Origin of the sequence: Streptosporangium amethystogenes (genome assembly GCF_000721075.1) — a bacterium.
GTDB classification, from domain to species: domain Bacteria; phylum Actinomycetota; class Actinomycetes; order Streptosporangiales; family Streptosporangiaceae; genus Streptosporangium; species Streptosporangium amethystogenes.
The window spans coordinates 1-56,519 of sequence record NZ_JOEQ01000008.1 but is presented as its reverse complement, the minus strand read 5'-3'; the positions used below and the strand labels follow the sequence as shown (position 1 = coordinate 56,519).

Genomic DNA, 56,519 nt, shown 5'->3' with positions numbered 1-56,519 from the left:
TCTCGCGGTTGGTGCCCGTGATGGTGATCACGTCGCCGCGCTGGACCTGGTTGTAGTACCACTTGGCCTGGTCGGGGCGGGAGTTGATGCAGCCGTGGCTGACGTTTTGGCGTCCCTGGGCCCAGACGTTGTTCAGCGCGTGCACGTACTCGCCGCTGTTGGAGAAGCGGACCGCGTGGTTGATCATCAGGTCGTAGTAGCCGGGATCGCCCTTCTTGCGGCCGGGGGAGATCATGCGTTCGGGGTTGGCCTTGCCCATCGCCAGGTGGACGCCACTGGTGGTGGTGTACTCGCGGGTGCTGGCGTTGCCCGCGCTGATCAGCATGGTCTGCACGACCTTGCCGTCACGCTTGACGATCATCTTGTGCTTGCGGGTGTCGACCGTGGCGATCTGGGCCGCCCCGATGTGGATGACCTTGGTCATGTCCTTGACGCCGTACATGTCCTTGCCGCCCTGGACGCCCTTGAGGCGGGCGGTGAAGGTCACCTTCTGGTGGGGCTGCCAGAATTTCGCGGTGCGGTAGATCACGGTCGTGTCGTTGATCCAGCGCCAGGCTCCCTGGGAGGGTTTCTCCGAGGTGACCTTCAGGGCCTTCTCCACCCCGGCCTTGTTGGCGACCTGCTGGTTGAAGGTGACGATGATCGGTGCCCCCACGCCGACCTTCTCCCCCTTGATCGCCGGGGTCACGTCCGCGACCTCGAGTTCGTGCTCGGGCTTGAGCGTCCGAAAGGAACTGCTGGCGGTCGTGCCGTCCACCGCGCGTGCCGAGACGGTGTAGTCGCTGGCGGGAATCATGGGGGTGGTGGAGGTCCACTTGGTGCGCTCGGCGTCGAAGTCGCCCTCCAGCACCTGGCCGCCGGTTTTGACGGTGACCTCCTCCAGCGCGCCGCTGGAGGCGCTGACGACGACCTTCCTGTTCGGGCGCACGGTCTTGCTGCCCTGGGCGGGGCTGATCTTTATCTCCGGCGCGGCCGGGGTGCTGGGCGCCTCGGCGCCCGGCCCGGCTGCGGGAGTCTTCGTGTCCGCCCCGGTAGAGCAGGCGGTGGCCAGCACCGCCGCGGTCACCAGGGCCAGAGCGGCCAGTGGCGTCCTGTGGCGTTCCACGGTCAGCACAATTTCTCTCCCCCACTACAGCAAACTGCCCTTAAAACACTAATAGGAGATGCATGGTGAATGAACATGGTTGCGACCGGTTTGGTAACATTTCGGTCTCTTCCTAAAGGAGGAAAAATCCTGACCAGGAGTCAGGAGTGGGCGGTACGGCGGGGCCCGAGCCCAAAAAAGGGAGACTTCGGCCGGCACCGAAACGTCCCGGGCCGATGATGGGCGTATGACGTTCGCTCCCCCGGTCCCGCTCGCCGCGCTGGCCGCCCTGCTCGCCGACGACACGCGCGCCAGGTTCTGCCTGGCGCTGCTGGACGGGCGCGCCTGGAGTGCCGGAGAGCTGGCCGCCCACGCCGGTGTGGCGGCCTCGACCGCCAGCGAGCACCTGTCGCGGCTCATCGGCGGCGGGCTGCTGGCCGAGGAGCGGCAGGGACGCCACCGGTACGTGCGCCTGGCCGGGCCGGACGTGGCCCAGCTCATCGAGGACCTGGCCGCCCACGCCCACACCGGCGCCGGCATGGGCGCGGGTGCGCGGCCGACCACGCTGCGCGCCGCGAGCGCCACCCGGGCGCTGGCGGCCGGGCGCACCTGCTACGACCACCTGGCCGGGCGGCTCGGGGTGACGATCACCGACGCGCTCCTCGCGCGCCGTCTGCTGCACCAGGACGCCGGTTTCGCGCTCAGCGACGCCGGGCTGTCATGGTTCGCCACCGAGCTGGGGGTCTGTTTGCCGGCCGGCGGGCGCCGCCTGCTGGCCCGGCCCTGCCTGGACTGGACCGAGCGCCGCCACCACCTGGCCGGCACCGCCGGGGCCGTACTCTGCGCGACCGCGCTGGAGCGCGGCTGGGTCGGCCGGATCGGCTCAGGACGCGCCCTGGCCGTCACCGCCGCCGGACGGGAGGCCCTGGCCCGCCTGCTGGGCGTCACCGGCCTGGCGGAAACCGCCCCCTAGGATCGGCGCAGGCGGTGGGTGAGGCTGGTGTGGCGGCGTCCGGCGCCGCGGGTGCGCACCGCCTGGGCCAGCGCGCGGCGGGAGCCGACGATGACGACGAGCTTCTTGGCCCGGGTGATCGCGGTGTAGATCAGGTTGCGCTGGAGCATCATCCACGCGCTGGTGGCCAGCGGGATCACCACCGCCGGGTACTCGCTGCCCTGGGAGCGGTGAATCGACACCGCGTAGGCGTGGGCCAGCTCGTCCAGTTCGTCGAAGGCGTACTCGACGTTCTCGTCCTCGTCGGTCAGCACGGTCAGCTTGTGCTCGTCGGGTTTGATGTCGACGATCAGGCCCACGGTGCCGTTGAACACCCCGGCGGCGCCCTTTTCGTAGTTGTTGCGCAGCTGGGTGACCTTGTCGCCGACCCGGAAGACCCGCCCGCCGTAGCGGCGCTCGGGCATGCCCTCGCGCGAGGGGGTCAGCGCCTCCTGCAGCGCCTGGTTGAGGTTGCCCGCCCCGGCCGCGCCCCGGTGCATCGGGGCCAGCACCTGCACGTCGCGGCGCGGGTTGAGGCCGAACTTGCGCGGGATGCGGTTGGTGACCACGTCCACGGTCAGCGCCGCGATCTCCTCGGGTTCCTCGCACGGGAACAGGAAGAAGTCGCTCATGCCCTCCAGGGCCGGGTGCAGGCCGGTGTTGACCCGGTGGGCGTTGACGACGACCCCCGACTCCTGGGCCTGGCGGAAGATGTGGGTCAGCCGTACCCGGGGGATCTCCTCCTCGGCGGCCAGCAGATCGCGCAGCACCTCGCCGGCGCCGACCGAGGGTAGTTGGTCGACGTCGCCCACAAAAAGCAGATGCGTGCCCGGGGCGATGGCCTTGACCAGCTTGTTGGCCAGCAGCAGGTCCAGCATCGAGGCCTCGTCGATCACGACCAGGTCGGCGTCCAGAGGGTTGTCGCGATCGAAGGTGGCGTCCCCGCCGGGGCGTAGCTGCAGCAGCCGGTGCACGGTGGTGGCCTCGTGGCCGGTCAGCTCCGCCAGGCGCTTGGCCGCCCTGCCGGTGGGGGCGGCCAGGATCACCTTGGCCTTCTTGGCCCGGGCCAGGGTGACGATGGAGCGCACGGTGAAGCTCTTGCCGCAGCCCGGGCCTCCGGTCAGCACCGCGACCTTCTGGGTCAGCGCCAGCCGCACCGAGTGGGCCTGTTCCTCGGCCAGGTCGGCGCCGGTCTGGGTGCGCAGCCATGTGAGCGCGACGTCCCAGTCGACGGAGCCGAAGACCCCCAGCCGGTCGTGCGCGCAGGTCAGCAGGGTGCGCAGGGAGCTCGCCAGGGACAGTTCGGCGCGGTGGAAGGGCACCAGGTAGACCGCGGGGACGGTGCCGTCGCCGACCGGGATGTCCTCGGCGACCACCCCCTCCTCGGCGATGAGTTCCTGCAGGCAGCGCGTGGTCAGCTCGGCGGCGACCTCCAGGATCTTCACCGCGTCGGCGACGAGGTTGGGCGCCGGAAGGTAGCAGTGGCCGTCGTCGGCGGCCTGGGAAAGGGTGTAGCGCAGGCCCGCCTTGACGCGTTCGGGGCTGTCGTGAGGGATGCCCACGGCCTGGGCGATGGTGTCGGCGGTCTTGAAACCGATGCCCCACACGTCGTCGGCCAGCCGGTAGGGTTCGCTTTTGACGACGGTGATGGAGTTGTCGCCGTACTGCTTGAAGATCCGGACCGCGATCGAGGTGGACACACCGACCCCCTGCAGGAAGATCATCACCTCTTTGATGATCTTCTGTTCCTCCCAGGCGACGCCGATCATCTTGGTCCGTTTGGGGCCGAGGCCGGGGACCTCGGCCAGCCGCTCGGGGGTGGTCTCGATGACCTCCAGGGTCTCGACGCCGAAGTGCTCGACGATCCGGTCGGCCATCCTCGGCCCGATGCCCTTGATCAGCCCGGAGCCCAGGTAGCGCCGGATGCCCTGCACGGTGGCGGGCAGCACGGTGGCGTACGACCACACCTCGAACTGCTTGCCGTACTTGGGGTGGGAGGTCCAGCGCCCGGTCAGCCGCAGTGACTCGCCGGGCTGGGCTCCCAGCAGCGGCCCGACCACGGTCAGCAGGTCGCTGGAGCGGTCTATGGCCACCCTGGCGATGGTGTAGCCGCTCTCCTCGTTGGCGTAGGTGATGCGTTCGAGCACGGCCTCCAGCACGCTGCCGGGAGTGGGGGGCGCCGGAGGGGTGGTCATGGCGGGTATTGTGCCGCAGCCGGCCTCCGGCTCCAAGCCGGGCTCACCCGGTGACGGCCGCCCCCGCCCGTGCCCCCGACCCGCCTGCCTCGCGGCGCGGGATCGCAGGGTGCGAGGTTTCACCGGGTTCGCCGGGCCCGGTACGCGGGCGGGCGGGGCGAGCCGCGGACACGCCGGCCTCTCCTGCCCTCTTCGCGGGCCAGAAGGGCACCGTGTGTGATGGAGTCTCTCCGATCCGTAACGGCTTTGCCGCCGAAGTCCGGGGCGCATGGCACCCGGCTGCGAAGGAGAGGCACATGCGAAGGACACTCACCGCCCTGATGATGGCGCTGGGCACGGTGGCGACGGCCGGCGCCGCGGCGCCGCCGGCCGCCGGGCGGCCCGGCATCGAGGTCATCGGGCTGACCGGCGACCAGCGTCTGGTGGGTTTTGCGATCCGCTCCCCGGTCGTACGCGTGATCTGGGCAGGGTCCGCGGGCTCGACGGCGACACCCGGCTGGTGGGCATCGACTACCGCGTGCAGAACGGCAGGCTGTACGGCGTCGGAGAGCGCGGCGGCGTCTACACGCTCAGCGGCCCGGCCAGGGCGGTCAAGGTCTCCCAGCTGACCGTGGCGCTGAAGGGCTACCACTTCGGCGTCGACTTCAGTCCTGCGGCCAACCGGCTGCGGGTGATCAGCGACACCGGGCAGAACCTGCGGCACAACCTCGACGACCCCACGGGCGGCCCGGCCGCCGGGCAGACCGTGGCCGACCGTACGCTGACCCTCCCGCCCGTCCCGCCCGCCGTGGCGGGAACGGTCGCGACCGGTGTGTCGGGCGCCGGATACACCAACAACGACCTCAGCCCGGACACCGCCACGACGCTCTTCGGCGTGAACACCGCCACCGGCCAGGTGAGCCTGCAGTCGCCCGCGGGGGCGGGCACCCTGGTGCAGACCGGCAGCCTGCGGGTGGCCGCGAGCGGCGCGGCGGGTTTCGACGTCTACAGCTCGCTGCGCGACGGGGTCACCGTCTCCAACAGCGCCTTCGCGGCGCTGAAGGTCGCCGGCCGCTACGGGTTCTACGGGATCAACCTGCTCACCGGTGCCGTCAACTACAACTACGGTGCCTTTCCCGCCGACCGCCAGGTCCTCGACATCGCCATCCGGCTCGACCGCGGCTGAGTTCGATCTCGGTCGCGGTGCGGCCCCGGGCCTCGTCGCCGGCTCCGGGGTCGAGTTGAGGGACGTGCGCTACCGGGGCAGGCTCGCGCCGCGCCGGGCGCACGTGCCTCAACGTCCAGTACGAGGAGGACGGCGTCACCGACCGCGACCGGCGCCGATCCGGTGGGCCGGGGAAGGTGGATCTGCCCCGGTGAGCACGGCGACCCCGCAGAGCCCTGCGGTGTCGCCGGCCTGGCGACCCCGGCTCCGGCAACCGGGCGATGCTGAAGCGCCTCGTCAACGGCGAGAGCGTCAGCGTCACCAACGTCGTCGTCTGGCAGGCCGGGCACTTTGGGCACGACCAGAACGAGCCCGACCTCAGCGCACGTAGACGTTGGGCCTGGGCGGGGCCGACATGCCCGAGCCGATGAAGAAGCTCGGGTGCGGTGGCTGGTTGTAGGCGGTGTTCTGCCAGGCGATCGCGGTGCGGTACTGGGTGTCGTGCATCAGGGTGTGGATCCGCCGGTCGGTGACGGCGGTGGTGGTGTGGATCCGCAGCGCGGTGTTGTCGGAGGTGGCCCAGATGACCTCCTCGCGCCAGTCGCCCAGCAGGTCCCCCGAGAGTGCCGGGGTGGCCTTGGTGCCGTTGTTGGAGTGCACCCCACTGGCGGTCAGCAGGCGGCTCTCACCGCTCGTGCCGTACTTGTCGATCTTGGTGGCGTCCAGCAGTTCCCGTACCGGGTCGGCGTCCCACCAGGCCAGGAAGTTCGTCGAGGAGGGTTTGCGGCCCACGATCTGGCCGGAGGTGTTGAAGATGCCGTCCCCGCCGGAGGCCGACCACGACTCGGCTCCGGCGCTGCCGGACCAGATGTCGGCCGACACGCCCCGGCCGTTGTCGCCGCTTGCGCCGGTCTGCCACAGGATCTGCCCGGTGCGGGCGTCGGCCATCCACGAGCTGGGCTTGGCGGCATCCTCGTCGACCTTGAACACCTCCAGGCCGCTCCTTGCCGGGTTGAGGTCGCCGACGTGCAACGCGTCCCCGTGACCGAGGCCGGTGTTCCACAGGACCGTGCCGTTGTCGTTGAGGGTCATCGCCCCGTAGACGATCTCATCCTTGCCGTCGGCGTCGACGTCGGCGACCGAGAGCTGATGGTTGCCCTGCCCGGTGTAGGCCGATCCCGCGCTGTTGGAGTCGAACTTCCAGCGCTGGGTCAGGGAGCCGTTACGAAAGTCCCAGGCCGCCACGACGGTACGGGTGTAGTAGCCGCGGGCCATGATCAGGCTAGGCCGGGTGCCGTCCAGGTAGGCGGTCCCGGCCAGGAACCGGTCGACGCGGTTGCCGTAGGAGTCGCCCCAGGCCGAGACCGTGCCGCGGGGCGGGTCGTAGTTGACCGTGGACAGCGCCGCGCCGTTCTGCCCGTTGAATATGGTCAAGTACTCGGGGCCGGACAGGATGTATCCGGAGGAGTTGCGGTGGTCGGCGGAGGAGTTGCCGATCACGGTGCCGGTGCCGTCCACCGTGCCGTCGGCGGTCTTCGTCGCGACCTCGGCCCGGCCGTCACCGTCGTAGTCGTAGACCTGGAACTGCGTGTAGTGCGCGCCCGCGCGGATGTTGCGCCCGAGGTTGATGCGCCACATCCGTCCGCCTCCCAGCCGGTAGGCGTCGAGGTAGACGTTGCCGGTGTAGCCGGACTGGGAGTTGTCCTTGGCGTTGGTGGGCTCCCACTTGAGGATCACCTCGTAGCGGCCGTCGCCGTCGAGGTCGCCCACGCTGGCGTCGTTGGCGGCGTAGGTGTAGGCGACGCCGTCGGGTGTGGTCCCGCCGGAGGGGGGCTGGATCGCCACGTCGAGGTAGTTGCCGCCGGAAAAGCGCAGGGAGGATTCGGAGGCGGCCTGCTCGGTGCCGCCGGCCACCGCTCGCACGGTGTAGGAGGCGTCGGCCGCGGCGCCGGGGTCGAAGTAGTTGGTGGAGGCGGTGATGGGTGAGGCGTTCACCTTGGTCGAGCCCCGGTAGAGGTTGAAGGCCACGTCCGCCGGGTCGGTGCCCAGCAGGCGCCAGGCGACGAAGTTGCCGCTGCCGGAACGGGCGCTGATCAGCCCGCGGTCGAGGTCCTCGACCTGCCGGGCGCCGGCGGAGGACGTAGGGGTCACCGTCGGGGTGGGAGTGGCAGTGGGAGTAGTGGGAGTCGGTGTTGGGGTCGGGCCGGTCGGGCCGGTGCAGGCGACGCCGTTGAGCGTGAACACCGTCGGCGCCGGGTTCGCGGAGTTGTTCCAGGAGGCGTTGAAACCAAAGGAGACGGTGGCGCCGGTGGTGATCGCGGCGTTGTAGCCGGCGTCGGTGGCGCTGACCTGGGCGCCGCTCTGGGTGACGGTGGAGTTCCAGGCCTGGCTCACCTGCTGTCCGGCGGCGAAACTCCAGTTCAGGGTCCAGCCGCTGAGGGGGTCACCGAGGTTGGTGAGCGCCACGTTGCCGGTGAAGCCTCCCGACCACTGGGTGGACACCGAGTAGTCGACGCGGCAGCCGGTCGCCGCGGCATGGGCGACCAGGACCGGTGCCAGGCTCGCGGCGAGCGCGAGCGCGGCCGCCGAGCAGATCAACGGTGGTGATGATCGGGACATGCTCTCCCCCTGTGGTTGAGCGGGCACGAGTTCGGAAAGCGCTTTCAGAACTTTCATCACATACCGAAAATCCCCTCCTGGAGCCATCGGGGGATGGGGTGGCCTCGGTGCTCGAAGAGGTTCCGGCGCCCTCCGCATCCCTTTCCACCTGCGGTTACCAGGCGCGGGCGAGACGCGATCGGGCGCCCCTGCGCCCGGTGGGGAGTGAAACTTTCACCCGTGTGCTCATAGGCTCTGCGGGAATTCGTGACTCGGTCGTGAGTGGATGTCCGCGACGGATCGGAATTTTCATCGCCGACCTGGGTGCCGACTTCCCGCCGGGCGCGTCGGCCGGGGCACCCGAGCACATGGCTGGTACGGCAAGGCTTCTGTGACCGGTACCGGGCATCCAGGCGGGGTGCCGGCCGAAGACTCCGCCGGCCTGCGCGTCATGTACCGTCGCCTCTGACCTCTCACATCTGGTACGTCCCCTTCGTGCCCTGTTTCCGGCGAGGCCGATGCTCTCCCTTGACGCCGTCCAGTGGGTGATACTGCTGGCCGCCCTGTTCCTTGTGGGCTTCTCCAAGACCGGCGTCTCCGGAGCGGGGACGGTGGCGATCGCCCTGTTCGCGCTCGTGCTGCCGACCAGGCAGTCCACGGGCACGTTGCTGCCGCTACTGCTCGTCGGCGACGTGGTCGCGGTGTTCTCCTACCGCCGCCATGCCGACTGGCCCAGGCTGATCAGGCTCTTTCCATGGGTCGCCCTGGGCGTGGTGGCCGGCGCGTTCGTGGTGCGCCGGGTCGACGACGCGCAGATGAGACGGCTGATCGGCGTGATCCTGGTGGTGATCGTCGTCGTGCATCTGTGGAACCGGCGCCGGGCGCAGGAGGACTCCCTGGCCCACCGCCGCCCCGTGGCGGCCCTGGCGGGCGTCCTGGCCGGCTTCGCCACCATGACGGCCAACGCCGCGGGGCCCGTCATGGCCGTCTATCTTCTGGCGGCGGGCCTGCCGATGCTGGGCTTCCTGGGGACCAGCGCGTGGTTCTTCCTGACGATCAACACCTTCAAGGTGCCGTTCAGCGTCGCGCTCGGCCTGATCACTCCGGCCACCCTCCTCTTCGCCGCGCTGGGTGCCCCGGCGGTGCTGGCCGGGGCCGCGGCCGGGCGTGCCGTGATCGGCCGGATCGACCGGACGCTCTTCGAACGCATCACGCTGGGGCTTACCCTGCTCGCCGCGGTGCGCCTGCTGCTCTGACGTCCTCTCCGCGGCGCCCCTCTCCAAGAGGGCACGGTGGGGACACGGGGTCAGCCGCGCCGCCGTGCGAACCGCGCTGGCCGACCTGCTACCCGATCGGCCTGACCCGATCGCCTGACGTGCGGCTCGGCCCTTAGCGCCAATACCCGGGCCGGATCTTCCTGGTGCCCCTTTCTGCCGTGGAGGAGGGCGGGCGTGGCCCGGCCTTCCCTCGGCGCTGGTGTTCAGAGGGGGTTCGTGGGAGACAGAGAGATCGCGACGCGGACGACCAGGAAGCGGGGTGTCGTTGAGGCTCGTGTCACCAGGTACACAGGAGCCTTACGACTCCCCGAAGCGCAGCGGGGTCGGCCAGCTGGTCATCGCGGTGGACACCAGGGGGCCGCACTCGGCGCCCCCGGGGGTTCTACTCGCTGAACTCGGTCACGGAAAACGCCTTGTCCAGTTGGCCGGCGGCCAGGTCGTCGTGGCGGATCACAAAACTCCCGTAATAGAACTCGTCGGCCACGAGAAAGCGGGCGAGCGACATCCACTCACTTGTCAGCAGGTGCTTCTCCCTCTCCACCTGGGAATACCATTTCGCCATCGGGATGACGATCTCGCCGGCCTTCTCGCGCCCCGTGAGGGTCTGCTCCGCAATGCTCGTGATCACCTCATCGTCGACATACCCGCCGATGTAGGCGCTGGCGAGCCCTTCGTCAGGCGGCCAGAGGTCGTAGGCCAGAGCGCGGAGTTCGCCCAGGTGCGGCACGTCACGCTCCAGGTCACGGGCCAGCTGCTGCTGGAAGGGCGACAGGTCTTCCTCGTCCTCGTCCTCGTCCTCGTCGTGCGTCGCGAACCAATCAGGCAGCTCCGCGAGGAGCGTGGCGCTGAGGTCGTACTGCTTGCCGACGAACAAGGCCGCTCACGACTGGACGGCTTGGGAGGGGGTTCCCGTAGTTCTCAGGAAATTTCGGGCGGATATGGCTGAGTAGGCTTCTGAGCTGGGGATCTTGGGGGGGCTGGCTGGAAAGGTGCCCACCGCACCGCCGGTGGCGGTGGCTCGGTTGGCCGACCAGTTGGGTGTCGACCCCGTCGAGCTGCGGTCCTACGGCCGGCGGGCGAAGACCCGCACCGAACACCTGCGTCTGGTCGCGCAGTACCTGGGGTGGCGCCCGCCGTTGACGCTGGAGCTCAAGGAGCTCGACGAGTTCCTGCTCGCACGAGCGATGGAGCACGACTCGCCGACGCTGCTGTTCCGGCTGGCGTGCGAGTACCTGATCTCCGCGCGGGTGATCCGGCCTGGACCGGTGATCGTGGTCAAGCGGGTCGCGCACGCCCGCGAGGAAGCGCAGCGGGAGACGTTCGCCCGGCTGGCGCACGAGTTCACCGACGTTCGGTGCGCCGCACTGGACGGGCTGCTGGTCACCGACCCCGAGGTCAAGACCACACGACTGCGGTGGCTGGCCACCGGCCCGGTCGAGGCCTCCCCGGCCACGGTGAAGGCGACTGCGCACCGGCGATGTGTACGTGTGCGGCCGCTGGTCGCCGAGCGAGATGCCCAGCGTCTCGCTCACACTCCTGCTCGCGCACGCGAGCGCGTCAGCGCTACCGCAACGCCTCTGCGAAAGCAGACAGCCGCTGTTGCAGGTGGCCGGGGAAGGCCTTCCCGTCCGACGGCAGCGGCGGTCGGGGAGGGTTGGCCATGGGGGCGCCCCTGCCCGTGCGAGGGTGAAGTCGAGATCCGGTGGGTGGTGCTCGAGCCCGCCGGGTACGCCGTGCTGCGTCCGGAACCCGGGGGACTATCTACGGACGCAGATCGCGCACCGATTAGGTTTCCGCGCCGCGCCCGTCTGTACGTGTGAGATCGACTCACGAGAGGTTGGCATGATGCGGAAACTGATCTTCGGCATGAACGTGACCCTGGACGGCTACATCGCCGCGCCCGGCGACGACCTCGGCTGGAGCGTACCGAGCGACGAGCTGTTCCAGTGGTGGTCCGACCGGGTGGGGGCGACCGGCCTGGCGCTGTACGGGCGCAAACTGTGGGAGACGATGAGCTCCCACTGGCCGACCGCCGACCAGCAGCCTGGCGCTACCCCGGCGGAGATCGAGTTCGCCCGCCGCTGGCGGGACATGCCGAAGGCGGTGTTCTCCTCGACGACCAGTACGGTCGACTGGAACACCCGCCTGGTCACCGGCGACGCGGTCGCCGAGATCACCCGGCTCAAGGCCGAGGACGGCGGCCCGATGGACATCTGCGGCGCCACGCTCGCCGGGGCGGCCATGCGGGCCGGGCTGATCGACGAGTACGTGCTGGTCACCCACCCGGTCCTGGTGGGCGGCGGCACGCCGTTCTTCACGGTCCTGGACAGCTGGGTGAACCTGACCCTGGTGGAGACGCGGACGTTTCCCGGCGGCGTGGTGCTGACCCGACACGAGACGAGACGATGAGCACGGGCCAGATGCTCGGCTCGTGAGGCCAGGTCGAAATCCTTCCTGGCGTGCTCACCGTGACCCTCGGCTATGAGGGAACCTTCCCTGGGCCCTTCCTCGCGTTCCGAGTGAGCTGTTGACCGGCGTGCTGGAGATGAGGGACGACGGCATCGTTGATCGTGACGATGTTCTTCGGGCATGAAGATGCCCCGCCGGCAACGCCGGCGGGGCGGTGGTGCTCGCGTTGCCGCGTTGGTGTTCAGCTGGTCGGGATGCTCATTGCGCGGTGACTTCGGTGACGGCGGCCCGTGCGCTGGACTCGTCGACGATGGGGCCTTCGTCTGATGACAGTGTCGGGGGCAGGCCCAGCCATGGTTTGTCGGTGGCGTCGAATCCGGTGAGCTCGGCGATCTTCCTGTCGACGATGTGCAGGACCGCGATGGTAAACAGCCGGTACTCCGGGTCGTCGGGGGTGCGGAGGTACAGCGCGGCGGCAGGCATGCGGTTGACCGTCGTGGTGATACAGCGCCAGTCGTCGTGGCCACGCTGGAAGAGCCCACCGGAGACCCAGCCGTCCACCGCGTCCTTGGCCGTGATGACCGAGGTTCCCGGCTCGGGCAGCATCGCGAAGCGCAGGTCGTCGCGCAGCAGGGACATCAGCCCGTCGAGGTCGTTGCGCTCATGGGCGTCGATATACGACTTCACCACGCCACGCTCGTCATTCGACAGCTCGTGGGTGGCGGGTCTCCGCCAGTCGAGGCGGCGGTCGGGTAGCTGCTCGCGCATCGTCACGCGCGCCCGCTGCAGTGCGCTGGTCACCGATGCGACGGTCAGCTCGAGGGCGTCGGCGGCCTTCGACGCCGGCCAGCCGAGGACGTCGCGCAGGATGAACACCGCCCGCTGCCGCGGCGGCAGGTGCTGGACGGCGACGATGAACGCCAGCTCGATCGTCTCCCGCGCCACCACCGATTCCTGCGGGTCCTCGGGGAGCATCCGGTCGGGGTAGGGCTGCAGGTACAGCACCTCGGAGCCGGGGTCCGGCAGCTCGGATGGTACGGGTGTGCGGTCGTTGCGCTTCTCCAGGAAGTCGAGGCAGGCGTTCGTCGCGATCCGGTACAGCCAGGTCCGCAGGGCCGCGTGGCCCTTGAACGACTCCCGCTTGTTCCACGCTCGCAGGAACGTCTCCTGCGTCAGGTCCTGGGCATCCTCGTAGTTCGCGAGCATCCGGTAGCAGTGCACCTGCAGCTCACGCCGGTGGCGCTCCGTGAGAAGTGCGAACCTCGCCGTGTCGTCTGAGCGGACCGCAGCGAGGAACGTGGCCTCGTCGGCGCCCAGCGGTCTGGTGTCGGTCATGGTCATCAATCCTTCCACCGGTGCGAGGGGCTACCAGAACTGACGACGTGGCGGAGGATTTCTGATCGGTGAAGCCGCTGACACCAGGCCGTTCGTCAGGCCGGGTGGGTCGGGTCGATACAGGGGACGTGCTCCGGGTCGGGCACACCCTCGATGTCGAGGTGGGGTCCCCGTAGTACCCCACAGCTTCGCGTCGTTGTCCGGTGGCGTGTTTGCCCGCTCGACGAAGCCCGCGGCCTGCTGTTCAGCGTCAGCGGCTCCGGCGGCACCCTCAGGTGCGCGAGCGCCTGTTCGTGCAGCCGTGCGTCGATGGGCGCCGTCGTACGCTGAGGTCATAGTGATCACGTTTCCTGTCGACGGGCCTCGGCGTGTCAGATAATCCCGCATTATCTGACAAATTGGAGGATCGCTCCTGGGGCGACGTCCCCGGCGGCGACACTCCTTTATGCGTGTTGTCTGACAGCTGAGGGAAGCGGGGTCCCGATGGCCACCGAAAGGAAGACGACCTGCTCTACGACATCGGCACCGCCCGGATGCCCGGCCGGCTCCTCGGCCGCCGCCGCACCGGGCCGGTGTTCCTGTCCACCCGCCGCGCACCCGAGGACGGCACCGCGCGCTCCGGGGAGTTCGACAAGAGCAGTCGACGGCGCCGGATGACCTACCGCACCACCGAACGACACCTTGGCACCGCTACCAGTGGCTGGGACCTGCGCGATCTACGCCACTCCCGGCTCACCCACGCCAAAGAGGACGGCGCCCCCGAGGCCGACCTGATGAACCTCCGTCCGTATCCGCGCCCACTACTTCTCCAACGCCGCCCGGCTGGAGGAAGGCGTACTGCTGCGCGACGCGCACAAACTGGCCGGCATCCCCGGCGTGCTCATCCACGGTCGCTTCGACCTGGGCTCGCCGCTGGAGAACGCCTGGCAACTGGCCCAGCCCTGGCCCGGCGCGCGGCTCGTCGTGGTGGAGAACTCCGGGCATACTGGCAGCACCACCATGGCCACGGCGATTTCCGCCGCCTTGGATGGCTTCGCGAGCTAGACGAATGAGTCTGATGTGATCAGTCGTTGTCGATGAGGTTGAGGCCGTGGTTGAGGTGGGCATGGAACGTGGGCCGGGCGCCGGTCGGACCGCTCAGGACGAACTCGTAGGCGGCGTCGTCAGGGTCGTCGGGGTCCAAGAGGTGTCCGCGGACTTCCACTTCGTACCAGCCGGGTGGTACGGAAATGCGACGATGCCGGGGATCGTCGGGCGTCCACTTCGTGAGGTAGCCCAGGCCACACAGCAGCAGCTCTTCTGACCGGACGTGCAGAACCCACCCGGCGGATGTCACCTTGGGGTCCTGCCACGGTGAAGGGCTCTGGGCGTGGCGTACGAGCACGGTGTAGAAGCCGGGATCGATGTTCTGCGCGGGAATCGCGATGCCGTCACGTACGACCTGATCGCCCTGCTCACTCGTGCTGAACAGCTGCAGCAGATTCCTGCCGACGGGGCTGCTGGCACCGACCTCGTCGAGCCCTGTGGCATCGAGCAGCACGAAGCCGAAGAGCTCGGGAAAGCACCCTTTGAACCGCGCGGTGGGAAACGTCATGGCCGAACAGTAACGAGTCGCGCCTGCACGCAGCCTCCCGCGGAGCAAGGTACGGCCCGGGTTTCGCCCTCGCCCTTGCCCCTCGCAGGAAACGGTCTGGCTTCCCGGTCCGGTCACGGAAAAGGGGCGAGGGCCTCGATGATCCGTTTGTGACGACGGACCTTGAGACCCTCTTGACCGCACTGTATGTGAAGATCGACGACGAGATCGGAGGAACGCGGTGGATGGGACGACCGCCCCTGCTCAGCGACTCCGAACTCGTCTGCCTGGCCGTGTCCCAGGCCCTGCTCGGCTTCCACTCCGAGGCGCGTTGGCTGCGCTTCGCCCGCGAGCGCCTGGCCGCCCTGTTCCCGTACCTTCCACAGCGGTCTGGGTACAACAAGCGCCTACGCGCGGCGTTGCCGCTGGTCCAGCGTATGATCCGGGAGCTGGCAACGGACAGCGACTTCTGGACGGACACCGTGTGGATCACGGACTCCACCCCGGTGCGCTGCGGCATGTCGCGCCTGACCGTGCAGCACTCGAACACCGCCACCCCGAGCGGAGGCCTGCGCCCCGGCGCACAACGGCCGGCTCCGGTCGGCGGCGCGCCGATGTCGAAGTCGACGCGATCGCCGCCAAGTACGCCTCCGCTCCCCTGCCGCCGGGCGGTATCGTCACCGACGCCGACCACCCGGTCGCCGGCCTGGCCCTGGAGATGATCGTCGCCGCGCTGGCGTCCGGGACACTGACCATCGGCCGCGAACGCGTCCGGTGTGCGCCGGACGCGGGCGCATGACCGGTACCGCGGGCCATGCCTGCCGGGCCTGCGGAAACGCGGCCGCCCGCGCCCACGTCGCCGAGCACCTGGTCGCCGAGCGCGACCCGGCCCGGCCTGTGGTCGACGGCGAGGACATCCACGCCTTTCGGTGGCACGCCCCGCTGCAGTTGTGCAACGCCGCGGGCAACGTGCCGGCACGGCTGATCCTGTCGCGCACCCATGCGTACGGCATCGACCTGGAGGCGGTGGGCCTGCCGGGCCCAAGGAAGGTCGGGGGTCATCGTCCTGGTGGCCAGCGCCACCGGCGGCAGAATGCGGCGCAACGGCACCGCGACAGTCGCCGCGGGGCCGGGCTTCGACTCCACCACCCTGAGGCCCACGGGTACGACTCAGGAAACAGCCCCTGAGTTCCCGGGGGCCCCTGCCGGCTCCGGCCGCGCTGCTGCGGCCTGGGAGCTGCGACATCCGTTCGGGGCCGTGGCCTTCACCGCGGACAGTAGGAGGTCGATGCCGAAGGAGTAGTAGGCGTCGAGGTCAGGGGGGGTGGAGAGGGTGGCGGCGAAGGCGGCCAGGTGGGGGTAACGACCGGGAGGCAGGCGTTCCAGGTCGAGGCGATGTTGCCGCCTGAGCTCCATGGCCTCCTCTTCGTCGCCTCCCACGCCGCCGGGCTGGCAGGACACCATCGCCGCGGCCCCCAGGAGCAGGTAGGTGGCCACCTGGTCGGCTTCCTGGAGCGTGAACCCGGCCTCGGTGAGCAGCCCGATCGCGGTGTCGGTGGCCCGGCGGTATTCCTCGGCCGCGCTCTTGTCGATCATCGGCAGCAGGGTGGACAGATACGGGTGTGCGCGAGTCTGCTCCACCAGCGCGGTGATCATCGCGCGCAGACGCCGGCTCCAGGGCCGGCTCGGGTCCACATCGGCGACGAGCGCCGCGAGCAGGTGGTCGGCGAGCGCGGAGAGCAGCTCGTCCTTGTTCTTGACATGCCAGTACAGCGCTGTCGGCGTGACGCCGAGTTCGGCGGCGAGCCGGCGGATGGTCACCGCCTGAAGCCCGTCGGTGTCGGCGAGCTTCAACGCCTGCTCAATGACGGCCTGGCGGGTCAGTTTCTCGGGAGCCACTTGACAACCATACTCGGCACAGGATCTTCTAAGCAACGTACATGTACAACGTTCATGAACGATGTACAGGGCAGTTCGGTAGCTGATTAGGCGACCGTTTCCGCTGGCAGGCACGCATCGCGGTCATCCCGGCAAGACCGGATCCACAAGGAGGCGCCAGACATGAGACACAACGAGAGGGCCGGACCCACCCGCCTGCACCGCTTGGACCACTGGCTGTATCGCGGCGGTCGGCCCAACCGCCTGGCGCGGGCGATCAACCGGGTCTGGGCCACCGTGTTCGCGGCCGGGGTGCTGCAGCCGGACCGGATGGTGACCCTGCAGGTGCCGGGCCGGCGTACCGGCCGCGTCATCTCCTTCCCCCTGGTCGTCGCGGACCACCAGGGCGAGCGCTACCTGGTGGCGATGCTCGGCCACAACACCAACTGGGTGCACAACGTCCGCGCGGCCGAAGGGCGGGCGATGCTGCGGCACGGCCGCAGCGAGGCGGTGCGCCTGGACGAAGTCGACCTCGAAGCCCGTGCGCCCATCCTGCGCCGCTACCTGACCCGCTCGCCGGGAGGTCGCACCCACATCCCGGTGGACCCACAGGCGCCCTTGGAGGAGTTCGAGCAGATCGCCGCGCACTACCCGGTCTTCCGCATCACGCCCGACCGGTCGGCCTCCCCGCCCGGTTCCGGCCGATAGCCCTGCCCCGTCCCACGCGCCCCCCGCGCCACACCGGAACCCACTGTCGTGCGCGAGCCTCGTAGGGGGCGGCCGGTCGGGTCGCCGGGCGTAGGTGTGTCCGGTTGGCGGCAATGCCGTGACCTCCTGAAACACCAGCTCCGGACTCTTGCCGGGCAACACGTTCCTGGCGGGCGGCACGGCAGCGGTCAGCCCTGCTTCGGCCTGTGCCATCGCTGGTCGGCGAGGAACCAGGCCCTCTCCCACTCGGCGTCACGGTAGCGGTTCAGCAGCACCCGGAGGCCGACCAGGAAGACCAGCAGGGCCATCGAGACACACACCATCACTCCGATCGCGGTGAACACGGCGACCGTGACCGTCTCCACGCGGCTCTGCGGAGGATCGGTGGGCCTGCCCGCGGCGTCCAACCAGATCTCAATACGCGAGCCGGCCGGTACCGCCTGGGGAAGCACGACCTGGCCGGTGCGCGGGGGCCCGTTCGCCGGCCTCCAGCGCACCGTGCGCGCCTGCCCACCAAGGCTGGGATCCGCCGGGCGGGCCGTGTCCACGACCTCGGCGGCGACCGCCCGCCGGTAGGGAGCGGTGAGCTCGGCCCGCAGGCCGTCCTGGTAGGCCTGCCGGCCGAGCCCGACCGCCGGCCACAGCCCGGCGACGAAAAGCAGCAGGCTCACCAGCACTGCGACTGTCTCGATCCGGTCCGAGCGTCTGCGCAACGGGTTGCCGTCGAACCGATGCAGGCGCAGACGGCACCGGATCCGGTAGCCGAAGGAACTCATCGGGTCACCTCCCCCGTGGTGTTGCCTCCACCGTGTGACATGCGCCCCCGGCATACCAGGGTCCTTGGCTGGTTGCGGTCAGAGCCGAAGGTCCCTCTTCCGGCCAGAGCGGGCGCCGCCGGGCGGTCGGCCGCAGCCTCCGCCTGGCTCGTCCTTCCCGGTCACGAGGGGGCTCCAGGTGTCGGTCTGCGGGGCGGGCCCGGTGGAGTAACGGTTGGAGCGGCAGGGTGAGGACGCCGTGATCCTGTTCCACGGAGGGCACATGCGCGCCGATCTCCCACTTGGGGAGGAGGTGTTCCTCGATTTGGGCTGATGAGCGATCGCGACTGCTGGGCGTGGTCGGCCTCCAGGATCTGACCCGCGGCTGAAACCGCTCCACCGGTACGGTGACCGGCGCCCGCAGCAGGACATCGACGACCAGGCCGGGGTACATACTGATCAGCGCGAGCTGTACCCGGCGATCACTCAGGCGGAACCCTCCAGGCCCGGGCGGCACTAACCTGGGGGAACTTCGTGTCGTGTCGGGGAGGATTCATCTCATGTCGGCGGTTTTGGAGAGTACGGCTCGCGCGCTGCTGCGCAGGGTCGCGGTGGAGCAGTCCCAGGGGCGCCTGCCCTCGCTGACCGCCGCGGTGGTGCGCGACGGGGGGCTCGCCTGGTTCGGTGCGCGAGGCCGGGTGGAGGGGGCCGTCCCCACCCCCCTCACCCAGTACCGCATCGGCTCGATCACCAAGAGCCTGGTCGCGGTCGTGGTCATGCGCCTGCGCGACGAGGGGAGGGTGGATCTGCTCGACCCGGTCTCCAAGCACGTCCCCGGTCTCGGGATCGGCGTCGGTGAGGTGACCGTCGCCCAGTTGCTGTCGCACACCTCCGGGCTCAGCGCCGAGTCACCGGGCCAGTGGTGGGAGCGGACCCCGGGCATGCCGGCCGAGGAACTGGTCGCCGCGCTCGGGTCCGACGCCGCCAAGCACCGTCCCGGGCGCCGCTACCACTACTCCAACGTGGGTTTCGCCCTGCTGGGCGAGCTGGTGGCCCGCCATCGTGGCGTGAGCTGGGCGCAGGCCGTGGACGAGGAGATCCTGCGGCCGCTGGGCATGCGCGACACCACGCCCCGGCCGCGCGCGCCACACGCGTGCGGCTACGCCGTACACCCCTGGGCGGACGTACTGCTGCCCGAGCCCGAGCATGACGCGGTCGCCATGGCTCCCGCCGGGCAGCTGTGGTCCACCCCCGCCGATCTTGCCCGGTGGGCGGCGTTCGTGGCCGGCGACACCGGCGACGTGCTCGCCCCGGCCACCCTGGCCGAGATGCGCGAACCCGCGACCGTCGACGACGGCGACGCCTGGACCGGCGGATACGGTCTGGGACTGCAGCTGACCCGCGCGAACGGCCGCCGCCTGGCCGGCCACACCGGTTCCATGCCGGGCTTCCTGGCCACGGTGTGGGCCGATCCGTCCGACAGGGTCGGCGTGCTGTTCATGGCCAACTCCACCTCGGGTGTCGGCCGCGGCCTGCTGACCGACCTGCTGGCGATCCTCGACCAGCACGAGCCACGCCTGCCCGAGGAGTGGGTGCCCGTCGCCGACAGCGCGGGCCTGCTGGAGCTGACCGGCCCGTGGTACTGGGGGCCCAGCGCGTACGTGCTGCGGCTGCTGCCCGAAGGCGGTGTCTGTCTCGACCCGGTCGGTGGCACCGGCCGGGCCTCCCGGTTCGCCGCCCAGGCCGACGGGACCTGGCTGGGACTGGACGGCTACTACGCGGGTGAGACCCTGCGCGTGGTCCGCGGGCCCGACGGCTCACCCAGCCACCTGGATCTCAACACCTTCGTCTTCACCCGCACCCCCTACGATCCGCGGGCGGAGGTGCCCGGCGGGGTGGACGAGGGCGGCTGGCGCAGCTGAGCGGCGAGCGCGGCGGCCTGGCCCGCGGGCTCGGCGTACAGGACCTCCACCCGGTGCACCACCCGTGGCGCGATCAGCGGCACCCTCCGCGGCACTCCGGCCGCCGCCGAGACGGGCAGCAGGACCAGTCCGTTCCCCGCGGCGGCCAGATTCAACACCGTGTGCAGGTCCTCGCCGTCGTAGCGCAGCGCGGCGCGAAACCTTCCCCCGCCGACCAGCTCGCGCAACCGCTCCACCGGTACGGCGACCGGCGCCCGCAGCCACAGCGCGTCGGTCAGGTCGCTCAGTGCCAGGCCGTTACCCTGGCAGCCGGGCCAGGATCGGGGCGTGACCACCGCGAGGATCGCCCTGGTAGGCGACAAGTCATCGGCCGTCCAGTCTCACACCCGCATCCCCGCGCTGCTGGAGGCGCTGCGCGAGCGCGACGGGCTGAACCTGGACGCCTACTGGATCCCCACGACCGACACCGCCGGCCTTGAGGGGTTCGACGGCATCTGGATGCTGCCCGGCAGCCCGTATCGCAGCGAGGCCGGCGCACTGAACGCCGTCCGCACCGCCCGCGAGCACGGCATCCCGTTCCTGGGCACCTGCGGGGGTTTCCAGCACACCCTGCTGGAGTACGCGCGCAATGTGCTGGACATGCCCGTCGCCCATGCCGAGAACGATCCGGATGCCGGGGACTTCCTGCTGCTACCGCTGGCGTGCTCGCTGGCAGGCCACGAGAACACCGTCCGGCTGGAGCCGGGGTCGCTGGCCGAGAGGATCATCGGCGCAGAGAAGACCGTGGAGAGGTACCACTGCAGCTTCGGCCCCAACCCCGACCACGTGCCCGCCCTAAAGGCGGGTGGGCTGCGCTTCACCGGCCACGACGAGGCGGGGCTGGTGCGGGTCCTGGAGCTGCCGGAGCACCCGTTCTTCCTTGCCACCCTCTTCCAGCCGGAACTGGCCGGCGACGGACGCCGTCCGCACCCGGTCATCGGCGCCTTCGCCTCGGCGTCCGTCAGCAGGGCCACGTCGGCCGCGCGCGGCGGACCTGTGCGGGGGCATGACCGGCGGTCGTGAGCGCACCGCCTTCTGACGCCGTTTCTCATGCGAAATCGCCGGTGGACCGCCCAGGACAGGGTGCCGTGGACGCCCGCGACTCACGGGGCTCCGGGTGATGCCGAGGATTCCGGGAGCGCTACGGCGCGGTCTGCCCCTGCGTGAACGCCCGCCTGCTGTGGGCGAGCAACTCACGCACGGCGGGGTTGTGCGTGCTCCTCCAGATCAGGGTGAGCAGGGCGGGTGTTTTGACGTCGTCGATGAGCAGGGCGGTGAGCCGGTCACGGTGGTGCGCGGCCATCGACTCGCTGAGGATGGCGACGGCCAGCCCGCGGATGGCGAGGTCGGCGATGGCCTCGGCGGCGCTGGCCTGCAGCGCGATCACCGGTTGGAGGCCCTGCGCGGCGCAGGCCTGGTCGAACACCGCGCGCAGGCCGGTGCCCGGCGGCATGCACACGAGCGGGTGAGCGCCCAGGTCGCGTAGGGTGACCCGGCGCCGCCCGGCCAGGGGATGCCCGGCGGGGACCGCCGCGACGAGCCGCTCGCTGATGATCGTCAACGCGTTCACCCCCTCCGGGGCGGCGGTCGCGGTCCCGGTGAGAGCCAGGTCGACGGTCCCGGCGCGCACCTCCTCGACGAGCCGGTCGGAGTTGTCCTCCAGCAGGGAGATCTCCACGCCGGGATGGGCCCGGTGGAACGCGGCCAGGGCGTCGAACAGCGGCGTGACGGTGCAGCCGATGACCATGCCGACGGTGAGCCGGCCCCGGATCAGGTCGGTCACCTCGCCCACCGCCTGGCCGAGGGCTCCGGCGGCGGCGAGCGCGGCGCGGGCGTGTTCGAGCGCGACCTTTCCCGCGACGGTGAGGGTGGCGGTGCGCGCCGACCGGTCAAAGAGCTCGGCGCCGAGTTCACGTTCCAATTGGCGGATCTGGGCACTGACCCCGGACTGGCTGATGTGCACCCGCTCGGCCGCCCGGGTGAAGTTCCGCTCCTCGGCGACCGCGACGAAGTATTCGAGCTGCCTCAGTTCCATAGCTGGAAATTCTAGCTGCTAAAATATCCATCTTTGAGGCTTCTGATCTATCGATGGCCGCCCCGTGAGGAGCCGAAGCCCCGGAACCGTCTGCCGGTCGGACCCCGACACTTCGGCGGACGCCGAAGCGTCCGGCCCCTAGCCTGCCGGTCATGACATCTGACTCGCTGGTGGTGAGCGGCCACGCCGAGGTACAGGCCGTGCTGGCCGATCCCCGATTCACCGTCGACCCCGTACCGCGGCCGCCGTTCGCGCTGAGCGTGGCATGGTTGCGCGGCGCGGTCGGCCGCTTCGCCGAGGGATCCACGCACGCCGGGCGCCGGGCCGCCGGTGAGGCGGTGCTGGCCGGGCTGGACCCCGACGCGCTACGCGCCGAGGCGTTCCGGCTCGCCTCACAGGACGCCGGCCCGCTGCCCTGCCCCCCGGAGCTGGTTCCGGTGCTGGTGCTGGCCGTCGCGCTGGGAGTGCCGGCCCAGGACGGGCCACTGGCCGTGCAGGCCGTCACGGCGCTCGCCCCGGCCTACCTTCCGGGACGCGAAGAGGCGGACCCCAAGGCCGCCGATGAGGGGGTGATGCGGCTGGCGCGGCTCCTGGGCGATCCGGCTCCTGAGCGGCTGGCCGTGCTGGCGGGACTGCTCGCCCAGGCATGCGGCCCCACGGCCGGGCTGGTCCGCGGCGCGCTGGCCAGGGCGGCGGCGTCCCAGTCGGTGGAGCAGACGGTGGAGGAACTGCTCGACGAGACGTTGCGCGACGATCCTCCGGTCCGGACGCTGCGGCGCAGGGCACCCGGCGACGGCAGGGCCGTGGTGCTCGACATCGCGGCGGCCAACCGGGATCCGCGGGCTCTGTCGCACCTGACGTTCGGCGCGGGGCCACGGGCCTGCCCCGGCAGGCGGGTGGCACTGGCGCTGGCGGCCGGAACGGTCGAGGCGGTGGCCCGATGACGTTCGAGCGGTTCAGGGCGCTGCACCACGCGGATGAGCCGTTGCTGCTGCCCTGTGCATGGGACCACGCCTCCGCGGCGGCGCTGGCACGGGCGGGGTTCGCCGCGATCGGGACGACAAGCCTGGGGGTGGCCGCCGCCGCGGGCAAACCGGACGCCGGGCGGGCGACACGTCAGGAGACGCTGTCGCTGGCACGGACGATCACGGGGCTGGGGATCCCGGTGACCGTGGACATCGAAGCAGGATTCGGCAAGACGCCCGGCCAGGTGGCCGACCTGGTGGCGCGACTGGCCGGACTGGGAGTGGCGGGGATCAACCTCGAAGACGGGCGCGGCACCGGCCTGGCGGATGCCCCGGCGCAGGCGAAACTGATCGCCGCCGTCAAGCGACGGGTTCCCCGGGTGTTCCTCAACGCGCGGACCGACGCGTTCTGGCTGGGCCTGCCGGATGCGCGGGCAGTGGCACTGGCCAGGGCCCGCGCCTACGCCGAGGCGGGCGCCGACGGGGTGTTCGTGCCGGGTGCGAGCACCGAGCACGACATCGAGGCGCTGGTGGCCGGGACCGGGGTGCCGTTGAACGTGCTCGTCCGGCCCGGCGTGCCGGTGCGACGGCTGGCCGATCTGGGCGTGGCCCGGATCAGCTATGGGTCACTGCTGTTCCGGGCGGCACTGCACGCCGCCGTCACCACGGCGCTGGGCGTGGCCGCTGGTGAACCGCTCACCGTCGGCGTCCCGTCCTACGAGCAGGTCGAGGCACTGCACCGCTACCGGCTGGATGTCAGGCAGGCCGGTGGAGGAAGTCCGATCCAAGAGGTGTGAGCCGGTCCCCCTGACCTGGCCACCACCCTGCCCGGCCGGCTCCCGTCGACACCTCTTGCCGCCGGCCGGGGCCGAGCGCGTCTACCTCGACCCCGTCTGGCGGCGCGAAGGCCGCCGAGCGCCGGATAATCGCGTTGCCCGCTCGGGGGCCGAGCGGGCAGCATGGCGGCCATGCGACGCCGTGAGTACACCGACCCCACGGCGCTACACGCCATGCAGAGCCTGGCCGCCCGAAGTTTCCCGGCGACCGGATTCCGGCACATCGGTGACCTCACCTGGAACTGGTGCCTGTACCTTGACCGGGACGAGAAGTGTCCGACGGCGATCTGGACGCACGGAGAGCGGACACTGGCCTGGGGCCGGCTGGAACCACCTGACAGCCTGATGCTGCAGGTCGACCCGGACGGGCGGACCTCCCGGCTCACGCACCACGTGCCCGGCGCGGATCCACGCGGTTGTCAGCCCGGTGCCTCGGCGAGCGTCCCACGCTCGGCGTCAACGTGCCGTAACGCCGCCCGCACGCTGCCAGAAGCGGCCGGCAGGAGCGGCAGCCGTACCGCGGCGGTCGGGATGCGCCCCTGTGCGTGCAGGACCGCCTTGATGACCGTGGGGTTGGGCTCGGCGAACATCGCGCTCGACATGGCGGCGAGGCGGTGACCGAGCGTTCTGGCCCGAAAGGTGGCGCCGGCGTGCCATGCGTCGACCAGCTCGACGAATCGTGCCGTGGCGAAGTGCGCCGAGGCCAGAATGCCGCCGTGTGCACCAAGGGCCAGCAGCGGCGAGATGAAGGCGTCGTCGCCGCCCAGCACCGCGAAGTCGGCCGGCGGGTCTGCCAGCAGCTCGATGGTGTCGGCGTCGATTCCGCCGACGGCGTACTTGATGCCGGCCACACCGGCAAGATCGGCCAACCGCCGGACGGCGTCGGCGGACAGGTGCTGCCCGGTCCGGTACGGGACGTGATAGACGACGAGCGGGACGGGGCTGGCCGCGGCCAGAGCCGCGAAGTGCGCGATGATCCCCGCTTCGCCGGGCCGCAGGAACGGCGGCACCACACTGAGCGCGGCGACCACCTCTGAGCGCCCACACAGTGCCCTCACCGCCTCCACCGTGCCGGCGCCGACCATAAGCCGGGCCGAGCGCTCACGGCACACCCGGGAGATCACATCGACGACGCCACGCTGCTCCGTGACGGTCAACGATGCCGGTTCGGCGGTGGTGCCCAGTGCCACGACGCCCGACGCGCCGGCGTCCAGCACCTCGTGCGCCAGGGCTTCCAGCGCGGTGAGGGCCACGGCACCGGTGGCGTCGAACGGGGTGATCAGCGGTACGTACACACCGGTAAGCGTCATGGTCTCAGCATCCGGCAGGTCAATCGGTAAGGTCCAGTTCACATCCCTGAACAGAACCGTAAGCTGTGCTGATGCTCGATGTGCGCCGCCTGCGCCTGCTGTGCGACCTTTCCCGCCTCGGCACGATCGCCGCCGTCGCGCAGGCGCACACCTACACCCCCTCGGCGGTCTCCCAGCAGCTGTCCGCACTGGAACGAGAAGCGGGCGTAGCACTGCTGGAACGCACCGGCCGGCGCGTCACCTTCACCACGGCCGGTCGGATTCTCGTACAGCACGCCGAGGTGGTCCTCACCGCGCTGGAACAGACGACGGCCGCGCTGGCCGCGCTGGCCACCGGCCTGTCCGGCCCACTGCGCATCGGCGCCTTCCCGACCGCGGTCCGCACGTTCCTCCCGGCGGCGCTGGTCGCACTGGGTCACCGGCACCCCGAGCTCGAACTGACGGTGACCGAACTGGACCCGGTCACCGTGCCGGACGCCCTGCGCGAGCGGCGACTCGACGTCGGGCTGCTGCACGACTACGACGTCGTGCCGATCGAGCCGGATCCTGTTTTGGACACGGTTCCGCTGCTGGACGAAACGGTGTTCCTCGCCGTGCCCGGCACCGCACCCGCGGCCGAGGAGGCCGGACCGCTCCGAGAGGTGCGAGACGCCGCCTGGATCATGGCCAGCCCCGGCACCCTCTGCCACACCGTTACGCTGCACGTCTGCCGCAGCGCGGGCTTCACGCCCCGGGCGCGTCACCACGCCGACGACTTCGCCGCCGTGCTCGCACTGGTCGCGGCCGGGCAAGGCGTCTCGCTGGTACCGCAGCTGGCCGCCGCGCAGCCCCCCGCCGGGGTCCGCCTCATCCCGCTGTCCATCCGCAGACGGACCCACATCGCCTACCGGCAAGGCGCCGCCACCCACCCGGCCATAGCCGCGTTCGTATCCGCGATCCGCGCCTCCACCGGCGCCTTCCTCGGCCGCTGAACACACCGGGTCTGTCCTGGCTGTCAGCCGACCTTGATCTCAAAGAGAAGCCGACCATCCGCGGTGAAGAACATCCGTGCGTCGGAGAGCTCGGGCCGGCGGTATGTGAGGACCGGGATGACGCAGCCGCTCGCGTCGACGCAGTCATCGAGGCCGACAGTGCCGACCTGCCGCACGCTGGGCTTCGACCTCAGCCATTGACGTGCGCTCTCAGCCGCCGGGCCGACAGGGCACGAGGTGGAGCATGCGGTGAACGTTTTTCGCACCCTTCCGTCTCCGGCGTCGGTTTCGGAGATCTGGATGAAACCGGCGGGCGCTCCCAGGTCCCGAGCGGCGCGCACGTTGGCCTCGTAGATGGCGTCGGCTTCCCCGAGCGTCACATATCCGATCACCAGCGCGGCCACCGCAAGAACGGACAGGGCCGCGACGGTCGGCGCGATGAGGGCGGCTCGCCTGCGCGGCGCGGGACCCTTTCCAGGGATCGGCGGTTGGGCACGGACGGGGAAAGCCGGTTCCTGACCTTCCGGCGCGAGCCGGGCCAGCAGCGTGTGGAGTTGATCGGCGGTTGGTCGCTCGGCCGGATCCTTGCGAAGCAGGCTGTCGAGCAACGATTCGAGAGGACCGGCGTGCACGGCCGGGGCGGGGTTCTCCGTCATGATGGCGACGAAGACCTCCCCGGGACTCGCGCCGCCGAACGGGGGGCGGCCTTCCACGGCGGTGTACAGGGTCGCGCCCAACGACCACAGATCGGAAGCGGCGGTGGCCGCAAGGCCCCGCACCTGTTCGGGAGCCATGAAGGCGGGTGTCCCCATCAGCACGCCCGAACGGGTCAAGGCCGCCTCACCGTCGACGACCGCGATCCCGAAGTCGGTCAGGACGACGCGATCGCCTTCCAACAGTACGTTGGCGGGTTTGATATCCCGGTGGGTGATGCCCGCCTGATGTGCCGCACGCAGCGCGGACACCATCTGCGATCCGATGTGGACGACCCGGGCGGGCGGCAGCGGCCCCTCGGCCCGCAGCAGGTCGGCCAGCGACCGGCCACGCACCAGCTCCATGACGATCCAGGGACGCCCGTCCTCGCCGGTGATCCGATCGTGGACGGTGATGATGCCGGGATGCTTCAGCCGGGCGGCGGCGCGTGCCTCCCGGTCCAGGCGCGCGATCTGGATCTGCCGCTGGGCGGCGTCCAGGTGCTCGGGCAGCCGGAGCTCTTTGACGGCCACCTCCCGGCCCAACCGCTCGTCGTGGGCACGCCAGACGATCCCCATACCGCCCTGCCCCAGCAGCCCGGTCAACCGGTACCGGCCGGCCAGGAGCCGATTGAGATCCTCCACGCCCCGACTCTAAAGGCCGTCGCGTAACGTCGCCCCTGCCGCATCGTGCCGCTGCGGCCCACTCGGTTCCCTGGCGCGAGCCACCGGCCGGTGCCCCGTTCCTTGCCAGCAGGCTCAATGATTTTCTCCGGACATTCCTGCGCCTGGTCGTCCCCGGCGAACACGCCGGGACAGCTGGAGCAGGCTGTCGGCACCCGTGTGGCGGGACTGGCCACCGCGATGCGCCGTACCGATCCGCTCACCGCCAAACGGCTCACGGTCGTCGCGGCGAGCCTGGAACCCGGCAGTCACGAGGCCCGCCACACCCTGTTTCAGCCGAGATCATCCCTGACGGGCGGTATTTGATCACCCTGCGCGGGACGTCGCTGGACTTCTGTGACCTGCGCACCGGCCATAAGGCACGAACCCTGCGGCTGGTCACCGACGGCTACTGCGATACCGGGCGTATGGCCGGCTCAATGCCTCGGGCTCAGGCCGGTAAAGATGGCTTCGAAGACGCGATCGACGTAGTCATGGGTCATGGGCTCCTGGGTGATCAGAAGTCTGAAGTACAGAGGTCCGGACAGGATTGCCATGACCAGGTCGAGATCGAGGCCGGGCGAGACCTGCCCCTGGTCTTGGGCTGCCTTGAGCCGGACGATGGTCCTATCCGTCTGCGGGCGGATGAAGCGTTCGCCGAGGCCGGCGGCGACCGCGGGATCATGCTGCGCCTCGCCCACCAGGGCCTGGTAGAGCGGGCCCCACGGTGGATTGGCCAGCAGGTCTACCGCCGCGTAAGCCTGCTGGCGTAGATCGGCCAGGACATCGCCGGTGTCGGGAAAGTTGAGGGCGGGCTCGTTCAGCGACAGCAGCGAGTCAAGGAACAGCAGGCCTTTCGAGGGCCAGCGGCGGTAGATCGTGTGCTTGCCGACGCCGGCGCGCGCGGCGACCGCTTCAATGCTCAGCTTGGCATAGCCGCTCTCCTGGGCCAGGGCAAGCGTGGCCTGCATGATCACTTTGGTGCGGGCGACGGCGCGCTCGGGGGGGCCGATGGTCATGCCGCCATCTTATTGGTACGGCACGTGCCGTGTTGACAAATGCGACGGGACGCATCCAGACTGATCGCGCCCCCATTCGGCACGGACCGTGCCGTTCCGATGTTCGTGGCGGAACATCCGCTCACTGAGATTCGACAAGGCGGCCCTTGAGAGCAGGCGATCGACGACTGATACCGGAGCCCGCGCCCGATAGGTGCCCGCGCCTGGCACACCCACCCTCAACCCACGACACCCGAGTCGAGATCCGCCGCGCCTGACCCCGACGCGGCACCGACCGTGCCCACCTCGCCTCACCCGGCTCGCCAGACGGCCGGCGCCCTCGCCTGAGCCCTCCCAACCCCTCATCAGCCCTGCCGTTATGGCACCACCGTGGCATCACCATGCCCAAAACCAACACTGAGGAAGGACAAAAAGAATGAGCACCACTCAGGACTACCAGGCCGCGGAGCAACTCCTTCGCCGACCCGCCCGCCCTGGCGAGCTCGTCATCGCCGACAAGGTCAGGCCGCAGTGGATCGACGGAGGCGCCCGTTTCTGGTACGCGGTGAGCAATGGCGTCGGCAGGCGGTTCATGCTGGTCGACCCGGCGGCGGGCACCCGCGAGCCGGCCTTCGACCACGCCCTGCTCGCCGCCGCGCTGGCCGCCGCCTCCGGGCAGCAGGTCGACCCTGAGGCCTTGCCGTTCATGGCCATCGAACCGGCCGGGAACGCCGTGGAGTTCGACGCGTTCGGCGAGCATTGGCGCTGCCGCCTGGACAGCTACGCCTGCGAGCGGGCCGAGTTCACGCCGCCGGGCAATCCGCTGGAGGTGCCGTCACCCGACAAGAAGGTCGCGGTGTCCCGGCGGGGGCACGACCTGTGGGCGCGTTCGCTGTCCGACGGCCGCGAGTGGGCGCTGACCACCGACGGCGAGCCCGACTACCGGTACGGCTCCGGCCCGGACTGCACGAGCAACGGCACCCTGCTGCGCAAGTTCGGCCTGCCGCACCTGCCTCCCGTGGTGGCCTGGTCGCCCGACTCGACGAAGGTGCTGGCGCATCGGACCGATGAGCGCGGCGTCCGGCAGACCCACCTCGTGGAGGCCAGGCCCGCCGACGGCGGCGCGCCCCTCCTGCGCACCCAGCGGTATGCCTACGCCGGGGACGAGAACATGCCACAGGCCCAGCTGGTCGTGCTGGACGTCGCCGGGGGCACAGTGGTCCGCGCGCAGGCCGAGCCGCTGCTCATGCCGCAGTTGTCGCCGATCATGGCCAAGTGGGCGTGGTGGGATCCGGACGGCTCGGCGGTGTACTACCTCGGCCGGCCCCGCGACCTGCGCACGCTCACCCTGCACCGGCTGGAACCGGCCACCGGCGAGGTCACCACCGTGCTCAGCGAGACCGGGGCCACCCGGGTGGAGCCCAACCAGTGGATGTACGAGCCGCCGATCGTGCGGGTGCTGGCCGACGAGGTGCTGTGGTACTCGCAGCGGGACGGCTGGGGCCACCTGTACCGGTACGACCTGCGCACCGGCGAGCTGCTCGGGCAGGTCACCTCCGGGCAGTGGGCGGTGCGGCAGATCCTGCGCGTCGACGAGGCCGAGCGGGTGGTGTACTTCACCGCCGCCGGGCTGGTCGAGGAGGATCCGTACCGGCGTACGGTGTGCCGGGTCGGCCTGGACGGCTCAGGTTTCGCCAAGGTCACCGACGACGACCTGGACCACATCGTCACCATGCCGGACACCATGGAGTACTTCATCGACTCCGCCTCCACTGTCGACACCCCGCCGGTGTCCCGCGTCCGTGACTGGTCCGGGCGGGTGCTGGTCGAGCTGGAGCGCGCCGACATCAGCAAGCTCACCGCCACCGGCTGGACACCGCCGGAACGCTTCCGCGTCAAGGCGGCCGACGGGGTGACGGACATCTACGGGGTGCTGTACCGGCCCCGAGGGTTCGACCCCGCCCAGCGCTACCCGGTGGTGGACAACGTATACCCCGGCCCACAGGTCGACCGGGTCACCCCGTGCTTCGACCCCGGCGGGATGGGCCTCGACGCGGAACCCATCGCGGCGCTGGGTTTCGTGGTGGTGGCGGTGGATGGGCGAGGCACCCCAGGGCGGAACAAGTCCTTCCATGACGCCTCCTACGGCCACTTGGCCGATGCGGGCCGCCTGGAGGACCATGTCGCGGCGCTGCGGCAGCTGGCCCAGACCCGGCCGTGGATGGACCTGGACCGGGTGGGCGCCTTCGGCCATTCCGGGGGCGGGTTCGCCGCAGCGCGGGCGATGCTGGACTTCCCCGAGGTGTACAAGGCCGGGGTCGCCCTCTCCGGCTCGCACGACGCCCGCTACTTCAACCTGGGCTTCGTGGAGACCTACGACGGCGCGGACAACCCCGAGGCCTGGGCGCGTGCCTCCAACGTGGACCTCGCGGACCGGTTGACCGGCAAGCTGCTGCTCATCCACGGCGAAATGGACGACCAAGTCCACCCGGACCACACGCTGCGGCTGGCCGACCGGCTCATCGCCGCCGACAAGGACTTCGAGCTGCTCATCGTGCCCGGGGCCGAGCACACGTTCATCGACTGCCTGGCCTACGTCCGCAAGCGCTGCTGGGACTTCCTGGTGCGTGAGCTGATGGGCACGCGGCCACCCGCCTACCGCCCCGCCCCCATCCCCATCGGCCCCGAGTTGCTCGGCGAACTCTTCGCCTGAGCGCGGCCACGCTCAGGCATGCCGGGGACTACTCGCCTAACGTGGCTTAACGACCTTCATGCGGCTGACCGGCAAGTTCGCGTGACAACCCGTAATAACCATCGCTCCCGCCCGGCCACTCAAATCGGGAAGGCATTGGTGGCCGAATGCGAAGCACGCACCGGCGCCCCGCCCACCCGGGCCGCGGCCAGTGTGGCGACCACGAACTCCCAGCAGTTGCGCAGCCCTGGTGACCGCGTCTGTGAGCCGAATAGCTCGGCATTGCCGATCCGTCGCAGGTGAAGAAGTACACCGAGCGGACCAAGACCCGGTTCGACCCCCAGTGGGAGATCCGTAGGGTGCGGACGTGCCGGCCTACCGCAGTCGCCTGACGACGCTGCTGATCCCGACCAAGTGATCGAACCCGCTGTGGTGAACGGTCCCTGGAAGTACCTGATGTTCGGCCACCCCGAGCATGAGGGTGGCGCGGTGAACCGAGGCGCCCTCGTGGTCCGGCGCCGCACACAGCACCCCGGAAAGATCCGTCATCGTGCGTCGCGTATCCCGAGGATGTATGTCGCGGTAAGCGCGACGGCACGGTCCTCGTCATGTGTCAGGTCCGCGAGGGCTCGTGACGCTGTGGTTCCCGGGATATCCGCGAGGGCCTGTGTCAGCCGGCGACGTGCGGACGATTCAACGCTGGCGCGGGCGAGGCGATCAACGAGCCCGGTGGCGATCTGGTCCACCAACGCGGAACGACTCGCCAGCGCGCTCAGGGCATCGGCCGCGTCGACGTCGTTCGTTCCCTCGACGACCATATCGATGAGCGTCGGGATCGCCTCGGCCGCTCCACGTGCCCCGAGCGCCAGAGCCGCATACCTGCGGACCACGATGTCGGGGTTCGCGAGGGCGTCCTGCAGCAGTGCGGTCGCCTCATCGTTTGGAATCTCAGCGATGGACTGGACGGCACGTTTGCGCACCTCGGCTACTGGTGAGCCGAGGCCCTCTGCCAGCAGCGCCAATCCGCCATCGCCCGATTGCGCCAAAGCCCATCGAAGGGCTCCGGCGACGTTCGGGTCCGTCTCGCTCAGTGCTGCCTCGACCAGTGCTTCCACTGGCATCGGAACCTCGTCAACTGAGGACAAGGCCGCGCGCTGGCGCTTGTCGGCGCTCTTTGACCCCAGCGCCTGCAGGAGTGTAACGATCTGGAGGACGTCCTCCCAGCCGGCGGGTTCTACGGCGTCGATCCGACGCAGCCGCGTGAGCAGCTCCGTCTCAGCCGCAATGCGTTCTCGCGTCTGACGGATGAGGCCGTCGACGAGCTCCGAGGGCGTGAAGCCGGGATCATCGAGAGCGCGCCTGACTTCACGCAATGACAGCCCCAATGACCGCAGGCTCTCGACATGGAAGATCCGCCGAATGTCCTCGCTGGAGTACTCCCGATAGCCTGCGCCGCTACGACCCGTTGGCCGCACCAGGCCGAGTGAGTCGTAGTGCCTGAGCATGCGGGCGCTGACCCCGGACCGTCGTGCCACATCACCGATCAACACTGCCCATCACTCCTCCCGGCTGGTGCTGCCGAGGGCTACGACGCGCTTGGCCTCCTCGATCGCGAACTCGAATCCGGCATCCGGGTCGCGCAACAACCGTTCCGTGGCGATCGCGTGCGCGCGCACGCGAGGGTCGAGATCCGTTATCGCAGCGCGCAGAGTCGGCACGATCACCTCACCGAGCGCGACCAGCGCCCGGCTGAGGCTCAGCTGCGTCTGGCGTTCGCCGCGCCCGAGCTGTGTCGACAACACCGCGGCCAACTCGGGCTCTTCACCTTCGGGCACGAGCACGACCGCTGCCCGCCAAGCGCTCCGCGCCACCTCATCGTCGGCGTCGGACAGAAGCGCCCGGGTGATCGCCGGCCACGCCTGCCGATCCCCGATCTTGGACAGTGTGTGCAACGCCTGGCTTCGTGCCTGCGCACGCTCCGAGCGGACTTCATTGAGAAGCTCTGGAACCGTCATGGATGCCGGGTGGCGGGTGAGTGCCCACGTCAGCATGTCGCGCACGTAGAATTCAGGTTCGATCGCGCATCGTTCGATGAGCTTGCCGATGAATCGCGGGTCAGGGGTCGTACCGACCGCCATCGCCGTCCGCAGCCGCACTGACGAGTGGCTGTCCTCCAGCCCCTGGAAAGCTCGAATCGTATCCGTGTCCTGTTTCTGCATGGTCATCGGGACCACCTCCTTGGCAACAGTGAAGACCTTGTCACTGTGTCAAGGTCAAGCGGGGACGCGCCGCGAGATCACCAGGCCCCTTGGGCCCCCACTGGGGTCCGCATCACCGAGGGTGAGATAGCTCTGCGTGACGGTGTGTGACCAGCAGAAATGGACCAGTTCCGCGAGATACAGATCACCAGTACGCCGTGTCCTGTTTGTCCGTTATTGTCGTTCTCGGAATAGCGACATCGTGTACGGCTTGTTCGCGATCCGGGGAAGTCAACAGGGCTGGGACAACACGGGGTTCGCAGTGCTTGAGGCCGCGTCACAGGTCCATGGCCTGCCGGGCGCGAAGAGCCCGGAGCTTGTGGCGGTTGCCGCAACGCTCCATCGCGCACCAGCGCCGGGCGCCGGGGCGGGACGTGTCGACGAACACCAGCGGGCAGTTGTCGCTCGCGCACTCGCGGATGCGCCCGGACAGCGGCCCGGACAGCAGCTCGATCATCTCCCGCGCCAGTGTCGACAGCGCTTGCGTTGCCCGCACCGGCGGCGCCCACCCCGCGGTCGTGCCGTCGGCGGCGAGCTCAGGGATCAGCGGCGCCGTGGCCGCGGCCCGGTTAATGGTGACGACCGCCCCGGCAGGGAGGGCGCGACGCGCCGCCCGGGCGTGTGCCGCGCCCCAGATCGCCTGGCGGAGGGCCTTGGCGGCGGTCAGCTCGCGGGTCGTCACGGGGATCGTCATGACCGCGGCCAGCGGCGGCTGGGCCAGCCATTCGCCGAGGTCGGCAGGCTCGTGGAGGGTCTCGAATACCGCGTACCGGCCCTCGCCGCCCGTGTGGGCGAAGTCGAGGCAGACGGCGCCGGCGTCGAACCGGAACGACCCGCCCTTGGGGTCGTGCAGCACCCGCCCGGTTGTGCTCGCTCGCATGGAACCACTATAACTGGTGCCGCATACCGAAACCGCTATAACTGGTTTCAATATTGCAGGAGGCAGCACATGGGTGTGCGGCACATCAACCCCGAGGGGCTCCATCGCAGCCCGGCCTTCAGCCAGGCCGTCGTGGTCGAACAGCCTCAACCCAACCGCGCGGCCGGTCCTCATGCTCGCCGCCATCCGCGCCCTTCTCCTGGACGACCTCGACCTCGGCAACCGGCGGCTCACGATCGCCGGACGGCCCCGCCCGATCGACCAATTCAGCCGCTGGCCCAACATCGCCAACCCCCACCCGCTCATCAACCAGATGTGCGCCCATGGTGCCGACCCGGTCAGCGCCATCTACTTCACCAAGGAGCTCCGCGGCCAAGCCACGACCCTGGAGTGCCTCCGCGTCGACCGGCACCTTCAAGAAGCCCTCCCCCCACGGTCCCGACCCGCTCCATCTCGCCGCCGTCTTCGGCCTCGACCCCACTCTGCGCCGGCGGCTGGACGGAGAAGCCCGGACTCATCGGTTGAGGCGGGGTCCCAGCCGTCACCATCTGTACTCCGGCAACTTCACAAGGTCCATTCCCGGCGTGCTCCGCTCTGGTCGAGACGGAACCCAAAGGACTCGTTGACGTGCAGCATTGCAGGGTTTCCGATCGCGTTCCAGGTCGTCACGGTCGCCAGCTCAGGTTCGTGCTCAACGGTCCACGACAGGTTCGCGCGTTTGAGGACCACTCCCAGGCCCCGGCCTCGGTGGGACGGAAGCACGATGGTGTCCCACTGGCTCGCATGCCGCTGGTGCGAGTCGGCCATGCCGAGCGCCGAGTATCCGACCAGCAGTCCGGTCTCGCGATGCCGTACGGCGGTCAAATAGGTGCGATAGCCCCATGCGCGAAGGACGGCGTAAAGCTCTTGAACCTTGTCCTCGTCGAAGTCCTCAGGCACCTGGTCGCTGCCCGAACGCGCCGCCTCCTCGGCTGCCAGGCGGGACGACATCGCGGCGAACGCCGCCCGATATTCTGCGGGGACGTCGTCTCGCCAATGCAGTAGTTCACATCCGGCGCCGGTATCGCCGTCGGTGGCCAGTCTGGTCGGGCCTATGCGCAGCGACAACCGCTGATAGCGCAGGATGCGCGCCGCCCCGGTGGCCTCGGCGAACGCATCCCCCGCTCCCGCTCCGTCCGCAGGGCCGGAGGTGAAGGCGGTCATCTTCTGGACACCAAGTCCGGCCAGGTGGCCAGTGGCCGTGGCCAGGAGCCGGCTCCCGATGCCTGTCCGGCGGACATCTGGATGGACGACGAAGTGCACGACGTCCGCGGTCCATCGCCGACCGGCTTCCGGCACGCCGACCGCGCACAACCCCACTGGTCGTCCGCCCATCCGTGCGCCCCAGGCCAACACGGAGTTCCCGGGCCGCGGATGGAGTATCTGCCCGAGAAAGTCCTTCCGGCAGGCCGCAGGATCAGCCGGGAAGTCCTCAGCCTGCGCCTGCTGCTTCAGCGGATAGAACTCCCCAAGGGCGTGCCCTTCATCGAGGCACAACGGCTCGATCGAGACGGGATCCTGTGTCATGGACGATGATCTCCTACCACGCCGTACGCGCCTTGCATGCACCGTAATACCAAAATAGACCCGTTGGGAGGGCACGGAGCCACCCCCGCATCGACTGTCGCTGACGCCCCACGGCCAAGTCCCTGGCACTCATCGTGATCATCACGGTCACAATAGCTCCGGCCTTCGGAAACACGATCTGAACAATGCCCGGCCGACGGGTGCCAGGGTCTCACAGGGCCGGGTCGGGGGTGGAACCGCAACGGAACCGGAACGTATGCCCACGCCCCCCTGCCGACCCCGTTCAACGCCCCCTTTGACCTGCCCAGACCTGCTTAACGTACGAAACGGTTCCGTTGCAGGCCTCCGGAGCCCACAGACCAACGAGTCGAGCGGTTCTTCGGCACGCTGAAATACGAACATCTCTACCGCGCCATCATCGGCGACGGCAACGCCCTCGACGAACGCACACCATGCGCGGCTCACCTCGCCGTCGAACACTGCGATTAGCGTGTGGCCTTTGCAAGACCGTCAAGAACAGGCTCCACCTCGACGTCAACCCGACCGACAGGGAGCAAGACGAAGAGGCCCGTCGCCTGCTCGACCTAGGTGCTCGACACGCCGACGTCGGCCCAGGCGATGAGAGCTGGGTCGTACCTGCCGATTCAGAGGGGAACGAGGACGCTGTCCGGCAGACGCGCGGGTGTGGCTGGAGGGATCGCGATTGCGACGTCACCCGGCTTCGTCATTTTCGATTCCCCCGGGTCGAGCGCGGGCTGACGGTCAGCGCGTCGCGTTGTGTGGAGCTCAGGCGGTCCGGCCTCGGGGTGATGGCGTACGCGCCGCGCCCGACCTGCTCCACGGTGAGCGGGTCGGAGAGGATCGGATGACGGCTGGTCGTGTCCAGGGCGTCGGTCGCCCGCTGGATGGGCCAGTCCAGTGCCGTGGCGAGTTCGTTCACGGTGAGTGGCCGAGCGGCGTACACCAGCGCGGCCAGCACTGTCAGCGCGTCGTGCACGACGGAGTCGGTGAGGCCACTGTTGTTCATCTGCTCGCTGATCCAGGTGAAGAACTGAGCCATCTGACCCAGCCGGGTGCCGGCGGGCGTGTCGGCACCGAAGATCTCGATCCCGTGCAGCGCGGCCGCCGCGACCTCGGCATGTGCCCCGGTGTCGGCTTTGAACGCCCGGAGCCAGACCTCGTCGTCGATGACGTACCGCTCGCGGCGGCCGGAATCCTGTGCGCGCCTGACCAGCTCGATCGCCTCGAGATAGCCGATGGCCTTGGACACCGACGCCGGGCTGACCTGTAGCCGGCGTACGAGCTCGGCGGACGTCAGGCTCCCGGAGTCGGAGGTGAGCAGGCAGACGAACACACGAGCGGGCATCCGGGGAAGGCCGGTCCCGACCAGCAGCGTCGCGAACTGCTTCACGAAACCGCGCACGGACTCGGCCGGCCGCCCGTCGGCTGGTGGCTCCGGGGCCTGAACCGGTCTGCGGCGGTGGGCGCGCTGCCCGGCGACCTGCTGGGCGCGGTCGGCCAGGTAGCCGCTGGGCGCGCTGTTGCGTGCCACTTCGCGGCTGATCGTGGATGTGGGCCTGCCCAGCCGTCTGGCGATCTCGGCGTATCCCAGCCCTTCGGCCAGCCAGATCGCGATCTGCCGGCGATCCTCGTGGCTCAGCCTGCCTCCGGGCATCGGCTCGCCCCCTGTCGGTTCGGGTTCACGGGTGCGTTCACCAACACTACATTGCAACGGCCGGTTGGCATGGATTGCATTTATCGACAATGCTGTTGCAACGATTGACATGAAAGCCCAGCATTAAGGCACATCATTGAAGATCTCTCGTTGACGAGACTTGAAATGCAACGTAGCCTTTTCCCGCTTGGAAAGAATCGGACAGGACGAGGAAGTCTTTATGGCAAGAGCGTTGGATGTGACCCGGATGCGAGCTCACATCTCCGAGCTGCTCGCGGAGTACCGGATTCCAAGTGCCACGATCGGCGTTCTCAGCGACGGGGAGATCACCGACTTCGCGGTCGGCGTCAAGAACATCTCCACGCGAGAGCCCGCGACGACCGACACCATCTACCAGTGCGGCTCCGTATCCAAGACATGGACCGCCCTCGCCTTCATGCAGCTCGTCGACGAGGGAAAAGTCGCTCTGGACGAGCCGGTGCGGACCTACCTTCCTGATTTCCGGGTCGCCGACCCCGACGTCGGCGCCAAGGTCACACCCCGCCATCTCCTCAATCACACCAGCGGCATCGAGGAGAACTACGGAGATCCGGGCGAGGACGACGACGTGTACAAGCGCATGGTGGAGAACATCGTCGGCGCATGCCAGGTCCACCCCTTGGGCCACACTCACGGCTACAGCGCGGCCCTGGGCTACGCGATCCTCGCCCGCATCATGGAGGTGAGCGATGGCAAGCGGTGGGACGACATCATGAAGGATCGCCTGTTCGACCCCTTGGGGCTGACCTCGACAAGCAGCCGACGTGAGCACGCGGACCAGAACCGGGCCGCGACCGGATACCTGATCCGATCCCTGGAAGAGGGACCCGTCCTCTCACCGCTGGGTCACCTGCCGCGCTCCTTCGGCCCCGGAGGCAACGTCAACACGACGGCCCGGGAATTGCTTATGATGGCGTACGTCTTCCTTAACGAAGGAAAGGCGCCGAACGGGACCAGAATCGTCTCACCCGGCATCATCCGCGAGATGACGGAGTCGCGGGTGCCCATACCTGACCCGTACATGTTCGGGCCGGAATGGGCACTCGGCCTCATCGTGTGCGATTGGCGTGGCCAAACCGTCTACGCCCACGATGGCAGCACAGTCAGCCAGAGCGCCCGCCTGCGAATCCTGCCGGAATCGGACATCGCCGTCTCGATGCTGGCGAACGCCGGGCCGCGCGACAGCTTCTACCGGAAGGTGTTCAACGAAATCCTGGCCGATCTCGGCGTGGTCACGATCCCCGACCTGCCGGAGCCCGACCCGACCCTGACCCTCGACCTGTCCAGGTACGAAGGCTCCTACGAGCGCCCCGGCACCCGCTACGAAGTAGCGGCCGACCGCGGAAAACTCCACCTCAAATTCACCCTGAACCCCATGGAGGCGCAACTCCTCAATAAACCGGAACAGCTCGACTACGAGCTGTTCCCGATCAGCGAGACCCACTTTCTGATGCCTTCGGACGATCCGCTCGAGGACCCCCAGACCGTCGCGATCTACGACTTCAAGAATGGTGCCGCACAGTATCTTCACATCAATTGCCGAGTGAATCCGAAAGTCAACGAGGAGGGTGCCGAAGTGCACGTCATGGCTGTTTCCGCGATTTCTGACAACGACGGCTTCTGGGATTCCATAAAGAAGGCGTACGGTCGGCTTCCCAAGGGGGCCAAGTGGACGCTGGCGGTGGCGAGCACCGACGGGACCAAGGCAGTGAACGTCATCGTCCATGACTCGATCGACGGCGTCAGGAGCTTCTTCGAAGATCACGCCGGCCCCTTCGCTACAACGGAATACTTCGAGGCCGACGCGTCCAACGCGGTCGGCCTCCCGACGACGTAGCCGCTCCTTGCGCTGGCGTCCGCCCAAGCCGCGATGGCGGCGCACCATTCGGATCCATGCGACCGTTGTCCTGCTTGGGGGTACGTGCGGTCTTCGACCACCATGTTCAGGCCGCCCGTGACCCGGGCCGTCGGGGACCGGCTCGGCGACCGGCTGGGCATCTCCAAGCGGGCCGATCTCGGCGTCGACACCGCCAAGATATAAGGGAGCTCTCCGACTGCGTTCCGCCTCCACGGGGTCCCGGTAGCAATGAAGAAATTTCCAACGAAGTAGCCTCTGACCTGCGGTGAACCCGGACCTCTATGACTAAGGTCTCGATTCGCTTACGGTCTGGACCATGAGCGACGACGACCCGCAATTCGGGTACGGCGCAGGCCAGCGGCCGTTGTGGACGGTGCGGGATCGGGACGCGGAGGTCATTCGCACGATGCTGCGCCAGGCGGGCAGGCGCGAGTTCGGCGAACGGCATGGCGGGTTCGTCGTCGAGGGCGGGAAGGGCGGCGCGCCCTTCCTGGTCGCCTGCGCCGACGACACCGGCACCTCCGCGCAGGAGCTGGCACGATATGAGGCCGCGCCGCTGGTGGCTGGCTACCGGGTCGAGCTCGATCCCGACGACGATCAGGCGCTGCGGGTGTGGCCGATCGCGTGAGCTGGTGAGGTCATCCGGTGGGGGTATGAGTTCAGCGGGGACGGTGGCGCTGGATGGGGTCGGCCTCGGCGGTGACGCGGGCGGAGGTCTCCTCGCCGAGGCGGACGTAGCGGCCGAGGCTGGCCAGGTGCTGGTGGCGGCTCTTGGCCTGCAGTTCGGGCGCGGTGCGGCCGGCTTGGGCCAGATGCTGGAGTGCGCTGTGGCGGAGCTGGTGCAGCGTCCAGCCCTGCCGGTGCGGATCGAGCGTGGCCGAGGCGGTCTTGAACAGGTACTCGGCGCGCGGGTAGGACAGCCGTCCGCGTCCGGTGGCGGGGTCGATGTCGGCGGCCGCGGGCATGCGCGGGCCGGAGGCAGGAGCGCGCCGGTCGGCCAGGAACACCGGTCCGGTGGTGCGGCCGGGCGGCGAGGGTGGCCCAGTGCACGTACTCGATGGCGCCACCCTTGGAGACGACACGGGCCCGACGGAATTCCAGGTCGAGGTCTTCGACGTTCTGTGTCACAGTGCGGATGTGCGGCTCCCGTGGCCAGCATGGGATTCGCCACCCCGGCGGGCAAGGACCTCGCCACGAACGTGTGGTGCAGTCTTCGTGGCTGGGCGGGGTAGGGGAAGCGATTCCACCACCTGGTGGCCTACACCCGCCTGAGCTCAACCAACGGCTGGATGCCGGTTCGAGGCCCCAGGTGGATCCGTGTCGCAGACGCGAAATTAGGTCCCCCCGGAGGTCCTGCTGGAGGGTTTCAGTCTGTGCTGATGCCGTTGAGGATGCGCTCGAGCCCGAAGGTGAACTGCTCGGTGAAGCTCTGGTCGCGCGCTTCGACCACCCCTCTGGTGAAGTGGGGGTAGGCGCCGCTCTCGACGACCTCGCGGATGTACGGCGCGACGCTCGCGCGCCACTCATCCTCATTCTGTCCGGTACGGCGCTGCGCCTCCAGCTCGGCGAGCTCGCGTGACACGGCGCCGAGCACGTAGTCGCCGATCAGCCCGATGACGTTGGCGGCCCAGGTGGGATCCGCCGTCAGCGACTCGGCCACCGCCAGTGCGTAGTCCATCTGGCGCAGTGAGTGCGGGCCGAGCGCTGGGCGGGAGCCGAGCAGGGGGGGCGAGCCACGGGTGGGTCATCGGCTTCACGCTGGTCTTGGCCCTACTCGGCTGGGGTGCGCTCGCTGTGCTGGAGCAGTACATCCGCCGGGCCAGAACCATCTGGACCGTGATTGCCATCGCGGTACTGATGTTGTCCTTTGTGCCGATCCTCGGCGTCGAAGCGACCTCCGGCACAAAGAGCATGCTGTCTCTCATGCACCTGGCAGTGGCGGCCGTGCTCATCCCGAGGCTGCGACGAAGCGCGCCGAAGCCCCGCGCCACTACCTGAAGCGCAACCGAAGTCCGCTGCGGGCGGACCGTTCGTTCTACCCGAGCCTGATGTCTTGTCACCCCTGACATTGGTCTACATGATCACGAGGAAGGGCGCCTACCACTTCCAAGCCCCTTCGCTTCCCCGCTGTTGCGGATCCCCTGGCTGAGGTTGTCGGCGACGCCGGGCTCTTCTCCGCACCTGGTCCCCGCTCCGCATCGCGGAGGCGGCCGGGCGAATGCGCCGGCCTGGACCCGCTTATGGAGGCGGTGTTCAGGGACTGCGTGGCCAAGTCCCGAGCCGAACCATGCTCCCGCTGCGGAACCGTCCGCGAGGCCGCCACCCGCGACGCGAACGGGAGGCTGCTCTGCCCTCGCTGCCTGATCACCGCCCCTTCCAACCAGGAGGTCTGCATCGGATGCAGCCATCGGCGGCTGGTCAGCGTTCGCACCCCCGAGGGGCTGCTCTGTCCCAGCTGCCGCTCGAGAAGAGACCTGGACCGGGGCCCCGCAGGGCGGGATCCTCTCCCCACTGCTCGCGAACATCGCCTTGTCGGCGCTGGACGATCATTTCGACCGGCAATGGCATCAGGAGATGGGCACCAAACGGCGGCGGCGCAAACGTAAGGACCAAGACCAGGGCAACTGGAGACTCGTCAGGTTCGCCGACGACTTCGTTCTGATGGTGACGGGCGACCGCCACCACGCCGAGGCCCTCCTGAGGTGGTGGCCGGCGTGCTGGCTCCGCTGGGAGTGCAACTGGCCTCGGATGCGTGAATCCCGTATCCGATGCGGCCCTCTGCGGCGGCAGAGCGGACATCCTTGCCTAGACCATAGCGTCCCGACCTGCGAGCACGCCGGAGGCCGCCCCGAACGGCGAGAGTTTCCACAGGTTAGAGGCGGGTTCGTTGGATTTTCCACAATTACTGCTGGGCCCCCTCCGAGATCAAGGGTTTGCCGACCGGCAGCCTTGGGCTACTGTTCTAGAACAGTCGAGAGAGAGAAGGCGATCATGGACGGGATGTCCTGGTCCGGTCGGCGGGGTGTCGCTGCGCCCGCCGCCCGCGCGATGAGCGACCCCGGCGCCACCGGCCGGTTCGGAACCTATGGCGGGCGATATGTGCCGGAGTCGCTGATCCCGGCCTGCCACGAGATCGAGGCGGCGTTCCGTGGGGCCTGGAGCGACCCCGAGTTCCACAGCAGGTTCGACACCCTGCTCACGGTCTACGCCGGCCGCCCCACTCCGTTGACCCCCGCCTGGCGGCTCTCCCGTGAGCTCGGCATCACCCTGTTCCTCAAACGCGAGGATCTCGCGCACACCGGCTCACACAAGATCAACAATGTGATCGGCCAGGCGCTGCTCGCTCACCGGATGGGCAAGGAACGTCTGCTGGCCGAGACCGGCGCGGGCCAGCACGGCGTCGCCACGGCCACCGCCGCGGCGCTCCTGGGCCTCAAGGCGACCGTGTTCATGGGCGAGCGCGACATCGAACGGCAGGAACTCAACGTCCTGCGGATGAACGTGCTGGGCGCGGAGGTCGTGCCGGTCACGACCGGGAGCCGCACCCTCAAGGACGCCTGCAACGAGGCGATGCGGCACTGGGTGTCGTCGGTGGACAACTCCTACTACTGCGTCGGGTCGGTGATGGGCCCGCATCCCTATCCGTGGATGGTGCGCGAATTCCAGCGGGTGATCGGTGAGGAGGCCCGCGCCCAGTGCGCCGCCGAACTCCCCGTCGGTGTACCCGACTACGTGGTCGCCTGCGTCGGCGGCGGCTCCAACGCCGCGGGCACGTTCGCCGGCTTCGTCGACACCACTGCCCGGCTCGTCGGGGTCGAGGCCGAGGGCGGCGCGGCGGCGACCTTCGGCAGGGCCGGGGTGCTGCACGGCTTTTGTTCGCTGGTCCTCCAGGACGAGAACGGCCAGGTGACGGAGGCCCATTCGGTCGCGGCCGGCCTCGACTATCCGGGGATCGGCCCCGAGCACGCCCATCTACGCGACGGGGGGCGCGCCCGCTACGAGACCGTGAACGACGAAGAGGTCGTCCAGGCGCTGCTGTGCCTGGCCCGCACCGAGGGGATCCTGGCCGCGCTGGAGTCCTCGCACGCCGTGGCCTGGGTGATCCGGGCCGCCAAGTCCGGAGAGATCACGCCGGGGTCGACCGTGATGCTGACTCTCTCCGGCAGGGGAGACAAGGACATCGCCTCCATCAAGGAGCTGCTGTGACCGAATCCCTGGAAGAATTCCTGATCGCACGCCGTGGCACGGGGCGTCCCCTGCTGGTGCCCTATGTCACCGCCGGGGTCACTCCCGCGTGGACGGACGTCGTCCACGCCTACGCCGATGCCGGAGCCGACGCCGTCGAGCTGGGCTTCCCCTTCTCAGATCCCATGCTGGACGGCGTCACGATCCAGGAGGCCTCCGACCGGGCGATCGCGGCCGGGACCACGGTCAAGGGGATCCTCGAGGAGGTCGCGACGCTCGACGTCGACATACCGCTCATCGCGATGACCTACAGCAATCTGGTGGTGCAGCAGAGCACCGCGGGGTTCTGTGCGGCGCTCACCGCGAGCGGGCTGCGCGGGCTGATCGTGCCCGACTCGCCCTTGGAGGAGGTCGGGGAGCTGGCAGACGCGGCGGCGGCCGAGGGCCTGGATCTCGCGCTGCTCGCCGCTCCCTCCTCCTCCCGGGCCAGACTGCGCGAGATCACCGAGCGCAGCCGGGGCTTCGTCTATGCCCTGACCCGCATGGGCACCACCGGCGAGCGCGGCGAGATTCCCGAGCAGGCCGCCCGGCTCGGCCGCGAGCTCAAGGGACTCACCGACCGGCCGGTCCTGTTCGGTTTCGGGGTCTCCAACCCGGCGCAGGCCACCGAGCTGGCGGGTCATGCCGACGGTGTCGTGGTGGCTTCGGCGCTGATGCGCAAGCTCCTCGACGGCGCCCGGCCACGCGAGCTGGGAGAATATGTGGCGAGTATTCGACGCGCACTCGACCAGGGAGCCAGATGAGCAGTACGCCCCGCTACCGCGCCATCGCCGACGACCTGACCCACAGGATCAAGTCGGGCCACTATCGCGCGGGCGAGGCGTTGCCCGCACAGCGTGAGCTCAGCGCCTTCTATGGCGTGACGATGATGACGCTGCGGCAGGCATTGCAGGTCCTCAGCGGCGAGGGTCTGATCGTCCAGCGGGCCGGCCGCGGCACTTATGTGACGCCGGCCAGTGCGGAGTACCCCCTCGACACGCTGCGCAGTCTCGGCGACGACCTGCGCAGGCAGGGTTACCCCCTGCGGACCGAGGTGCTGTCGGCCGCGATCCGGCAGGCCCCGCGCTCGCTCACCCGGCTGCTGGGCGACGCGCCGGCCGACCACCGGGCCCTCCGGCTGGCACGCGTACGGCATCTGCTGGGCCGGCCCGCCGTCCACCAGATCTCCTGGATCGTTGAGCCGCACGCCTCGGCGATCAAGGGGATCGATTTCACCGAGACCCCGTTGTACACCGCGCTCACCGACGTCGGTGCGCGAGTGCACCGGGCGACTGAACGGGTCAGGCCGGCCCTGCTCACCGCCCTGGTCGCGGCGCGGCTGCAGCACCCGGCGGGCAGCCCGGTCTTCGTCAGCGAACGGGCGACCTATGACGACCAGGGCGCCCTGCTCGTCATGGATCACGCTACGATCCTCGGCGAGTGGATGGAGATCAGGGCCGAGCGCAAGGCCACGGACCTGTCGCTGCACTGGGTCTCCCAGCGCTGACCGTTCACGGTGTGAGGAGAAGATCCAGACGGCGACCCACCAGCGGAGTATCTGCGCAAGACCGCTACCGCCGCCTTGCGGATCGCCTTGTCGGCCACCGTCCGCACTCTGGCCGCGTCGTAGGTGACGCCCATCCGGGTGTGTACGAAACTCCTACCGCTCAGAACAGATGACATCGAAACCAGGGAGTGAATACGGCCCCGGGACGAGCCTGGCGGATGTCTGCTTATTGGCCAGGTGGTGTCCGGCATGGAGTGGCGCGAGCCCGGTCTGCGGCGTTCGAGGGGAACAGGAGAAGTCGCGTTCGGACACTGCCCGCCTGGGCGTGCGTCAGGGAAGAGCTGTGATCTGGGAACCCCTCCGGGGACGGCGTCAGAGTACCCGTCGCCGAGCGGACCGGCTCATAGTAGGAGATCGCCGCCGCTGCGACCTTCCTCGCCTCCGCGCAGAGCAGCTTCATCACCGGTTCGAGCCTTCACGTCGACGGCGGCCTGAACCAGATCTGAGTTCCATGGCCGCACATCCGGTGAGGATGGCGGCGCCTGGCCCGTCGGGCGCGCTCCCAGGCGGGCGAGCCCGGCACGCTCGACCGCAAGCTGGCCGGGCAGACAAAGGTCAGGTCCGCCGTAGCAGCACGGAGGTGATTCAGTGCACCAGCAGTTTCCTGCCGCTGGCACCGGACACAGCGCCGCAGGAAACCGCCAGCGGCTCCGGCGAGCCCATCGGTGATTTGGCCGTCGTGCAGGCGGCCGATCTCGCCGACGACGATGTTGATCGAGCGTGGTGACAGGCGGTCGTCGGGGTGGCCGACAGCAGCAACGCGGCAGGAGTGGTACTGGCGACTGCGTCGCCAGTACCACTCCTGGTCGAGGCTGAGGTTCCCCCCGAGGTTCAGAGCAGCGGGCGGGTCTCGGGGCCGCTGTTGAGGTGCTGGTCAAGGCGGTGCGGATGCAGGCCGCCGGTGTGGGGTCGGTCCGGCAGGTGGTGGAGCGGGCCGGCGGCGCGGCCGCGCAACTGGCCGACATCGAAGAGGTCACCGCCTACCAGCACGACAACCACGAGCTGCTCATCCAGCAGTTCTTCAAGGCCGACCGGTCCACCATGCTCGCGCTGGCCGAGAACCGGCACATCACCCTGGCCAAGCTGAACAAGGCGATCACCGATGTGGTCAACGCCTTCGCCCAGCTGGACGTGGTCAACGCCTGGGGCGACGGCAGCAGCGTGGGCACGGACGGCACCCAGGTCGATACCTACATCGACAACCTACTGGCCGAGACCTCGATCCGCTACGGAGGGTTCGGCAGGATTGCCTACCATTACGTATCGGACAACTACATTGCGTTGTTTTCCAGATTTGTGCCATGCGGGGTGTGGGAGGCGATCTACATCATCGACGGGCTGCTGGCCAACGCCTCGGAGGTCCAGCCCAAGACCGTACACGCCGACACGCAAGGCCAATCGTTCCCCGTCTTCACTTTGGCGCATTTGTTCGGGTTCGATCTGATGCCGCGTATCCGCAATTGGAAGGGCCTGACCTTCTTCCAGCACACAGACCAGGTCACCTACCACCACATCGACTCCTTGTCCCGCGGTGAAGGCGGGAACCGCAACGTGATCGCCTGGGAGCTGGTGGAGAAGATGTGGCCCGACCTCATGCGAGTGGCGATCTCCATCCGCGAGGGCCGACTCAACTCCGTCACCCTGCTACGCCGACTCGGCTCACACTCCCGCAAGAACGAGATCTACCGGGCCTTTCGCGAGGTCGGACGCAGCGTGCGCACCGTGGCGCTGCTTCGTTTTCTCGCCGATCCCGCGCTGCGGCGGCGCATCACCGCGGTCACCAACAAGGTCGAAGGCTTCAACGGCTTTTCCGCCTGGCTGCGCTTCGGCAACGACCCGGCCGAGCAGGAGAAAATGATCAAATTCAACTCGTTGCTGGCCAATTGCGTGATCTTCCACACCGCGCTTGACATGACCGACGTGCTACGCCAGCTCCTGGCCGAGGGCTGGCAGCCCGAGCAGGGCTCCGACTCACCGCCGCCGACATCGCGCAGCTGTCGCCCTATCTGACCGCCCACATCAGCCGGTTCGGCCTGTATGCCACCGACGTGCTGCGCCTGCGCCCCGACGACTTCGACCCCGACCTGCCCGCGATCGACTTCACCGCCTTGGCGGAGGCGGCGTAGACGGCAAGTAGGACAGCCGGGCCGGCAGTCACATGATCTGGTTCGGCCCTGACTACCCCCGCATCGCCACGAAGATCCGCGAATTCCTCGCCGCGGACTGAGCGCGGCTACCGCTTCTTGGGCCTTGGGCTGGGTCAGCGGGTCTGCTGGTGCCAGCGGTGCAGCAGGGCGGGGAGCTCGCCGAGCAGGAATTCGTAGAAGACGTGCATCTGTGCCAGGCGCTGACGGGCGGGATCGCCCTCGTCGGTGGCGGCGATCCCGGCGGCCGCGGCCTGGAGCATGGCCTGGATGACGGTGTTCTGGCTGGTGAACAGGGTGGCCCAGGCGTCGTCGCGGAGCCGGTAGTGCTCGCGCCGGCTACCGGGCGATGGCAGGCGTTCGATCAGTCCGACCGTCGCCAGGGATTTGATCGCGCCCGAGACCGAGCCTGCGCTGGCCTCCAGCCGGTTGGCGATCTCACCGGCGGTGACGCTGTCCTGATCGGTGAACAGGAAGACTGCCAGGGTGCGCGCGGCCATGCGCTGTAGCCCGCCCTCGATCAGCGTCAGGGCCAGCCGTTCCGCCGCCTGCCACTGCTCATACCGGTCGTTCACGTGCTCACCTCCTTGGGGAGAATCAGGATACCGAACATCCTGACTCTTCAGAAATTTCCGAAAAGTCGGTATATTCCTCGTATCGGCCTCGCGAGAGGTTCGATGGTGTGCCGGGAAGCCTGGTCGGCGATGTGACCTCTCATCAGCGTCGACAGAAAGGTGACCGGCCATGACCCTGCTCAGCCGGTTGTACGGCGTGCGCCCCACCCTGCGTCACCGGGTGCGCGTCCGGCGGAACGTGAAGATCCCGGCCGCCGATGGTGCGCGGCTGCTAGCCACGCACTATTACCCGGCGGTCCGTTGGTGTTGCTGCGTAGCCCGTACGGCCGCCGCGTGCGATTGCACGCGCGCTCGGCCAACCCGAACGTCGACTACTTCGCCCGGTTGTGCGAGGTGACGCGCGCGGCCGTTCGGTCAATGTGTGCGACGGCATCGTCCGGTGGTAAACCCGGCGTAATCCGGGCGAGTGACGTCCGGGTGGCCAACGTCGCCCTGTAGCCGATGGCCCACCGCTTCCGGCGCGGCCACCGCATCCGGCTGCAGGTCTCCAGCGGCGCCCACCTGCGCTTTGACCGCAACCCCGGCACCGACAACCGCTATCGCCTCTCACCTACGTAACCAGCTCGCGACCGGGCGCGGCCTGCGCACCTCGGAACACGAGATCTTCCACGACCACATCCGCCCGCCAGCCCTCTGGCTGCCCCTCACTGCAGGAGCATCGTGAAACTACTCGTCCTCGGCGGCACCCACCACGTGGGCCGCGCCCTCGTCGAGACCGCGCTGGAGCGCGACGATGAGGTGAGCACGCTCAACCGCGGCCTCAGCCGCGCCCCCGCGCCTGGCGTCCGGGCACTCATCGCCGACCGCACCGACCCCGAGTCCATACGGCTGGCGCTGGGCGACGGGGAATGGGACGCGGTCGTCGACACCTGGGCCTGGGCGCCCAGGGTGGTGCGCGAGGCCGCCCGCCTGCTGGCCGGCCGGGCCGGGCACTACGGGTACGTCTCCAGCCGGGGTGTGCACCGCTGGCCCTGGCCGGCGGGCGCCGACGAGCGAGCGCCCCTGGTCGACGCCGATCCCGGCAGCATCGACGACGCCGACTACGCCGCCGCCAAGCGCGGCGGCGAGCTCGCCGTCCTGGAATCCTTCGGCGAGCGGGCGCTGCTGGCCAGAGCAGGGATGATCCTCGGCCCGTATGAAGACGTCGGCCGCATTCCGTGGTGGCTGCGCCGCCTGGAAAAAGGCGGGCGCGTCTTGGCCCCTGCCCCCGCTGGCATGCCCTTGCAGTACCTCGACGTTCGGGACCTGGCCGCCTGGATGCTGCGCTCGGCCGAACGCGGCCTGGGCGGCGCCTTCACCGTGACCGGCCCGCCCGGCGCGATCACCCTCGGCGAGCTGCTCACCACGGCGCTGGAGGTTACCGGCGTCGACACCGAACTGGTGTGGACCGAGCCGGAACTGCTCCAGCAATACGGCCTGCCTCTCGGTATGGAACTCGGGCTACGCATGCCCGACGGCAGTGTCCCGAGCGGCATGCACGACGCCAACGTCAGCGCCGCCCTGGCCGAAGGCCTCACCACGCGCCCACTGCGCGCGACCCTCGCCGACACCTGGGCCTGGCTCCAAGCCGAAGGCGATCCCACGCCCCGCGCGGACGCCCCCTCCCCCGACACCTGGCTCGATGCCGCCACCGAGCAGCGCCTGCTCGACCAGCTCTCCCACTAAGGACAACCAACTTTCATGCGCGCCATCATCATCGGAGCCGGCATCGCCGGCCTGGCCACCGCCCTGCGCCTGCACCAGATCGGCTGGGACAGCCTCATCGTCGAACGCGCCCCGCAGCGCCGCGGCGGCGGCTACGCCGTCACCTTCGGCGGCATCGGCTACGACGCAGCCGAACGCATGGGCATCCTGGACGAGCTGAGGGCCAAGGCCTTCGACACCACCGAGCTCATCTACTACAAGAAAGACGGCTCGCGCCGCTTCGCCCTCGACCGCGCCACCATCGCCGCCACCACCGGACCGCGCTCGATCACCATCCTGCGCGGCGACCTCGAATCCGTCCTGTACGAGAAGGTGAAGGGCCACACCGAGATCCGTTTCGGCGCCACCCTCACCGCCATCGACCAGGACAGCCGCGCCGTCCGCGTCACCCTGGACGACGGCAGCATCGAGGAGGCCGACCTGCTGATCGGCGCCGACGGGCTGCACTCGGCCACCCGCGCCCTGGTCTTCGGCCCGGAAGAGGACTTCCTGCTCGACCTGGAGCACAAGGTCGCGGTCTACATGCTCGACCACCGGCCCGCCACCATCGCACCCGGGGCGACCGGCACCCTGTCGTCCAACGGCCGCACCGCGGCGGTCATCAGCGTCGGCGATGGCCGCAACGTCGCCTTCTTCGGCTACCGCACCGACCACGCCCGCCCCGGCGAGGACGCCGCCACCCAGCTGGAACGCGTCTACGGCGACCTCGGATGGGTCATCCCCGAAGCCCTCGCCGGGCTGGCGCGGGCCGACTCGGTCTATTTCGACACCATCAGCCAGGTCGTGGCACCACGCTGGAGCAGCGGCAGGGTGGTGCTGGTCGGCGACGCGGCCTGGTGCGTCACCCTGTTCGCCGGGTACGGCTCCGCGCTGGCCGTCGGCGGCGCCGACGGCCTGGGCACCGAACTGGCCGCCCACCCCGGCGACATCCCCGCCGCGCTGATCGTGTGGGAGGCGGCCATCCGGCCCGAAGCCGAACGCAAACAGCAGATCGGCCGCCGGGTCAAAGGCGTCTACGCCCCCGCCAACCCGCTGCTGTTGTGGCTGAGCCTGCTACCGCTGCGGCTGGCCTCGCTGCCACCGGTGCGCCGGTACATGACGCGCCGCTTCATCAAAGGCTGAAGTCGTAAGACACCTGGCCGGGCAGGCGGCCGGGTGTTACATTCCAGGCGACTGCAGGAAACGCGCCCGGATGGGGCGCGAACGTCGGTGAGCCGGGAAGCCTGGTCGGCCCGCGATCTTGGGATCACGGAGCTAGGAGGCTACTTCCGATGTGCCCGACCGCGATCCTGCTCGGCTGCGGCATCGCCGCCGGAGCACTCGTCCCAGCCGTGCTCCTGATCGACGGCGCCACCCGGCCCGGCTACAGCCTCTGGCGCCACAGTGCCAGCCAGCTCGGCACCGGCGAGCGCGGCTGGCTGCAAACGGCCAACTTCGTGATCGGCGGCCTGCTGCTGCTTGCCTTCGCCGCCGGGCTCGCCTTCCGCCTGGACATCCGGGACGTGCTGCGGCCCGCGCCCGCCGGACTGCTCGAACACGTCGCCCTGCTGGTCGGTTTCGCCTGGATCATCGCCGTCGGCGTTCGTCTGCGCCGCCACCATCCTGTGCCCGCGCAGGCCTGAGCGATGGAGATCTGGGCGCTGGTCATGCTCATCATCTGGGCAGCGAAGAAGCACGGTATGGGAGGCAGTCAAGTATCTGTGGAGATGTCCGGAAGATCTTCCTCAGGCTAGTGAGGTGCCATGACCGAGCGCACAGTCCTGATCTCCGGAGCCGGCGTCGGCGGGCCGACAGCGGCCTACTGGCTAGCCAGGCACGGCTTCCACATCACCGTCGTTGAACGCGCCGGAACGCCGCGCTCCAGCGGGAACCCGGTAGACGTCAGAGGCCCCGCCGTAGGCGTCGCTGAACGGATGGGCGTCCTGCCCCGGCTGCGCGAGGCCGCCACCGGTACGACAGGCCTCACCTTCGTCAACGCGGCCGGCAGGCAGGTCGGCCGGATGGACATGCGCGCTTTTCAACGGCCGGGCGAGATCGAGTTACCGCGCGGCGACCTCGCCTCGATCCTGTACGAGGCCAGTCGCGACTATGCCGAGTACCTCTTCGACGACTCCATCGCGACCCTTGAGCAGGATGGGCACGGAGTCGAGATCACCTTCGAGCGCGCCAGGCCCCGTCGATTCGACCTGGTGATCGGTGCCGACGGTTTGCATTCGATGACCCGTCGACTGACGTTCGGCACCGAGAACGGGTTCCTGCGTCACATGGGCCTCTACGTCGCGACGATGCCGCTCGCCGGCCCGTCCGGGACCGGTCGGGACATCCTCATGCACAACGTCCCTGGCAAAGCGCTCGCCGTCAGTTCCACGCCCAGCGGCGCGTTCTTCCTGTACCGCAGTGCGGCCGAACCCGGCTTCGACCACCGCGACAACGAGCAGCACAAGCGGCTGCTGACGCGCGCGTACCAGGACGTCTCCTGGCGCGCGCCCGACCTTCTTCAGCAGGTGCACACCGCTGACGACCTCTACTTCGACTCGGTGAGTCATGTACGCCTGCCGCGCTGGTGGAACGGCCGGATCGTCCTACTCGGTGACGCCGCGTCCTGCGTGTCACTGTTCGGAGACGGCTCCACCCTGGCCATGGCGGGAGCGTTCACCCTCGCCGAGGAACTGTCCGCGGGTCCGGACGATCCCGAGGCGGCCTTCCGCCGATACGAAGCCGCTCACCGGCGCCTGGTCGACCCCAAGCAGCGCACCATCAGACAGGCGTCGGCGCTCCTGGTCCCCGCGACGCGGGGCGGCATCCTGGCGCGAAACCTTGCCACCCGCCTGTGGCCCGCCGTGGCCGCCGCCGCCCGGCTGCAGCGCGCTTCCCGTCCGGCATAGGCCGCGGGCCGGTCCGAAGAATAGGAATCCGACAGTACGAGACCTTTCAGCACCGGCGACGATCGGGCACTTTCAGATGCCAGCGACTTCGGGTCCCCGTACGGGCCATCCACGCGGCGTTGCAGAACCTCTCCGGCTTACTCATGAACAACGAACCGCACAGCCGCTACCAGAGATCATATTCGGTGCGGCCGACGATCAAGATCATTTCGTGGGTCTGGCAGAGACCTGAGTTCTGTTTCGTCACAAGCTACCTGGCGGCTGCCGCCGGGCTTCTGGACAAGGATGCCGAGCACGACAAACGCCAGGGCTGCGCCCAACGCCGTTCAACTTGGACAGCCTGCGCACCATCCGAGACCCACCTCGTCACCTGTGCCCCCGCACCAGCAGCGACCGGATGAATGCCGCCGACATCGTTTCAGATCGTAGAGGCGATCCTGCTCGGCGCATCCACCCCTACGCCCTGCCCTCAGCTACCTGGCAGCTGGGGACATGTTCGGGAGCGGGGAGCCGGGTAGTGCTGCTCGGCGACGCGGCCTGGTGCGTCACCCTGTTCGCCGGGTACGGCTCCGCGCCGGCCGTCGGCGGCGCCGATTATCTGGGGTGCCGAGAAGGCGGCGGGCATGTGAGGCAAGTGGACTCCCTGGAACATGCCTGAAGAGTTATCTGGGGTTGTCAGGCATGTTGGTCATCTGTGAAACCCCTCCCTGGGGATCTCGCTCAGTGCCCGGTCGTCCGTGTCGTACGTCAGCGTTTCCGTGTCACGCTGCCTCGGGCATCCATCGGGCTCGATGCCGTTGGCCGACGAAGGAGGTCTGCTGCGGCGATCGCCCCAGCCCGTACGAGAGCCCGGCCCCCGTCAGCGATCGTCACGGCCTTGTCCGTTCCTCGGACAGGTGTCCAGGAAGTGTTTCGACCGATCGAAACATTTGGGCGAGCGCTTGCTGCAACACGCCTTACATGCCAGACGAGATCATCTACTTCTGACCTACGAGAACAGGGCAACAACCCTGGATAAATGGCTCAGAGCGCATGGATCGCCGCGGTGGTCGACGTAGCCCCACAGCCCGGCCGGGCGCGCGCCGAGCGGGTCGCCGAGGATCCTCCGCCCGCCACGGCAGCGCCGATCGCTGCCACGGGTTAACCAGCCAGCTCCACAGGTTGAGCGAGCGGTGATACCGATCCGAAGCGCCGTTTCTGCTGGTCAGCCAAACGTGTTGGATGTTCGGCGGCTGTCACCCTGTTCGGCGGCCGGGCCCGCCGGTGACTTGGAGCTGGTTCACCGCCTCGACGACGGGCGCCGCGCCGTCCTCTGCCGAGACCCCGACCGACAGGGCCTGGGCCCGCTGCCGATAGGCCGGGTCGGTGACCGCGGTGGTGAGCGCGGCGGCCAGCCGTGCGGGCGTCAGGCGGCGGAACGGGATCGCGGCCGGGGCCACGCCGAGTGCCATCAGCCTGGACGCCCAGAACGGCTGGTCGTACATGACCGGCACGGCCACAGCGGGCACGCCCGCCCGCACCCCGGCCCCGGTGGTGCCGCTGCCGCAGTGGTGGGCGACGGCGGCCATGCGGGGGAACAGCCAGTCGTGCGGCACGTCGCCGACCGCCAGCACGTCGGCCGAGATGCGTCCCCGCAGGCCGGTCTGCAACACGCCGCGCAGCCCGGCCCGCCGCAGCGCCCGCACGGCCAGCTCTGTGTACTGCTCGGCCCGTGCGCCCGCCAGGCTGCCGAAGCCGACGAAGACCGGTGTGGGCCCCGATGTCAGGAAATCGCGCAGCACCGGATCCGGCTGCCAGCCTCGCGGCCGGAGCGGCCACCAGTAACCCGTGATCTCCAGCCCCGGCCGCCAGTCGGCCGGGCGCGACAGCACCAGCGGGCTGACCCCGTGGAAGACCGGCCAGCGCGTGCTCTCCCGGCGCTGGTAGAGGGCGCGCGGGGTCATCGGGGGCAACCCGAGCCGGGCCCGCATCTTCGTGCTCATCCCGGCGAGCAGCGGGCCCGCGGCGGGCAACTCAAACGCGAGCCGGGCCGCCCTGCGGTTTCCCCACCGTCCGAGCGATTGACGGAACAGGCTCATGACCGGCGGAAAGTCCCCCGTGGGGTCTATCGGCTGCAGGTGTACCCCCATGCTCGGCACGCCCATCGCCTCGGCGACGTGACAGCCCAGCGCGCCCGCCATGCCCAGCAGGAGCAGGTCTGCCTCCTGCTCGGCGATCTGGGTCAAGCCGTCCATGAGCTGCCCGCCGTACTCCTTGAACGCGCTGATGGAGAAGCGGCCGGTCAGCGCGTGGAGCGGATCTCCGGGAAGTGGCAGATACTCCAGGCCTGCATCGGTCACGAGCTCCGCGTACGGCTCGTGCGCGGCGATCGCCACCTCGTGCCCGGCCTCGCGTAAGCGCGTTCCCAGTCCCGTGTACGGCGCCGCGTCCCCCCGTGTGCCGACCCCGACAATCAGAACTCGCATCCGCATCACCCTCGCCCGTTTATCATGCACTCGCATGATAAACGAGACGAACAAACTTTTCCATGCACTCGCATGAGAAAGCAGTGGGATATGCCGAAGATCGTCGACCACGACGCCCGGCGACGGCACATCGCCGAGGCTGTGCACCGCATCATCCACGACAAGGGCATGAAGAACGTCAGCCTCAGGGAGGTCGCCGCCGAGGCCGGAATGTCTATGGGCGCGGTGCAGTACTACGTCACGACGAAGGACCAGATGCTGCTGCTGGCGCTGGAGCACATCGGAATCTGGATCGGCAACCGGGTGGCAGCCGTGGCCGCGCGCCAGTCCACGCCGCTCGACCTGCTGCGGGACACCGTGCTGGAACTGTTGCCGCTGGACGACGAGCGCAGCTACCTGAACCGCGTCGGGCTGGCGTTCCAGGCGAGCTCGGTGGTGGACGACGACCAGGCGGCGGCGATGCGGCTCGGGGTGCCGCTCCTGCTGTCCTTGTTCGCCGAGCAGATCAGGGCCGCCCAGGCCGCCGGGGAGCTCGCCGCCCACCTGGATGCAGACAAGGAGGCGAGCATCCTGTATGCCTTCGCGCAGGGCATCGTGAACGCCACCCTGGTCGGGCACTACACACCCGAGGAGGTCGCGGCGTTGCTCGACTACCACTTGGCACGGCTCCGCGCGGGGTGATGGTCGTAGCGGGAATCTTCGGCCGGTCCAAGCCGTAGCCGATTTCTGAGTTCAGCTCGAAGGCCTGCCGGCACTTGCGCCGCCTCCATGAGTAGGAGGCCCGGACGACCAAGGCCCATCTCGCCGACGTCCGACGGTTCTACGGCTTCCAGGAGCGCTCGGTGCTGGATGCCAAGAAGGCGACAGCGTGACTGGTGGGGCAGGTGCAACCTGGCGCCGTCATTGAGTGGAGTTGCCAGCGGACCGGTGCTGCTGCTGATCGCCGCACCAGTCCGCCAGCGCCGACCGGGACCGTATCGATGAGCTGACCACCTCGGCCACGACGTCCTCCCGGGCGAGGAACCCTCCTAATCACTCTTAACGAGTCCGTCACTCCGGCAGACTCGGGCCTGACAGCCGCCAGTGGGTGAGCACTCATAGCTACTGGGCCTTGAGTCCTGCGCAAAGATCGTGCCCCCGCTGGTCGGCCGGGAAAGTTGATCGCCGCTGGGATGTCGTGCCCACCCGTAGGGGTGTGAGCACTGCTTGATTAGTTCGCTGATGGTTCTCCCGCAGGCTGTTGAGTATCGATCGGTGTCGAAAACAGGGAGGAAGCGTTGCGCCTGTTCGTGGGAGATGACTGGGCCGAGCAGCATCATGACGTCGAGCTGATGGATACCTCGGGGCGCAGGTTGGCCAAGGCCCGCTTGCCCGACGGAGTGGCGGGGATGACCAAGCTGCACGCGATGATCGCCGAGCAGCTCGATGAAGCGGCCGAAGAGGGGGGGTGGGGGTGCCACCGGTCGGGTCGCCCCGGGCGTCTCAGCCCGGGGCTCCCACAGAACCGTGCGTAACAATCTCTCGTTACACGGCTCTTGTCGTTCCTGGT

General features: G+C 69.2%; 52 protein-coding genes and 4 pseudogenes (1 of these 56 running past the window's edge). 34 read left to right on the top strand and 22 right to left on the bottom strand.

From position 1 onward, the window contains the following. Positions 1-1,114 carry the 5' portion of a L,D-transpeptidase gene (locus tag IG98_RS0114125; RefSeq protein WP_051752071.1) on the bottom strand. Its footprint begins 74 nt before the window's first position, so 1,114 of the gene's 1,188 nt are visible here — the first part of the coding sequence; it begins with the start codon at positions 1,112-1,114; the stop codon falls past the left edge of the window. A 217-nt stretch (positions 1,115-1,331) separates the two neighbouring features. Between IG98_RS0114125 and IG98_RS0114120 the strand changes: the two genes are divergently transcribed. Then, on the top strand, positions 1,332-2,057 hold the full coding sequence (locus IG98_RS0114120) for an ArsR/SmtB family transcription factor (protein WP_030911258.1): 726 nt from the start codon (positions 1,332-1,334) through the stop codon (positions 2,055-2,057). Here the strand turns inward: IG98_RS0114120 and recD2 are convergent. Next, on the bottom strand, positions 2,054-4,270 hold the full coding sequence (recD2, locus tag IG98_RS0114115; protein WP_030911255.1) for an SF1B family DNA helicase RecD2: 2,217 nt from the start codon (positions 4,268-4,270) through the stop codon (positions 2,054-2,056). The two genes, IG98_RS0114120 and recD2, sit on opposite strands and share 4 nt — an antisense overlap. Positions 4,271-4,769: 499 nt before the next feature. On the opposite strand from recD2, the gene IG98_RS44845 reads away from it, so the two are divergent. Next, entirely contained in the window at positions 4,770-5,435 is a 666-nt protein-coding gene (locus tag IG98_RS44845; protein WP_051752070.1) for a DUF4394 domain-containing protein, read from the top strand. Positions 5,436-5,792: 357 nt separating this feature from the next. Here the strand turns inward: IG98_RS44845 and IG98_RS0114105 are convergent, their stop codons facing one another. Next, positions 5,793-8,033 carry a rhamnogalacturonan lyase family protein gene (locus IG98_RS0114105; RefSeq protein WP_030911252.1) on the bottom strand — a complete coding sequence of 747 codons (2,241 nt, stop codon included), beginning with the start codon at positions 8,031-8,033 and terminating at the stop codon, positions 5,793-5,795. 497 nt (positions 8,034-8,530) lie between these two features. Between IG98_RS0114105 and IG98_RS0114100 the strand changes: the two genes are divergently transcribed. Beyond that, positions 8,531-9,268 (top strand): sulfite exporter TauE/SafE family protein, encoded by a 738-nt coding sequence (locus IG98_RS0114100; RefSeq protein ID WP_030911249.1) that lies wholly within the window; start codon positions 8,531-8,533, stop codon positions 9,266-9,268. Between the two features lie 403 nt (positions 9,269-9,671). Here IG98_RS0114100 and IG98_RS44840 read toward each other — a convergent pair whose 3' ends face one another. Then, the gene (locus tag IG98_RS44840) at positions 9,672-10,163 is read right to left on the bottom strand and encodes a hypothetical protein (protein ID WP_051752069.1); all 492 of its coding nucleotides are present in this window, start codon (positions 10,161-10,163) and stop codon (positions 9,672-9,674) included. Positions 10,164-10,278: 115 nt separating this feature from the next. Between IG98_RS44840 and IG98_RS52495 the strand changes: the two genes are divergently transcribed. Beyond that, positions 10,279-11,109, top strand: a complete 831-nt coding sequence (locus tag IG98_RS52495; RefSeq protein WP_037970267.1) for a DUF4158 domain-containing protein — start codon at positions 10,279-10,281, stop codon at positions 11,107-11,109. A gap of 25 nt (positions 11,110-11,134) precedes the next feature. Next, on the top strand, positions 11,135-11,698 hold the full coding sequence (locus IG98_RS0114085; protein ID WP_030911243.1) for a dihydrofolate reductase family protein: 564 nt from the start codon (positions 11,135-11,137) through the stop codon (positions 11,696-11,698). A 258-nt stretch (positions 11,699-11,956) separates the two neighbouring features. Here IG98_RS0114085 and IG98_RS0114080 read toward each other — a convergent pair whose 3' ends face one another. Next, positions 11,957-13,033, bottom strand: coding sequence for an RNA polymerase subunit sigma-70 (locus IG98_RS0114080; protein ID WP_211263975.1), 1,077 nt, complete (start codon positions 13,031-13,033; stop codon positions 11,957-11,959). Positions 13,034-13,909: 876 nt separating this feature from the next. Here IG98_RS0114080 and IG98_RS48635 point away from each other — a divergent pair. Further along, the gene (locus IG98_RS48635) at positions 13,910-14,077 is read left to right on the top strand and encodes an alpha/beta fold hydrolase (protein ID WP_245651551.1); all 168 of its coding nucleotides are present in this window, start codon (positions 13,910-13,912) and stop codon (positions 14,075-14,077) included. A gap of 19 nt (positions 14,078-14,096) precedes the next feature. Here the strand turns inward: IG98_RS48635 and IG98_RS0114070 are convergent, their stop codons facing one another. Next, complete coding sequence (locus IG98_RS0114070; RefSeq protein WP_030911236.1) at positions 14,097-14,627, bottom strand: hypothetical protein; 531 nt, start codon at positions 14,625-14,627, stop codon at positions 14,097-14,099. Positions 14,628-14,776: 149 nt separating this feature from the next. Here IG98_RS0114070 and IG98_RS0114065 point away from each other — a divergent pair. Together IG98_RS0114065 and IG98_RS0114060 are read left to right on the top strand one after the other, a co-directional pair. Beyond that, a pseudogene (locus IG98_RS0114065) lies at positions 14,777-15,172 on the top strand (IS982 family transposase); the annotation flags it as partial. Between the two features lie 229 nt (positions 15,173-15,401). Further along, complete coding sequence (locus IG98_RS0114060; protein WP_030911230.1) at positions 15,402-15,794, top strand: hypothetical protein; 393 nt, start codon at positions 15,402-15,404, stop codon at positions 15,792-15,794. On the opposite strand, the gene IG98_RS0114055 is transcribed toward IG98_RS0114060, so the two are convergent. Continuing rightward, positions 15,777-16,505 carry a TetR/AcrR family transcriptional regulator gene (locus tag IG98_RS0114055; RefSeq protein ID WP_084195345.1) on the bottom strand — a complete coding sequence of 243 codons (729 nt, stop codon included), beginning with the start codon at positions 16,503-16,505 and terminating at the stop codon, positions 15,777-15,779. The two genes, IG98_RS0114060 and IG98_RS0114055, sit on opposite strands and share 18 nt — an antisense overlap. Positions 16,506-16,667: 162 nt before the next feature. Here IG98_RS0114055 and IG98_RS0114050 point away from each other — a divergent pair, with 162 nt between their 5' ends. Beyond that, positions 16,668-17,192 (top strand): nitroreductase/quinone reductase family protein, encoded by a 525-nt coding sequence (locus IG98_RS0114050; protein ID WP_030911224.1) that lies wholly within the window; start codon positions 16,668-16,670, stop codon positions 17,190-17,192. A 188-nt stretch (positions 17,193-17,380) separates the two neighbouring features. On the opposite strand, the gene IG98_RS0114045 is transcribed toward IG98_RS0114050, so the two are convergent. Further along, positions 17,381-17,968 carry an Rv1733c family protein gene (locus tag IG98_RS0114045; protein WP_030911221.1) on the bottom strand — a complete coding sequence of 196 codons (588 nt, stop codon included), beginning with the start codon at positions 17,966-17,968 and terminating at the stop codon, positions 17,381-17,383. A gap of 539 nt (positions 17,969-18,507) precedes the next feature. Here IG98_RS0114045 and IG98_RS0114035 point away from each other — a divergent pair. Continuing rightward, entirely contained in the window at positions 18,508-19,869 is a 1,362-nt protein-coding gene (locus IG98_RS0114035) for a serine hydrolase domain-containing protein (protein ID WP_030911219.1), read from the top strand. Here IG98_RS0114035 and IG98_RS0114030 read toward each other — a convergent pair. After that, the gene (locus IG98_RS0114030; RefSeq protein ID WP_211263973.1) at positions 19,812-20,204 is read right to left on the bottom strand and encodes a hypothetical protein; all 393 of its coding nucleotides are present in this window, start codon (positions 20,202-20,204) and stop codon (positions 19,812-19,814) included. The two genes, IG98_RS0114035 and IG98_RS0114030, sit on opposite strands and share 58 nt — an antisense overlap. Here IG98_RS0114030 and IG98_RS0114020 point away from each other — a divergent pair. Next, positions 20,197-20,931: a CTP synthase C-terminal region-related (seleno)protein gene (locus IG98_RS0114020; RefSeq protein ID WP_051752067.1), complete on the top strand. Its 735-nt coding sequence runs from the start codon at positions 20,197-20,199 to the stop codon at positions 20,929-20,931. The genes IG98_RS0114030 and IG98_RS0114020 overlap by 8 nt on opposite strands. A gap of 118 nt (positions 20,932-21,049) precedes the next feature. Here IG98_RS0114020 and IG98_RS0114015 read toward each other — a convergent pair whose 3' ends face one another. Further along, positions 21,050-21,943 (bottom strand): LysR family transcriptional regulator, encoded by an 894-nt coding sequence (locus tag IG98_RS0114015; protein ID WP_030911210.1) that lies wholly within the window; start codon positions 21,941-21,943, stop codon positions 21,050-21,052. 152 nt (positions 21,944-22,095) lie between these two features. Between IG98_RS0114015 and IG98_RS0114010 the strand changes: the two genes are divergently transcribed. Both IG98_RS0114010 and IG98_RS0114005 read left to right on the top strand, forming a co-directional pair. Continuing rightward, entirely contained in the window at positions 22,096-22,887 is a 792-nt protein-coding gene (locus IG98_RS0114010; RefSeq protein WP_030911206.1) for a cytochrome P450 family protein, read from the top strand. Beyond that, positions 22,884-23,705 (top strand): isocitrate lyase/PEP mutase family protein, encoded by an 822-nt coding sequence (locus tag IG98_RS0114005; protein ID WP_030911203.1) that lies wholly within the window; start codon positions 22,884-22,886, stop codon positions 23,703-23,705. The genes IG98_RS0114010 and IG98_RS0114005 overlap by 4 nt, the downstream gene beginning before the upstream one ends. 458 nt (positions 23,706-24,163) lie before the next feature. Here IG98_RS0114005 and IG98_RS0114000 read toward each other — a convergent pair whose 3' ends face one another. After that, the gene (locus IG98_RS0114000; RefSeq protein ID WP_030911197.1) at positions 24,164-25,054 is read right to left on the bottom strand and encodes a dihydrodipicolinate synthase family protein; all 891 of its coding nucleotides are present in this window, start codon (positions 25,052-25,054) and stop codon (positions 24,164-24,166) included. Positions 25,055-25,125: 71 nt separating this feature from the next. On the opposite strand from IG98_RS0114000, the gene IG98_RS0113995 reads away from it, so the two are divergent. Then, positions 25,126-26,025 carry a LysR family transcriptional regulator gene (locus IG98_RS0113995; protein ID WP_030911195.1) on the top strand — a complete coding sequence of 300 codons (900 nt, stop codon included), beginning with the start codon at positions 25,126-25,128 and terminating at the stop codon, positions 26,023-26,025. A gap of 23 nt (positions 26,026-26,048) precedes the next feature. On the opposite strand, the gene IG98_RS0113990 is transcribed toward IG98_RS0113995, so the two are convergent. Beyond that, positions 26,049-27,362 (bottom strand): serine/threonine-protein kinase, encoded by a 1,314-nt coding sequence (locus tag IG98_RS0113990; protein WP_051752066.1) that lies wholly within the window; start codon positions 27,360-27,362, stop codon positions 26,049-26,051. A 117-nt stretch (positions 27,363-27,479) separates the two neighbouring features. Here IG98_RS0113990 and IG98_RS50465 point away from each other — a divergent pair, with 117 nt between their 5' ends. After that, positions 27,480-27,707 carry a hypothetical protein gene (locus IG98_RS50465; protein ID WP_157594319.1) on the top strand — a complete coding sequence of 76 codons (228 nt, stop codon included), beginning with the start codon at positions 27,480-27,482 and terminating at the stop codon, positions 27,705-27,707. Positions 27,708-27,817: 110 nt separating this feature from the next. Here the strand turns inward: IG98_RS50465 and IG98_RS0113980 are convergent, their stop codons facing one another. After that, positions 27,818-28,399 carry a TetR/AcrR family transcriptional regulator gene (locus IG98_RS0113980; protein WP_030911190.1) on the bottom strand — a complete coding sequence of 194 codons (582 nt, stop codon included), beginning with the start codon at positions 28,397-28,399 and terminating at the stop codon, positions 27,818-27,820. A gap of 415 nt (positions 28,400-28,814) precedes the next feature. On the opposite strand from IG98_RS0113980, the gene IG98_RS0113975 reads away from it, so the two are divergent. After that, entirely contained in the window at positions 28,815-31,091 is a 2,277-nt protein-coding gene (locus IG98_RS0113975) for a S9 family peptidase (RefSeq protein WP_030911187.1), read from the top strand. A gap of 524 nt (positions 31,092-31,615) precedes the next feature. Here the strand turns inward: IG98_RS0113975 and IG98_RS0113965 are convergent. From IG98_RS0113965 to IG98_RS0113950, 4 genes are all read right to left on the bottom strand, one after another. After that, the gene (locus IG98_RS0113965; RefSeq protein ID WP_030911185.1) at positions 31,616-32,620 is read right to left on the bottom strand and encodes a HEAT repeat domain-containing protein; all 1,005 of its coding nucleotides are present in this window, start codon (positions 32,618-32,620) and stop codon (positions 31,616-31,618) included. A gap of 6 nt (positions 32,621-32,626) precedes the next feature. Then, positions 32,627-33,295 carry a HEAT repeat domain-containing protein gene (locus IG98_RS0113960; RefSeq protein WP_030911182.1) on the bottom strand — a complete coding sequence of 223 codons (669 nt, stop codon included), beginning with the start codon at positions 33,293-33,295 and terminating at the stop codon, positions 32,627-32,629. A 310-nt stretch (positions 33,296-33,605) separates the two neighbouring features. Beyond that, positions 33,606-34,208: a CGNR zinc finger domain-containing protein gene (locus IG98_RS0113955; RefSeq protein ID WP_030911179.1), complete on the bottom strand. Its 603-nt coding sequence runs from the start codon at positions 34,206-34,208 to the stop codon at positions 33,606-33,608. A gap of 564 nt (positions 34,209-34,772) precedes the next feature. Then, entirely contained in the window at positions 34,773-35,774 is a 1,002-nt protein-coding gene (locus tag IG98_RS0113950) for a GNAT family N-acetyltransferase (RefSeq protein ID WP_030911176.1), read from the bottom strand. A gap of 452 nt (positions 35,775-36,226) precedes the next feature. Here IG98_RS0113950 and IG98_RS53285 point away from each other — a divergent pair. After that, positions 36,227-36,454 (top strand): annotated as a pseudogene (locus tag IG98_RS53285) (VOC family protein); the annotation flags it as partial. Positions 36,455-36,498: 44 nt separating this feature from the next. On the opposite strand, the gene IG98_RS0113945 reads toward IG98_RS53285, so the two are convergent. Further along, positions 36,499-37,449, bottom strand: coding sequence for a helix-turn-helix domain-containing protein (locus tag IG98_RS0113945; RefSeq protein ID WP_030911173.1), 951 nt, complete (start codon positions 37,447-37,449; stop codon positions 36,499-36,501). Between the two features lie 187 nt (positions 37,450-37,636). Here IG98_RS0113945 and IG98_RS0113940 point away from each other — a divergent pair, with 187 nt between their 5' ends. Next, positions 37,637-39,325 carry a serine hydrolase gene (locus IG98_RS0113940; RefSeq protein ID WP_245651550.1) on the top strand — a complete coding sequence of 563 codons (1,689 nt, stop codon included), beginning with the start codon at positions 37,637-37,639 and terminating at the stop codon, positions 39,323-39,325. 337 nt (positions 39,326-39,662) lie between these two features. After that, complete coding sequence (locus tag IG98_RS0113930; protein ID WP_030911167.1) at positions 39,663-39,974, top strand: hypothetical protein; 312 nt, start codon at positions 39,663-39,665, stop codon at positions 39,972-39,974. 31 nt (positions 39,975-40,005) lie between these two features. Here IG98_RS0113930 and IG98_RS44835 read toward each other — a convergent pair whose 3' ends face one another. Continuing rightward, entirely contained in the window at positions 40,006-40,353 is a 348-nt protein-coding gene (locus IG98_RS44835; RefSeq protein ID WP_211263972.1) for a site-specific integrase, read from the bottom strand. A 359-nt stretch (positions 40,354-40,712) separates the two neighbouring features. Continuing rightward, complete coding sequence (locus IG98_RS44830) at positions 40,713-41,069, bottom strand: TetR/AcrR family transcriptional regulator C-terminal domain-containing protein (protein ID WP_281178482.1); 357 nt, start codon at positions 41,067-41,069, stop codon at positions 40,713-40,715. Here IG98_RS44830 and IG98_RS0113915 point away from each other — a divergent pair. The 8 genes and pseudogenes from IG98_RS0113915 to IG98_RS44825 form a co-directional block, all read left to right on the top strand. Beyond that, the gene (locus tag IG98_RS0113915) at positions 41,012-41,344 is read left to right on the top strand and encodes a DUF6069 family protein (RefSeq protein ID WP_342666824.1); all 333 of its coding nucleotides are present in this window, start codon (positions 41,012-41,014) and stop codon (positions 41,342-41,344) included. The two genes, IG98_RS44830 and IG98_RS0113915, sit on opposite strands and share 58 nt — an antisense overlap. Before the next feature lie 408 nt (positions 41,345-41,752). Next, positions 41,753-42,031: pseudogene (locus tag IG98_RS54835) on the top strand (reverse transcriptase domain-containing protein); the annotation flags it as partial. A gap of 315 nt (positions 42,032-42,346) precedes the next feature. Beyond that, the gene (trpB, locus tag IG98_RS0113910; RefSeq protein ID WP_030911164.1) at positions 42,347-43,552 is read left to right on the top strand and encodes a tryptophan synthase subunit beta; all 1,206 of its coding nucleotides are present in this window, start codon (positions 42,347-42,349) and stop codon (positions 43,550-43,552) included. Then, complete coding sequence (gene trpA, locus IG98_RS0113905) at positions 43,549-44,334, top strand: tryptophan synthase subunit alpha (RefSeq protein WP_030911160.1); 786 nt, start codon at positions 43,549-43,551, stop codon at positions 44,332-44,334. Before trpB ends, trpA begins: the two co-directional genes overlap by 4 nt. Next, the gene (locus IG98_RS0113900; RefSeq protein ID WP_030911157.1) at positions 44,331-45,077 is read left to right on the top strand and encodes a GntR family transcriptional regulator; all 747 of its coding nucleotides are present in this window, start codon (positions 44,331-44,333) and stop codon (positions 45,075-45,077) included. The genes trpA and IG98_RS0113900 overlap by 4 nt, the downstream gene beginning before the upstream one ends. Positions 45,078-45,490: 413 nt before the next feature. Continuing rightward, complete coding sequence (locus IG98_RS48620) at positions 45,491-45,583, top strand: SDR family oxidoreductase (RefSeq protein ID WP_245651562.1); 93 nt, start codon at positions 45,491-45,493, stop codon at positions 45,581-45,583. A gap of 134 nt (positions 45,584-45,717) precedes the next feature. Further along, positions 45,718-45,864, top strand: coding sequence for a hypothetical protein (locus tag IG98_RS50455; protein WP_157594318.1), 147 nt, complete (start codon positions 45,718-45,720; stop codon positions 45,862-45,864). A 317-nt stretch (positions 45,865-46,181) separates the two neighbouring features. Then, positions 46,182-47,263, top strand: a pseudogene (locus IG98_RS44825) (Tn3 family transposase); the annotation flags it as partial. Positions 47,264-47,397: 134 nt separating this feature from the next. Here the strand turns inward: IG98_RS44825 and IG98_RS0113885 are convergent. Next, a complete protein-coding gene (locus tag IG98_RS0113885) occupies positions 47,398-47,856 on the bottom strand; it encodes a GbsR/MarR family transcriptional regulator (protein ID WP_030911151.1) in 459 nt (152 codons plus the stop codon). Between the two features lie 501 nt (positions 47,857-48,357). Between IG98_RS0113885 and IG98_RS54830 the strand changes: the two genes are divergently transcribed. From IG98_RS54830 to IG98_RS0113860, 5 genes are all read left to right on the top strand, one after another. Continuing rightward, positions 48,358-48,474, top strand: coding sequence for a CocE/NonD family hydrolase C-terminal non-catalytic domain-containing protein (locus IG98_RS54830; protein WP_211263970.1), 117 nt, complete (start codon positions 48,358-48,360; stop codon positions 48,472-48,474). 102 nt (positions 48,475-48,576) lie between these two features. Then, positions 48,577-49,581, top strand: coding sequence for a Rossmann-fold NAD(P)-binding domain-containing protein (locus IG98_RS0113875; RefSeq protein ID WP_030911148.1), 1,005 nt, complete (start codon positions 48,577-48,579; stop codon positions 49,579-49,581). Positions 49,582-49,596: 15 nt separating this feature from the next. Then, the gene (locus IG98_RS0113870; RefSeq protein WP_030911144.1) at positions 49,597-50,742 is read left to right on the top strand and encodes an FAD-dependent monooxygenase; all 1,146 of its coding nucleotides are present in this window, start codon (positions 49,597-49,599) and stop codon (positions 50,740-50,742) included. Between the two features lie 149 nt (positions 50,743-50,891). Continuing rightward, positions 50,892-51,242, top strand: a complete 351-nt coding sequence (locus tag IG98_RS0113865) for a DUF998 domain-containing protein (RefSeq protein WP_030911141.1) — start codon at positions 50,892-50,894, stop codon at positions 51,240-51,242. A 120-nt stretch (positions 51,243-51,362) separates the two neighbouring features. After that, positions 51,363-52,505: an FAD-dependent monooxygenase gene (locus tag IG98_RS0113860; RefSeq protein ID WP_030911138.1), complete on the top strand. Its 1,143-nt coding sequence runs from the start codon at positions 51,363-51,365 to the stop codon at positions 52,503-52,505. Between the two features lie 1,235 nt (positions 52,506-53,740). Here the strand turns inward: IG98_RS0113860 and IG98_RS0113850 are convergent. Next, positions 53,741-54,970, bottom strand: a complete 1,230-nt coding sequence (locus IG98_RS0113850; protein WP_030911135.1) for a glycosyltransferase — start codon at positions 54,968-54,970, stop codon at positions 53,741-53,743. 72 nt (positions 54,971-55,042) lie between these two features. On the opposite strand from IG98_RS0113850, the gene IG98_RS0113845 reads away from it, so the two are divergent. Together IG98_RS0113845 and IG98_RS54825 are read left to right on the top strand one after the other, a co-directional pair. Beyond that, entirely contained in the window at positions 55,043-55,651 is a 609-nt protein-coding gene (locus IG98_RS0113845) for a TetR/AcrR family transcriptional regulator (protein WP_169750113.1), read from the top strand. Between the two features lie 596 nt (positions 55,652-56,247). Beyond that, a complete protein-coding gene (locus IG98_RS54825) occupies positions 56,248-56,484 on the top strand; it encodes an IS110 family transposase (RefSeq protein ID WP_030911130.1) in 237 nt (78 codons plus the stop codon). Positions 56,485-56,519: the final 35 nt, after the last annotated feature.

Excerpts from the sequence above, each read along its gene's own strand:
- IG98_RS0114060 (WP_030911230.1), top strand. The coding sequence starts at position 15,402 with ATGACCGGTACCGCGGGCCATGCCTGCCGGGCCTGCGGAAACGCGGCC.
- IG98_RS0113950 (WP_030911176.1), bottom strand. The coding sequence starts at position 35,774 with ATGACACAGGATCCCGTCTCGATCGAGCCGTTGTGCCTCGATGAAGGG.
- IG98_RS0113865 (WP_030911141.1), top strand. The coding sequence starts at position 50,892 with ATGTGCCCGACCGCGATCCTGCTCGGCTGCGGCATCGCCGCCGGAGCA.
- IG98_RS0114080 (WP_211263975.1), bottom strand. The coding sequence starts at position 13,033 with ATGACCGACACCAGACCGCTGGGCGCCGACGAGGCCACGTTCCTCGCT.
- IG98_RS50465 (WP_157594319.1), top strand. The coding sequence starts at position 27,480 with ATGATTTTCTCCGGACATTCCTGCGCCTGGTCGTCCCCGGCGAACACG.
- IG98_RS0113960 (WP_030911182.1), bottom strand. The coding sequence starts at position 33,295 with ATGACCATGCAGAAACAGGACACGGATACGATTCGAGCTTTCCAGGGG.
- IG98_RS0113870 (WP_030911144.1), top strand. The coding sequence starts at position 49,597 with ATGCGCGCCATCATCATCGGAGCCGGCATCGCCGGCCTGGCCACCGCC.
- IG98_RS0113955 (WP_030911179.1), bottom strand. The coding sequence starts at position 34,208 with ATGCGAGCGAGCACAACCGGGCGGGTGCTGCACGACCCCAAGGGCGGG.
- IG98_RS0114000 (WP_030911197.1), bottom strand. The coding sequence starts at position 25,054 with ATGACGCTTACCGGTGTGTACGTACCGCTGATCACCCCGTTCGACGCC.
- IG98_RS0113930 (WP_030911167.1), top strand. The coding sequence starts at position 39,663 with ATGAGCGACGACGACCCGCAATTCGGGTACGGCGCAGGCCAGCGGCCG.
- IG98_RS0114045 (WP_030911221.1), bottom strand. The coding sequence starts at position 17,968 with ATGAGTTCCTTCGGCTACCGGATCCGGTGCCGTCTGCGCCTGCATCGG.
- IG98_RS54830 (WP_211263970.1), top strand. The coding sequence starts at position 48,358 with ATGGCCCACCGCTTCCGGCGCGGCCACCGCATCCGGCTGCAGGTCTCC.
- IG98_RS0114050 (WP_030911224.1), top strand. The coding sequence starts at position 16,668 with ATGAGACACAACGAGAGGGCCGGACCCACCCGCCTGCACCGCTTGGAC.
- IG98_RS0113945 (WP_030911173.1), bottom strand. The coding sequence starts at position 37,449 with ATGCCCGGAGGCAGGCTGAGCCACGAGGATCGCCGGCAGATCGCGATC.
- IG98_RS0113860 (WP_030911138.1), top strand. The coding sequence starts at position 51,363 with ATGACCGAGCGCACAGTCCTGATCTCCGGAGCCGGCGTCGGCGGGCCG.
- IG98_RS0114085 (WP_030911243.1), top strand. The coding sequence starts at position 11,135 with ATGCGGAAACTGATCTTCGGCATGAACGTGACCCTGGACGGCTACATC.
- IG98_RS0113975 (WP_030911187.1), top strand. The coding sequence starts at position 28,815 with ATGAGCACCACTCAGGACTACCAGGCCGCGGAGCAACTCCTTCGCCGA.
- IG98_RS0113845 (WP_169750113.1), top strand. The coding sequence starts at position 55,043 with ATGAGAAAGCAGTGGGATATGCCGAAGATCGTCGACCACGACGCCCGG.
- IG98_RS0114010 (WP_030911206.1), top strand. The coding sequence starts at position 22,096 with ATGACATCTGACTCGCTGGTGGTGAGCGGCCACGCCGAGGTACAGGCC.
- IG98_RS0114035 (WP_030911219.1), top strand. The coding sequence starts at position 18,508 with ATGTCGGCGGTTTTGGAGAGTACGGCTCGCGCGCTGCTGCGCAGGGTC.
- IG98_RS0114100 (WP_030911249.1), top strand. The coding sequence starts at position 8,531 with ATGCTCTCCCTTGACGCCGTCCAGTGGGTGATACTGCTGGCCGCCCTG.
- IG98_RS0114105 (WP_030911252.1), bottom strand. The coding sequence starts at position 8,033 with ATGTCCCGATCATCACCACCGTTGATCTGCTCGGCGGCCGCGCTCGCG.
- IG98_RS0114070 (WP_030911236.1), bottom strand. The coding sequence starts at position 14,627 with ATGACGTTTCCCACCGCGCGGTTCAAAGGGTGCTTTCCCGAGCTCTTC.
- IG98_RS0113980 (WP_030911190.1), bottom strand. The coding sequence starts at position 28,399 with ATGACCATCGGCCCCCCCGAGCGCGCCGTCGCCCGCACCAAAGTGATC.
- IG98_RS0114120 (WP_030911258.1), top strand. The coding sequence starts at position 1,332 with ATGACGTTCGCTCCCCCGGTCCCGCTCGCCGCGCTGGCCGCCCTGCTC.
- IG98_RS0114005 (WP_030911203.1), top strand. The coding sequence starts at position 22,884 with ATGACGTTCGAGCGGTTCAGGGCGCTGCACCACGCGGATGAGCCGTTG.
- IG98_RS0113995 (WP_030911195.1), top strand. The coding sequence starts at position 25,126 with ATGCTCGATGTGCGCCGCCTGCGCCTGCTGTGCGACCTTTCCCGCCTC.
- IG98_RS0113900 (WP_030911157.1), top strand. The coding sequence starts at position 44,331 with ATGAGCAGTACGCCCCGCTACCGCGCCATCGCCGACGACCTGACCCAC.
- IG98_RS0114015 (WP_030911210.1), bottom strand. The coding sequence starts at position 21,943 with ATGGAACTGAGGCAGCTCGAATACTTCGTCGCGGTCGCCGAGGAGCGG.
- recD2 (WP_030911255.1), bottom strand. The coding sequence starts at position 4,270 with ATGACCACCCCTCCGGCGCCCCCCACTCCCGGCAGCGTGCTGGAGGCC.
- IG98_RS0113850 (WP_030911135.1), bottom strand. The coding sequence starts at position 54,970 with ATGCGAGTTCTGATTGTCGGGGTCGGCACACGGGGGGACGCGGCGCCG.
- trpB (WP_030911164.1), top strand. The coding sequence starts at position 42,347 with ATGTCCTGGTCCGGTCGGCGGGGTGTCGCTGCGCCCGCCGCCCGCGCG.